The organism is Streptococcus gordonii (genome assembly GCF_001553855.1).
Classification (GTDB): domain Bacteria; phylum Bacillota; class Bacilli; order Lactobacillales; family Streptococcaceae; genus Streptococcus; species Streptococcus gordonii.
Genome location: NZ_LQWV01000012.1, coordinates 514,152 through 571,822, shown reverse-complemented (window position 1 = coordinate 571,822; position 57,671 = coordinate 514,152). Strand labels below are relative to the sequence as shown.

The 57,671-nt window shown below is 40.9% G+C and carries 53 protein-coding genes and 3 pseudogenes; 8 read left to right on the top strand and 48 right to left on the bottom strand.

Annotated elements, in window-relative coordinates; translation table 11 throughout:
* Positions 1-9: 9 nt before the first annotated feature.
* The 17 genes and pseudogenes from AWH02_RS05690 to AWH02_RS05615 all read right to left on the bottom strand — a co-directional run bounded on the left by AWH02_RS05690 (position 10) and on the right by AWH02_RS05615 (position 17,096).
* On the bottom strand, positions 10-2,997 hold the full coding sequence (locus tag AWH02_RS05690) for a type I restriction endonuclease subunit R (RefSeq protein ID WP_060552964.1): 2,988 nt from the start codon (positions 2,995-2,997) through the stop codon (positions 10-12).
* 136 nt (positions 2,998-3,133) lie between these two features.
* Positions 3,134-3,586, bottom strand: a complete 453-nt coding sequence (locus tag AWH02_RS05685) for a GNAT family N-acetyltransferase (RefSeq protein ID WP_060552965.1) — start codon at positions 3,584-3,586, stop codon at positions 3,134-3,136.
* Positions 3,587-4,432, bottom strand: coding sequence for an aldo/keto reductase (locus AWH02_RS05680; protein WP_060552966.1), 846 nt, complete (start codon positions 4,430-4,432; stop codon positions 3,587-3,589). It lies immediately after the preceding gene.
* 79 nt (positions 4,433-4,511) lie between these two features.
* Positions 4,512-4,709, bottom strand: a complete 198-nt coding sequence (locus tag AWH02_RS05675) for a hypothetical protein (RefSeq protein ID WP_008808554.1) — start codon at positions 4,707-4,709, stop codon at positions 4,512-4,514.
* Between the two features lie 149 nt (positions 4,710-4,858).
* Positions 4,859-6,010: an N-acetylglucosamine-6-phosphate deacetylase gene (nagA, locus tag AWH02_RS05670; protein ID WP_045505890.1), complete on the bottom strand. Its 1,152-nt coding sequence runs from the start codon at positions 6,008-6,010 to the stop codon at positions 4,859-4,861.
* A gap of 161 nt (positions 6,011-6,171) precedes the next feature.
* Complete coding sequence (locus tag AWH02_RS05665; protein WP_060552967.1) at positions 6,172-7,803, bottom strand: Na/Pi cotransporter family protein; 1,632 nt, start codon at positions 7,801-7,803, stop codon at positions 6,172-6,174.
* A gap of 144 nt (positions 7,804-7,947) precedes the next feature.
* Entirely contained in the window at positions 7,948-8,295 is a 348-nt protein-coding gene (rbfA, locus tag AWH02_RS05660) for a 30S ribosome-binding factor RbfA (RefSeq protein ID WP_008808551.1), read from the bottom strand.
* A gap of 185 nt (positions 8,296-8,480) precedes the next feature.
* Positions 8,481-10,709 (bottom strand): annotated as a pseudogene (gene infB / locus AWH02_RS05655) (translation initiation factor IF-2); the annotation flags it as partial.
* Positions 10,710-11,212: 503 nt separating this feature from the next.
* Positions 11,213-11,342: pseudogene (locus AWH02_RS11320) on the bottom strand (translation initiation factor IF-2 N-terminal domain-containing protein); the annotation flags it as partial.
* 17 nt (positions 11,343-11,359) lie between these two features.
* Positions 11,360-11,659, bottom strand: coding sequence for a YlxQ-related RNA-binding protein (locus AWH02_RS05650; RefSeq protein WP_060552969.1), 300 nt, complete (start codon positions 11,657-11,659; stop codon positions 11,360-11,362).
* Positions 11,652-11,948 carry an RNase P modulator RnpM gene (gene rnpM / locus AWH02_RS05645; protein WP_008808548.1) on the bottom strand — a complete coding sequence of 99 codons (297 nt, stop codon included), beginning with the start codon at positions 11,946-11,948 and terminating at the stop codon, positions 11,652-11,654. The genes AWH02_RS05650 and rnpM overlap by 8 nt, the downstream gene beginning before the upstream one ends.
* Before the next feature lie 10 nt (positions 11,949-11,958).
* Entirely contained in the window at positions 11,959-13,200 is a 1,242-nt protein-coding gene (gene nusA, locus AWH02_RS05640; RefSeq protein ID WP_060553305.1) for a transcription termination factor NusA, read from the bottom strand.
* A 45-nt stretch (positions 13,201-13,245) separates the two neighbouring features.
* Positions 13,246-13,734 (bottom strand): ribosome maturation factor RimP, encoded by a 489-nt coding sequence (gene rimP / locus AWH02_RS05635; protein ID WP_012000044.1) that lies wholly within the window; start codon positions 13,732-13,734, stop codon positions 13,246-13,248.
* A 111-nt stretch (positions 13,735-13,845) separates the two neighbouring features.
* The gene (gene trmB / locus AWH02_RS05630) at positions 13,846-14,481 is read right to left on the bottom strand and encodes a tRNA (guanosine(46)-N7)-methyltransferase TrmB (RefSeq protein ID WP_045505881.1); all 636 of its coding nucleotides are present in this window, start codon (positions 14,479-14,481) and stop codon (positions 13,846-13,848) included.
* On the bottom strand, positions 14,478-15,272 hold the full coding sequence (gene ccrZ / locus AWH02_RS05625) for a cell cycle regulator CcrZ (RefSeq protein ID WP_008808544.1): 795 nt from the start codon (positions 15,270-15,272) through the stop codon (positions 14,478-14,480). The genes trmB and ccrZ overlap by 4 nt, the downstream gene beginning before the upstream one ends.
* Before the next feature lie 40 nt (positions 15,273-15,312).
* A complete protein-coding gene (locus tag AWH02_RS05620) occupies positions 15,313-16,368 on the bottom strand; it encodes an ABC transporter permease (protein WP_060552970.1) in 1,056 nt (351 codons plus the stop codon).
* The gene (locus tag AWH02_RS05615) at positions 16,365-17,096 is read right to left on the bottom strand and encodes an ABC transporter ATP-binding protein (RefSeq protein WP_060552971.1); all 732 of its coding nucleotides are present in this window, start codon (positions 17,094-17,096) and stop codon (positions 16,365-16,367) included. Before AWH02_RS05615 ends, AWH02_RS05620 begins: the two co-directional genes overlap by 4 nt.
* A 138-nt stretch (positions 17,097-17,234) precedes the next feature.
* Here AWH02_RS05615 and AWH02_RS05610 point away from each other — a divergent pair, with 138 nt between their 5' ends.
* Positions 17,235-17,651 (top strand): HIT family protein, encoded by a 417-nt coding sequence (locus AWH02_RS05610; RefSeq protein ID WP_060552972.1) that lies wholly within the window; start codon positions 17,235-17,237, stop codon positions 17,649-17,651.
* Positions 17,652-17,661: 10 nt separating this feature from the next.
* Positions 17,662-17,964, top strand: coding sequence for a hypothetical protein (locus AWH02_RS05605; RefSeq protein WP_008808540.1), 303 nt, complete (start codon positions 17,662-17,664; stop codon positions 17,962-17,964).
* Positions 17,965-18,011: 47 nt separating this feature from the next.
* Here AWH02_RS05605 and lytR read toward each other — a convergent pair whose 3' ends face one another.
* The 5 genes from lytR to AWH02_RS05580 form a co-directional block, all read right to left on the bottom strand.
* Positions 18,012-19,223 carry a glycopolymer--peptidoglycan transferase LytR gene (gene lytR, locus AWH02_RS05600; RefSeq protein ID WP_060552973.1) on the bottom strand — a complete coding sequence of 404 codons (1,212 nt, stop codon included), beginning with the start codon at positions 19,221-19,223 and terminating at the stop codon, positions 18,012-18,014.
* A 6-nt stretch (positions 19,224-19,229) separates the two neighbouring features.
* The gene (locus AWH02_RS05595) at positions 19,230-19,754 is read right to left on the bottom strand and encodes a GNAT family N-acetyltransferase (RefSeq protein WP_060552974.1); all 525 of its coding nucleotides are present in this window, start codon (positions 19,752-19,754) and stop codon (positions 19,230-19,232) included.
* Positions 19,754-20,200: a tRNA (adenosine(37)-N6)-threonylcarbamoyltransferase complex ATPase subunit type 1 TsaE gene (tsaE, locus tag AWH02_RS05590; protein ID WP_060552975.1), complete on the bottom strand. Its 447-nt coding sequence runs from the start codon at positions 20,198-20,200 to the stop codon at positions 19,754-19,756. The genes AWH02_RS05595 and tsaE overlap by 1 nt, the downstream gene beginning before the upstream one ends.
* Positions 20,201-20,282: 82 nt before the next feature.
* The gene (locus tag AWH02_RS05585; RefSeq protein ID WP_045505861.1) at positions 20,283-21,707 is read right to left on the bottom strand and encodes an NCS2 family permease; all 1,425 of its coding nucleotides are present in this window, start codon (positions 21,705-21,707) and stop codon (positions 20,283-20,285) included.
* 108 nt (positions 21,708-21,815) lie between these two features.
* Entirely contained in the window at positions 21,816-22,415 is a 600-nt protein-coding gene (locus tag AWH02_RS05580; protein ID WP_045505858.1) for a DUF1361 domain-containing protein, read from the bottom strand.
* Between the two features lie 160 nt (positions 22,416-22,575).
* On the opposite strand from AWH02_RS05580, the gene AWH02_RS05575 reads away from it, so the two are divergent.
* Positions 22,576-23,388 carry a Cof-type HAD-IIB family hydrolase gene (locus AWH02_RS05575; protein WP_060552976.1) on the top strand — a complete coding sequence of 271 codons (813 nt, stop codon included), beginning with the start codon at positions 22,576-22,578 and terminating at the stop codon, positions 23,386-23,388.
* 149 nt (positions 23,389-23,537) lie between these two features.
* Here AWH02_RS05575 and ilvA read toward each other — a convergent pair whose 3' ends face one another.
* The 7 genes from ilvA to AWH02_RS05540 all read right to left on the bottom strand — a co-directional run bounded on the left by ilvA (position 23,538) and on the right by AWH02_RS05540 (position 30,698).
* A complete protein-coding gene (gene ilvA / locus AWH02_RS05570; RefSeq protein ID WP_060552977.1) occupies positions 23,538-24,788 on the bottom strand; it encodes a threonine ammonia-lyase IlvA in 1,251 nt (416 codons plus the stop codon).
* Positions 24,789-24,974: 186 nt separating this feature from the next.
* Complete coding sequence (ilvC, locus tag AWH02_RS05565) at positions 24,975-25,997, bottom strand: ketol-acid reductoisomerase (RefSeq protein ID WP_008808531.1); 1,023 nt, start codon at positions 25,995-25,997, stop codon at positions 24,975-24,977.
* Between the two features lie 66 nt (positions 25,998-26,063).
* The gene (gene ilvN, locus AWH02_RS05560) at positions 26,064-26,540 is read right to left on the bottom strand and encodes an acetolactate synthase small subunit (RefSeq protein WP_008808530.1); all 477 of its coding nucleotides are present in this window, start codon (positions 26,538-26,540) and stop codon (positions 26,064-26,066) included.
* On the bottom strand, positions 26,533-28,248 hold the full coding sequence (locus AWH02_RS05555) for an acetolactate synthase large subunit (protein WP_263285425.1): 1,716 nt from the start codon (positions 28,246-28,248) through the stop codon (positions 26,533-26,535). Before AWH02_RS05555 ends, ilvN begins: the two co-directional genes overlap by 8 nt.
* 469 nt (positions 28,249-28,717) lie before the next feature.
* On the bottom strand, positions 28,718-29,404 hold the full coding sequence (locus AWH02_RS05550) for a Bax inhibitor-1/YccA family protein (protein WP_053794098.1): 687 nt from the start codon (positions 29,402-29,404) through the stop codon (positions 28,718-28,720).
* A 17-nt stretch (positions 29,405-29,421) separates the two neighbouring features.
* A complete protein-coding gene (locus AWH02_RS05545; protein ID WP_053794099.1) occupies positions 29,422-29,913 on the bottom strand; it encodes an HD domain-containing protein in 492 nt (163 codons plus the stop codon).
* Positions 29,914-29,957: 44 nt separating this feature from the next.
* Complete coding sequence (locus tag AWH02_RS05540; RefSeq protein ID WP_060552979.1) at positions 29,958-30,698, bottom strand: TrmH family RNA methyltransferase; 741 nt, start codon at positions 30,696-30,698, stop codon at positions 29,958-29,960.
* A 68-nt stretch (positions 30,699-30,766) separates the two neighbouring features.
* Here AWH02_RS05540 and AWH02_RS05535 point away from each other — a divergent pair, with 68 nt between their 5' ends.
* Together AWH02_RS05535 and yidC are read left to right on the top strand one after the other, a co-directional pair.
* On the top strand, positions 30,767-31,045 hold the full coding sequence (locus AWH02_RS05535) for an acylphosphatase (RefSeq protein ID WP_012000027.1): 279 nt from the start codon (positions 30,767-30,769) through the stop codon (positions 31,043-31,045).
* 76 nt (positions 31,046-31,121) lie between these two features.
* Positions 31,122-32,054 carry a membrane protein insertase YidC gene (gene yidC, locus AWH02_RS05530; RefSeq protein ID WP_060552980.1) on the top strand — a complete coding sequence of 311 codons (933 nt, stop codon included), beginning with the start codon at positions 31,122-31,124 and terminating at the stop codon, positions 32,052-32,054.
* 700 nt (positions 32,055-32,754) lie between these two features.
* On the opposite strand, the gene greA is transcribed toward yidC, so the two are convergent.
* The 12 genes from greA to nrdR all read right to left on the bottom strand — a co-directional run bounded on the left by greA (position 32,755) and on the right by nrdR (position 46,267).
* Entirely contained in the window at positions 32,755-33,237 is a 483-nt protein-coding gene (gene greA / locus AWH02_RS05520; protein ID WP_008808523.1) for a transcription elongation factor GreA, read from the bottom strand.
* A 97-nt stretch (positions 33,238-33,334) separates the two neighbouring features.
* Positions 33,335-34,978, bottom strand: coding sequence for an endolytic transglycosylase MltG (mltG, locus tag AWH02_RS05515; RefSeq protein WP_060552981.1), 1,644 nt, complete (start codon positions 34,976-34,978; stop codon positions 33,335-33,337).
* A gap of 63 nt (positions 34,979-35,041) precedes the next feature.
* Positions 35,042-35,542 carry a GNAT family N-acetyltransferase gene (locus tag AWH02_RS05510; protein WP_060552982.1) on the bottom strand — a complete coding sequence of 167 codons (501 nt, stop codon included), beginning with the start codon at positions 35,540-35,542 and terminating at the stop codon, positions 35,042-35,044.
* Between the two features lie 3 nt (positions 35,543-35,545).
* Positions 35,546-36,055, bottom strand: coding sequence for a GNAT family N-acetyltransferase (locus AWH02_RS05505; RefSeq protein WP_060552983.1), 510 nt, complete (start codon positions 36,053-36,055; stop codon positions 35,546-35,548).
* Between the two features lie 12 nt (positions 36,056-36,067).
* Positions 36,068-37,399 (bottom strand): UDP-N-acetylmuramate--L-alanine ligase, encoded by a 1,332-nt coding sequence (gene murC, locus AWH02_RS05500; RefSeq protein ID WP_060552984.1) that lies wholly within the window; start codon positions 37,397-37,399, stop codon positions 36,068-36,070.
* A gap of 156 nt (positions 37,400-37,555) precedes the next feature.
* Positions 37,556-38,206 (bottom strand): hypothetical protein, encoded by a 651-nt coding sequence (locus AWH02_RS05495; protein ID WP_060552985.1) that lies wholly within the window; start codon positions 38,204-38,206, stop codon positions 37,556-37,558.
* Positions 38,207-38,257: 51 nt separating this feature from the next.
* Positions 38,258-41,347, bottom strand: coding sequence for a DEAD/DEAH box helicase (locus tag AWH02_RS05490; RefSeq protein ID WP_060552986.1), 3,090 nt, complete (start codon positions 41,345-41,347; stop codon positions 38,258-38,260).
* Positions 41,348-41,672: 325 nt separating this feature from the next.
* A complete protein-coding gene (gene der / locus AWH02_RS05485; protein ID WP_060552987.1) occupies positions 41,673-42,983 on the bottom strand; it encodes a ribosome biogenesis GTPase Der in 1,311 nt (436 codons plus the stop codon).
* A 42-nt stretch (positions 42,984-43,025) separates the two neighbouring features.
* Positions 43,026-43,742: an NADPH-dependent oxidoreductase gene (locus AWH02_RS05480; protein WP_060552988.1), complete on the bottom strand. Its 717-nt coding sequence runs from the start codon at positions 43,740-43,742 to the stop codon at positions 43,026-43,028.
* Complete coding sequence (gene dnaI, locus AWH02_RS05475; protein ID WP_060552989.1) at positions 43,739-44,638, bottom strand: primosomal protein DnaI; 900 nt, start codon at positions 44,636-44,638, stop codon at positions 43,739-43,741. The genes AWH02_RS05480 and dnaI overlap by 4 nt, the downstream gene beginning before the upstream one ends.
* Positions 44,639-45,793, bottom strand: a complete 1,155-nt coding sequence (locus AWH02_RS05470) for a DnaD domain protein (RefSeq protein ID WP_060552990.1) — start codon at positions 45,791-45,793, stop codon at positions 44,639-44,641.
* Positions 45,794-46,267, bottom strand: coding sequence for a transcriptional regulator NrdR (nrdR, locus tag AWH02_RS05465; protein WP_012000014.1), 474 nt, complete (start codon positions 46,265-46,267; stop codon positions 45,794-45,796).
* 179 nt (positions 46,268-46,446) lie between these two features.
* On the opposite strand from nrdR, the gene AWH02_RS05460 reads away from it, so the two are divergent.
* Positions 46,447-46,863: a hypothetical protein gene (locus AWH02_RS05460; RefSeq protein WP_060552991.1), complete on the top strand. Its 417-nt coding sequence runs from the start codon at positions 46,447-46,449 to the stop codon at positions 46,861-46,863.
* Between the two features lie 142 nt (positions 46,864-47,005).
* Here the strand turns inward: AWH02_RS05460 and AWH02_RS05455 are convergent, their stop codons facing one another.
* The 6 genes from AWH02_RS05455 to AWH02_RS05430 form a co-directional block, all read right to left on the bottom strand.
* Positions 47,006-47,821: an endonuclease/exonuclease/phosphatase family protein gene (locus AWH02_RS05455; protein ID WP_045505802.1), complete on the bottom strand. Its 816-nt coding sequence runs from the start codon at positions 47,819-47,821 to the stop codon at positions 47,006-47,008.
* Between the two features lie 17 nt (positions 47,822-47,838).
* Entirely contained in the window at positions 47,839-50,031 is a 2,193-nt protein-coding gene (locus AWH02_RS05450) for a PTS transporter subunit IIBC (protein WP_060552992.1), read from the bottom strand.
* A 357-nt stretch (positions 50,032-50,388) separates the two neighbouring features.
* Positions 50,389-51,078, bottom strand: coding sequence for a response regulator transcription factor (locus AWH02_RS05445; RefSeq protein WP_045505796.1), 690 nt, complete (start codon positions 51,076-51,078; stop codon positions 50,389-50,391).
* A gap of 12 nt (positions 51,079-51,090) precedes the next feature.
* On the bottom strand, positions 51,091-52,515 hold the full coding sequence (gene gndA, locus AWH02_RS05440; RefSeq protein ID WP_060552993.1) for an NADP-dependent phosphogluconate dehydrogenase: 1,425 nt from the start codon (positions 52,513-52,515) through the stop codon (positions 51,091-51,093).
* A gap of 135 nt (positions 52,516-52,650) precedes the next feature.
* A complete protein-coding gene (locus tag AWH02_RS05435) occupies positions 52,651-54,132 on the bottom strand; it encodes a flotillin family protein (protein WP_060552994.1) in 1,482 nt (493 codons plus the stop codon).
* 102 nt (positions 54,133-54,234) lie between these two features.
* Positions 54,235-54,765, bottom strand: a complete 531-nt coding sequence (locus AWH02_RS05430) for a YceD family protein (protein ID WP_012000007.1) — start codon at positions 54,763-54,765, stop codon at positions 54,235-54,237.
* Positions 54,766-54,863: 98 nt separating this feature from the next.
* Between AWH02_RS05430 and AWH02_RS05425 the strand changes: the two genes are divergently transcribed.
* Together AWH02_RS05425 and AWH02_RS05420 are read left to right on the top strand one after the other, a co-directional pair.
* A complete protein-coding gene (locus AWH02_RS05425; protein ID WP_060552995.1) occupies positions 54,864-55,733 on the top strand; it encodes an Rgg/GadR/MutR family transcriptional regulator in 870 nt (289 codons plus the stop codon).
* A 339-nt stretch (positions 55,734-56,072) separates the two neighbouring features.
* Positions 56,073-57,302 (top strand): MFS transporter, encoded by a 1,230-nt coding sequence (locus AWH02_RS05420; RefSeq protein ID WP_060552996.1) that lies wholly within the window; start codon positions 56,073-56,075, stop codon positions 57,300-57,302.
* A 157-nt stretch (positions 57,303-57,459) separates the two neighbouring features.
* On the opposite strand, the pseudogene AWH02_RS11170 reads toward AWH02_RS05420, so the two are convergent.
* Positions 57,460-57,671 (bottom strand): annotated as a pseudogene (locus tag AWH02_RS11170) (hypothetical protein); the annotation flags it as partial.

Here is a 57,671-nt window from a genome sequence, read left to right as displayed (position 1 = left end):
AAAGTTTTCCTACCTCCCAACCCTCAATGGTTCAATCACCTCTTCGATCAGTTGGGTATAGGCTTCTTTGATTTGTTTTTTGTAGCTGAGTGGGTTGAGGGCGTCTGCTACTTCTACTTTATAGTCTTTATAGCGTTGGCTCTTAGTCAGCTGGCTTTCACCTGTTTGCTTTTTGGCGCCTTTGCGGTAGTGCTGGATATAGTAGCGAAGCTCGTCCTCTCCGACATACCATTTTCTGACAAAGTTAGAGATATGTTTATCAATCACTGTCTCAATCATGTTATCTAAGACACCTGTGATGGATAAACCACGATAGAGTTTTGGATTTGCTTGCACTTCTGTCCAAAGATTTTGGATGATTGTCGCAAGTCCTGGATTGGTCCTATTCAAGCCTTGGATATAACCATCCACGGCAGCAATATCCTTGTCACTAAGAGGCTCTGCTACATTGTCATCCTGCTGGATCATACTCTGGATGAGAGTCAAGATATAGGCATAGTTGATCTCATCGACCTGGACAGACTCAAGCTCATAGTGGATATCCAGCGGATCATCTTGATCATCGTCATCTACACGGCTTTTAAGCTCTGCTAGAATATTTTGATAGAGACCTAGGTAGCTTTCTAGCTTGGCATTCGTCAAGCCAGTCTCTTGGTAAATCTCTTCTTCTTTGTATTCATTATAGACGCGGATAGAGGCCAGATATTTATCAAAGGCTTGGTAAGATTTCGCTATTTTACGTAGCTGAGCCGTGCTAGCTTGCTCGATAGCAATTCCTTCTTCTTCATGATCCGTAATTTGAGCTTGAAATTCTCCGCAAGCTGATAGAAAGTTGCTTTTTTCTTCTTCCCAGCTTGGAGCCAAAACCTCATTTTCTCCTCCATTGGAGTAGAGCTTGAGGGCATTGTCGACAGATTCCTTAAAGGCCTGAGGGCGCTGGAAGGTGATGATATGGCCGAAGTGCTTCTTGTCATCAAAGATCCGATTGGTCCGGCTGAAGGCCTGGATCAAGTCCTGTGGGCGCATGGGCTTGCGATCGATAAAGAGTGTAGAAAGACAAGGAGCATCAAAGCCGGTCAAGAGACGATCAACCACGATGACCAAATCCAACTGCTCGTTGCGGTAGAGATACTTGTCCTGCTTTCTAGCTAGGCGATTGTTGACATCGGTGTTAAAGCCTCGCTGATCCGCTAGGCTAAAATGCGTTCCAAACTCTTGGTTGTAGTCCTCCATGACCTGCTTCATGTGGTCTTGGTAGCCAATGGACTCTTCCTCATTTTCAGACACTGAGTAGGTGATGGTGAATTTTGGAAAATCTGGTAGGTGGCGTTTGACCCGCTCGGAGACTTTGACCCGCTCCTTGCTAGCAAGTATGCTCTTGAGCAGATTATAATAGGCCTGTGCTCGTGGGATGGACTTGACCGTCAAAATAGCTTCATAGGTCTTTCCAACCCCTTTAGGGATATTGAGCTGTTGCTGACTCTTATTGAGGATGGCATCGAGGACCTCTAGCATGTGCTCCTTGTCCTCATAGGCCTGGTCTGGGATCTCTTCTTCTAGCAGATCTGAAATAATGGTATTGCGGTAGTCTACCTTAAAGCCCAAAACCGCTCCATCATGGATGGCTTCCTTGACCGTGTATTCATGTAGGCGATCACCATACTGTTGGTGGGTGGTCTGAGCCAGATCTCCCACTTGCTTGCGTTTGTTTTCCTTAAAGATCGGAGTCCCTGTAAAGCCATACCAGAGAGAGTTCTTGAAGTAGGCCTTGATTTCCTTTTGCGTTTGTGGGGTGACAGCTCGGTGGCACTCATCCACGACAAAGGCCACGCGCAGGTCCTTGATCTTCCCAGCATCCCGCTGGTACTTCCCTTCTTCAAACTTGCGCATCATGGTCGTGATTTTCTGGATGGTTGTGACCACCACGCGCTTGTCATTACCCCCTAGGCGCTTGACCAGCTCATGGGTATTGTCCGTCTCGTCGATGTCGATGACATCATTGGCCGCATAAGAGAGGAAGGACGAGGTCGTCTGCTGGTCCAGGTCTCTGCGGTCAACGACAAAGATGGTCTTTTGGATAGCAGGAATCTGCAAGAGATTGCGAGCCACCTTGTAAGAGGTCAGGGTCTTGCCTGATCCGGTCGTATGCCAGATATATCCTGACTCCTGACGGCGGGAGGCTTCCTGTACAGCTTCGATGGCATGGATCTGGTAGGGACGCAGGAGGATGAGGGCTTTCTTGCTATCGTCGATGACCGAGTACTGCATGACCATTTGGTGGGCCCGAGGGATAGAGAGGACCTCATGAGCAAAGCTGTTGAGATCGATCATGGGTTGGTTGTCCTTGTCCACCCACTTGGTCAAGAATTGCTTGTTTAGCTTACTTTCACGGGCTGCAGCAATGTAGCGTGTGTCGACCTTATTGGTCACGACAAACATCTGTAAGCTCGAGTAAATGCCCCGGAACTTACCTTCACGGTCGTACTTTTTGATCTGGTGAAAGGCATCTAGAAAGGCCACTCGTGGACTCTTGAGTTCGATATGGATGAGAGGCAGGCCATTGATCAGAAGGGTCGTATCGAGCCGTCGATCCTGGTCTAGCGGATAGGCCTTGTCACGTTCGACTTGGTTGACCACTTCGTAGCTCGACTTACCAGCTGCGATATTGTCCCGCCAGATGACCGCTAAGCGGATAGTCCCTAGACTGGCATCCTCACGTTGAACTTCAACCTTGGCGATGCCATTTTCACCAGCAAGCCACTTAGCTGCTTCATAATAGCTGACAAAGTTAAGCTGGTTCTTGATTTGGTGTTTTTCTTGATCAGTCAAGGGATGATCCGCTAACATGGCGACATTATTTTGAGCTAATTTCTCAAAAAAATTCTTCCACAACTGGTCCTCTGTCTTGAGATCTTTCCGATAGGTCCACTGGCTTTCTCCAGATGCCAACTGCTGGATCAACTGTTTTTCAATTTCTAATTCCTGGCTTGTTTTCATTTGATTTCCTTTTGCTTTACATGAGGATTTTCACTTTATTCTTCTATGTTTCATTATAGCATAGAAAGGCTTGATTTTATAGCGTTTCCATGGCCTGGTAAGAAAATCCCCAGCTCTTTTCAAACTGGGGATGATTTTATATTTTTAATTCATAGACTTCCTGCCAGCCTGCTGGTCCTAATATACGCTGGGGCTGTTTGCTAAAGCCGGTCTCTCGATAGAGATAGGAAGCGACTTGATTTCTCTCATTGACGCCTAGGATGATACTTTTATACATAGGTAGATGCTCTCTTATGAAATCAGGCAAGAGCTTCAGCGTCTGACTACCGTAGCCTCGTATCCGAAAGTCTTCATCCGTTGAAAAGCTACGAAGGAGCAGGCTATCTGGCTGACCGCCATAGGTGTACTTCTCTTCTCCAGCATCCAAGAGCAGAAAGGTTACGATTTGATCTTCTACAAGGCCCAAGATGGCATAGCGATTTTCTAAGTCAGTGACAGCCTCCTTAGGATGGCTGGTAAATCTCAAGTCCGTTAATTGGTAAGACTGCAAGGCCTCTCTATCTGAGCTTCGATAAAATCGGATTTTCATTTAAAAATCCATTACATCAGGATTTGGCGCGCCACCGGCCAGGCCACTGATATTTTTGAGGACTTCTAAGTCTGCTGCATCAAGCTCAATGTCAAAGCAATCCAGATTGCTGGCAATCCGGCTCGGAGTGACCGACTTAGGCAGGGGTAGGAAGCCCTCCTGCAAGCTCCACGCTAGAGTGATTTGAGCAATAGTCTTGCCATACTTGTCCGCCACAGCTTGTACGTCAGGATTTTGGAAGAGCTCACCTTGGCCAAATGGTCCCCAAGCTTCCAGTAAAATATTGCGTTCACGGCAGAAGTTCACCGCCTCTGTCTGATAGACACCTGGCGCTAGGCGGATTTGATTGACTGCTGGTCTTATGCGCGCTGTCTCAAGCAGGGCTTCTAAGTGATGAGGCAAGAAATTGCTGACGCCGATCGCACGAATCTTCCCAGCCTCATAGAGATCTTCCATGGCACGCCAGACTTCTTCATTGCGCTTTTTCCAAGCATCCTTTTCTCTCAAAGCTTTAGGATTTGGCCAGTGAATGAGGTAGAGGTCCAGATAGTCCAGTCCCAACCGCTCCATTGATTGGGCAAAGGCCTCCTGAGCCTCCTCATAAGTATGGTTGTCATTCCAAAGCTTGGTCGTGATGAAGAGCTCCTCCCGCAGAATGCCACTGTCATTGATTGCCCGTCCGACACTTTCTTCGTTCTTATAGATAGCTGCCGTATCAATGTGACGATAGCCTGCCTTGAGAGCGGCTAATGTTGCCTGATAGGCTTCTTCACCATCCTTAGCCTTCCATGTACCAAAGCCAAGCACTGGGATTCTCACGCCGTTGTTTAAAAGGTAAGTTTTCATAGGTATCCTCCGTCTATTATTTATGTGAGCCTCAAAGAGCTAAACAGCTCTGTTGAGAAATAGTCGTCTATTATCCAACCTAGTCCTTCTTTTTCTTCTTAGGGACTATAGGCCCTGGTTTGAAGATATTTTTCTTGGTCGGAGCCATGCCCTTGCTGATAAAACTATAGATGATAAAGGCGGCTCCAGCGACAATCATCAAAATACGACTCATCGCTAAGCCAAAAAGAAGAAAGACCACACCCATGAGAGTAAATTTATAATCAATCTTTTTCATGTTTCACTCCTGTTTATTTCGTTGATATCATTATATCATGAATACATCATTTCTTATTGATTCAAATTTATTTTCTTAGTTTTTAAAAGCAGAAAGAACAGGCTCACCTGTTCTTTCTTTAAATATTTAGGAGACTTTTCTTTTGTATATTAGGCTTCAAACCTTTTCTCACCATCCAAGTATGTGGCAATCAAGTCCAAATCATCATTTAAAACGATAAAGTCCGCATCATAACCTTCTTTGATCTGACCGCAAACATCATCAATATGAACAGACTTAGCCGGAATCAGGCTAGCCATCATGACGGCTTGGTGAGGATTGGCAATGCCCCATTTAACAACATTCTTCAAGCCATCTTTTAATTTCAAGATTGAACCAGCTAAGTTGCCTGTTGATTTAAGGCGGGCAGTCCCATCGGCCACAACGACTGGAAATTCACCCAGCATATAATCACCGTCTTCCAGACCGCCTGCTGTCATACAGTCTGTTATCAGAGCGATATTTTCATGGCCTTTTTGCTTGATCAGAATATCGCAAGCCTTAGGATCCACATGGTGGCCATCACAGATTAATTCTGCGTAGGTATGAGGAAGCTCATACATGGCACCAACCATACCTAGCTCCCGGTGTGTCAAGCCACGCATACCGTTATAGGCATGTACCCATACGCTAGCACCAGCTTCCACTGCTGCCTTAGCTTGATCAAAGGTTGCATCTGAGTGGCCAAGTGCTACTGTCACACCTTCGTCAGTAATCGTGCGAACAAATTCTTCGACACCATTCCGTTCAGGCGCAAGGGCAATCTTATTCAGCAAGCCATTTGAGGCCTTTTGCCAAGCACGAAATTCATCCATACGAGGATCTTTCATGTAGGAAGGATTTTGCGCTCCCTTGTATTTCTCTGTGAAATAAGGTCCTTCAAAATATAGACCACGAATCTTGGCACCAGTAGCCTCTTTGTAGCGGGCACCGATATTTTCTGTCACAGCCAGTAAAAGCTCATAAGACGAAGTCAAAGTAGTTGGTAAAAAGCTCGTAACCCCTGTTGTCAAAAGACCATCACTCATGGTATGTAGGGTGCCCTCGATGTTATTGTCCATGACATCCACTCCGCCAAAGCCATGAATGTGGGTATCTACTAGACCAGGTGCAATAGAATAACCAGTGTAATCAATCACTTCAGCATCAGCAGGAACTTCTTTGACCAACTTTCCAAATTTGCCATCTTTGATTTCTAAATAACCACCTTGACGGATCCCTTGAGGATAGAAAAACTGATCAGCTTTAATATATTTAGGCATAATATAACCTCCAGATTTTGTCCAAATAGACTAAATTTCTCCCTATTTGGTACTCATTGATTATGTCATCTATATTATAAACCTTTCCCATTTATTTGTAAATGGTATAGACCTATTTTACAAAAAATTATTATATTAAAAAGACAGGAAGCTTTTCCTGTCTAAATTTGTTCTGCTTGGACCTTTTCAACCAAATTCATAGCATGGTCCGCAACCCTTGTATAGTGAGAAATGATATCAATAAAGTTGACCCCAGCTTGTGGTGTACATTCTCCGCGGTTGAGACGAGAAATGTGGGTCTTCCTAAGCTTACGCTCCAGCTGGTCAATTTTTGTATGCTTCTCTTCTAGACTGTCAGCCAGTTCAATATTATTATCTTCGACCGATTGCAAGGCATCCTTGACAAAATTCAAGGTCATTTGGTAAATCGTTTCTAATTCTTCCAAGGCAGCTTCTGAAAAGATAACCTTTTTCTTGATCAGGTAGTCTGTCAGTTGGAGCAAGGCTTCACCGTGGTCCCCAATTCTCTCCAAATCTCGAGAAGAGTCTAAGATATTGGTTAAGACTTCACTTTCCTTTTGATTCAGCTGTTCTCCAGAAAGATCAATGAGATAACGCGTTAATTCTTCGTCAATAGCATTGATGGCTCCTTCTGTCTTATGACCCTTGTCTGCAGATTTTTCAGTATGGTTGATCAAATAATCATAGGACAGTTCAAAAGATTTAACAGCGTAGCTTCCCAAATGAAGTAATTCTTTCTTCGCATTTCCTAAGGCTAGTGACGGTGCTTGCTTGATCAAGATCTTATCCAGATACAGAGGTTCGTACTTAACAACCTCATCTTCACCAGGGATTAGTTTGGTCACTATATAAGCAAGAAAACCAATCAGTGGGAATTGAAGAATGGTATTGGTAATGTTGAAGGCACCATGAGAGAAAGCAATCGTCATCTCAGGCGATAGATGCAAGGTCGATTGGAACCACTGAACCATATTGGTAAAGGCCCCAAGAAAGAGTAGACAGACCAAGGTCCCAAAAACGTTAAAAAGCACATGAGATGCTGCAACACGTTTGGCAGCAATATTAGCACCCAAGGAAGCAATAATAGCTGTTATGGTCGTCCCGATATTATCCCCAAAAAGCACCGGTAGGGCTCCTTGAAGACTAATCAAATCACTAGCATATAGATTTTGCAAGATACCAATCGTAGCAGATGAAGCCTGAATCAGCAAAGTCAATCCTGTTCCGACAAAGACTCCCAAGACTGGATTTTTGCTGAGCTGAATCATATAATCTTTGAAGACCTGTAAATCCTTAAGAGGTTCCATCGCTCCGCTCATCAGATTCAGTGCAAAGAATATTCCTCCGACCCCGAAGAGGATCCGACCGATATTGTTTATAGCACGGTTTTTAGTAAAGAATATACAAACAGCCCCGACAAAGAGAATTGGAAGGGCATATTCCCCCAGCTTAAAACCAATGATGAAGGAAGTCACTGTTGTTCCGATATTGGCCCCCATGACAATCCCGATGGCCTGGCGCAAGGTCAGAAGCCCCGCACTTACCATACCGACAGTGATAACTGTCACACCTGAGCTGGATTGGATAAGTGCTGTCATCCCAATTCCAACCAGGATACCTAAGATAGGATTGCTGGTATATTTATCGATAAAATAACGCAGGCGATCACCAGCAGCTTGTTGTAGACCATCCCCCATCATCTTGATACTATAAAGAAATAGTCCCAAACCACCTAAAAAGTTAAAAATAATATCTTGCCAATTAATGGACATTCTTTGCCTCCTAAAACCTCTTTCGAAGTATTCCTTTTATATTTTATAGAATAATCGTCAAAGTCACAAGACCTTTTTTAAAAAAAATGAAAAAACTATACTATTTTGTACAAGAAAAAAAGACCACAGAAGGTCTTTTCCCTATTATTTATCCAAATCCCGCAACATTTGGTCAATCTTGTTACCATATTCAATTGACTGATCTTTTACAAAGGTCAAGTCTGGGATTTTATACATTTTTAAATTGTGGCCCAACTCACGTTTGATGGTTCCAGTTGCTTTTTCAAGTCCCAACTGTGCTTTTTGATTATCTGATGCTAGATCACTCATAATAGTATAGTAGACCTTGGCCATTGATAAATCACCCAGCATTTGCACATCAGTGATGGTCACACCTTGGACACGCGGATCGCGGACTTTCTTTTGCAAAATCTCATTGACTTCGCGCTTGATTTCCATTCCAACCCGGTCCACACGGAAATGATTTGCCATTGGATTTCCTTTCTATTTCTTTCTCTGTAAGATAAGCTAGGCTCAGCCTAGCTTATTTTTATTTGGTTATAGAAGCTAACCGTCTCATTTTGAGAAATGACTTGATCTAGGATTTCAGTAGAATCTATCACCCCTATCAACATTGATCTCATGAATACGGACTTAAAAACTTCAGGATTTAGCTTTTATTTTTTAATTTCTTCCATGATGTAGGCTTCAATTGTATCATCTACTTGAATATCATTATAGCCTTCAATCATGAGACCACCTTCACGGCCGTTTGTAACTTCTTTGACATCGTCTTTGAAGTGCTTCAAACTAGCCAGTTGGCCGTCATAGATCACGACGCCGTCACGAATCACACGGACCTTAGAGTCACGGGTAACTTTACCGCTGATAACCATAAATCCACCGATGGTACCAACTTTAGAAACCTTGAAGGTTTCACGGATAAGGGCTTCACCGATAATTTTTTCTTGGTATTCTGGGTCCAGCATTCCCTTCATGGCGTCTTCCACTTCTTCGATAACCTTGTAGATGATGCTGTGGAGACGAATTTCAACGCTGTCAGACTCAGCTTGCTGACGAGCTTGTGGTGTAGGACGGACATTGAAACCGATAATAACGGCATTTGAAGCTTCAGCCAAGGTTACGTCTGATTCATTGATAGCACCAACCGCTGAGTGGACGATAGTTACCTTCACACCCTCTACTTCAATCTTTTGTAGGGAAGCAGCCAAGGCTTCAACAGAACCTTGCACATCGGCTTTGATGATGACATTAACAGACTTCACTTCACCCGCTTTAAGGGTATCAAAGAGATTTTCAAGACTGACACGGTGAGTGGCTTGACGTTGCTTCAGCAAAGCCCGTTTAGCACGTTCTTCACCGGCTGCACGCGCAGCTTTTTCATCTTCATAAACAGCGAAATGATCACCAGCCATTGGTGTTTCGTTCAGACCTGTGATAGAAACTGGTGTAGATGGACCAGCCACTTTGACACGACGACCCAAATCATTGGTCATCGCACGGACACGACCAAAGGTATTACCAACAACGATAGGATCTTGAACATTCAAGGTACCTTGTTGGACAAGCAAGGTCGCAACAGCACCTTTTCCTTTATCCAAACGTGCTTCGATAACGGTACCGATTGCACGGACTGTTGGGTCAGCCTTAAGTTCTTGGATCTCTGCTACAAGTAGGACTGTTTCCAATAATTCATCGATGTTTTGGTTGAACTTAGCTGAGATTTCTACAAACTCAGAGTCTCCTCCCCAAGCTGTTGACATAACACCATGCTCTGCCAATTCACCGATAACACGTTCAGGATTGGCACCAGGCTTATCAATCTTGTTGATAGCAACAATGATTGGAACGTTAGCTGCTTTTGAGTGGTTGATCGCTTCAATAGTCTGAGGCATAACGCCATCGTCAGCTGCAACGACCAGGATAGTGATATCTGTAACAGACGCACCACGAGCCCGCATAGATGTGAAGGCCGCGTGTCCTGGCGTATCTAGGAAGGTAATCTTCTTGCCACCTTCGACGATTTGGTAGGCACCGATATGCTGAGTAATTCCTCCCGCTTCACCTGTCGCAACGCGTGAATTACGAAGGGTATCCAAGAGCGTTGTTTTACCATGGTCAACGTGACCCATGATAGTCACAACTGGTGGACGTTCTTCTAAAGCATCTTCATTGATGTAGCCTTCTTCGACAAAGAAACGTTCAATATCAGCAGTGTCAACTTCGACCTTCTTCTTAGCTTCGATACCATAGTCTACCATAAGGAGTTCAATTGTATCACCGTCAAGAGATTGGTTTTGCGTTGCCATAACGCCCATCATAAAGAGCTTCTTAACGATTTCTGCTGGTTCACGTTTGATCCGTTTTGCAATTTCTGCCACGGTCATGCCATCTGTATATTCAAATTCTGTTGGCAATTCATGGAATTTACGCTCTGTAACAGGTTTTGGAGTCGCATTATTATTCCGATTGTTTTTGCCTTTTTTCGTTTTCTTATTGTTATTCCAATTACTATTCTTTTGATTTCTCACTTGATTTTGACTGCTTCGATTCTTTTGTTGTTTTCTTGGACCATCTTCTTCGTGATCAAAGTTATCACGTTCCTTATCTGGTCGTGCTTGTTTCTTCCGACGCGTATCTACAGCAGGCTCTTGAGTTGTTGGAGCCGGTGTTGCTGGTGCTTGCGCTGTAGGTTTTGGAGATTCTACTTCTACAAATAAATCTTCCAATTTAGCTTGTTCTTTACGCTTATTCTGCTCCCGCAAAGCTTCCTTGTTAGCCTTAGCCTGTTTGAAGCGCTCTTCACTAGAACGAGCATACTCAGCATTTTGCTCAGCTTTCAAGGCTGCTGCCCGCGCTTTAAAGTCAATCTTAGGCCCCTGGTTAAAGGACTGGCGTTGTTGATTGTATTGTGATTGACCTTGATTGCGATGTTGATTGCCTTGCTCTTGACGATTACGGCGATCATTGCGATTTTGACTATTACGGTCATTGCGATCGTTTTGGTTATTTCGGCGATCGTTGCGATCATTGCGGTTTCCTTGCGGTCTTTGTTGACCCTGTTGTTTACGACGCTCTGCCTGCTCTTTCGCCCGTGCCTCTCTTTCCGCTTTAAAGTTACGACTTTGTGGACGTGTAACTTTTGGAGCAGTAGTTCCTTGTGCTTGTTCTTGCTTACTAGCTGGGGCTTTTGCACTAGCTTCTTCCACAGGCTTAGGAGATGATGCTGGGCTAGGTGACGGCTTGTTTGTTGCCTGTTCAGTCTTATCATTTGCAGACTTGGTCGGTGTCGCCTCTGTTTTTATTGGTTCAGTACTTGGTTTTGCTTTAGACTCAGAGGCAGCAACCACTGCTTTTTTTGCAGAAGCAAAACTGGCTACAATCTTATCCGCAGCAGCAGCTTCAACACTTGATGAATGACTTTTAACATCCAAGCCTAGCTCTTTTGCCCGCTGAACAATTTCCTTACTTTCTTTTCCCAGTTCTTTTGCGATTTCGTATAATCTTTTTTTAGACAAATCCTTGTCCTCCTGTTCTATTGCATAATAGACCTCATTTTCTTTGTAAAACCAGCATCTGTGATGGCAAGCACTTTTCTTGCTTTACCAATCGCAGAGCTCAATTCCAGTGTTGAAAACACGGTTGATACATCTACTTGGTAATAGTGGCTTTTATCATTAATTTTTTTACTCAAATTTGGAGCGGCATCATAGGCTAGAAAAACCAGTTTGGCCTTTCCTTCTTGAATGGCCTTAACGACTAATTCTTCACCAGAGATAATGCGACCTGCTCTTTGAGCCAGACCTAGTAGATTTGCGACTTGTTGTTTATTCAAGACCTAACTCTCTTCTTTTCACTTTGTGATCAACATAAGCAATCAATTCATCATAGAAAGCTTCGTCCACTTCCATATTAAAACTGCGATTAAAGACTTGTTTCTTTTTAGCTTGAAGCGCTTCTTCGTTATCCAGTTTGATATAAGCGCCGCGGCCATTTGCCTTACCGGTTGGGTCAATAAATACTTGACCTTCCTTGTTTTTAACAATTCGCAGTAAATCACGTTTGTCAATCACTTGGTTTGAAACAACTGATTTTCTTAAAGGGATTTTTCGTGTTTTTGCCATGCTTGCCCCCTTAGTCTAGCTCTGTAACTTCGCTTTCTTCAAGGTCTGTTGCTAGTGCTGCTGCCGCCATTTCTTCCACTGCCTGGTCCGTATAGGTCAGATTTGCATCATCTTCGTAGACAACTTCCTCTGCCACTTCTCCAAAGCCACCCAATTCATTAGCTGCTTCCATCGCTTCAAACTCACTTGCTGATTTGATATCAATACGATAGCCTGTCAAGTGAGCAGCCAAGCGAACGTTTTGTCCGCGACGGCCGATGGCCAAAGACAACTTATTATCTGGAACGACCACTAAAGCACGTTTATTATCTTCTACGTTAAAGATAACTTGGTCAACTTCAGCTGGTGCAATAGCATTGTAGATGAATTCAGCTGGATCTGCTACCCATTCGATGACATCGATGTTTTCTTCAACAGGAACCATACGGTCGCTCTTAGCATCGTATTTTGCTGGGTGGAACTTGCTAGTGATTTTCTTGATATTAGCTCCGCCACGACCGACGATAGTACCGATAGCATCAACATTTGGATTATGACTGCGGACAGCGACCTTAGTACGGTCACCTGCTTCACGTGCCACACTCATGATTTCTACAGTTCCATCGTAAACTTCTGGGATTTCTTGTTCCATCAGACGTTTAATCATTTCAGGATGGCTACGGCTTACAAAGACATTCACTCCACGAGGGTTGTCTTCAACCTTGTAAACAAATACTTCGATCCGATCATGTGAAGCAAAGACTTCTCCAGGAATTTGATCTTGTTTAGAAAGTTGGGCTTCAATACTACCTAGGTTTACATAGATAAAACGGTTATCAAAGCGTTCTACCGTACCTGACATGATTTCATTTTCATGTTCCTTATAAGTGTTATAAGTGATAGTACGAGTTTGCTTGCGCATTTTTTCCATAATAGTCTGTTTAGCAGACTGAGCGGCAACACGACCAAACTCAACAGGAGCTTCTTCAAATTTAATCTTATCTCCTAGCTCATAAGCAGAACTAATAGCAAGCGCATCTTTCAAACTGATTTCTAAACGACTGTCAAAAACTTCGTCTACAACTTCACGAACTGTATAAACATGGAAGTCACCCTTTTTCTCATCAAAATCAATCAAAGCACTATCAGCTTGACCATAACGGCGACGATAAGCAGAACGAAGAGATTCTTTTACTGCGTCGATAATGTCTTCTTTTTTGATACCTTTGTCTTCTTCTAAGATGCGGAAAGCATCTAGCATTTCTTTACTCATGTTTTCTTCGCTTTTGCTAGGCAAAAGCAATCCTTTCTTTTATTTCTAAAACTTAACAGCGAGTCTTGCCTTGGAAACAAGACTATAGGGAATATCAATTTCTTTCTTACGGGTTTTGTCCATATATTCTAAGGTCAGAACATCCTCTTTAAACTGGAGCAAGGTCCCTTCAAAGACCTTTTGTTTGTCCAAGGATTTATACAAACCAACATGAATATATTGACCAACTGCTGCTTCCACCTGCTCTTTGGTCTTAAGTGGTCGCTCCAAGCCAGGGCTAGTCACTTCAAGGAAGTACTGCTCAGGAAAGGGGTCCGGCTTAATCGTATCCAGCAAGGGACTGATAATATCTGTCAAATCAGCTGTATCATTGACGGTGATTCCTTCTGGCTTGTCCACAAAAACACTTAGGACATAGTCGCTACCTATCTTGCCATACTCTACATCTACCAATTCAAATGGCGCTGTAATAGCTGGCTCAATCACTGCCGTTACTAACTCTACAATTGTTGCGATAAGACTGCACCTCCTCATAGATAAGAGGCGAAGAATGATCTCCGCCTCACTTTCTAATATTCACTAAACTATATTATAGCACTCCTCTCTTTAAAAAGCAAGAGATAGAGGCTTTTTCAGCATTTTTTATTAAAATACTGCTTCTACTCGGTAAATAACCTGTCCTTTGCTAGAAAATTTTTGTTCATACTCTGTCAGAACATTTCCTTCAAAGTCGCTCGCATGTAAGTCAAGCCAGACCCCTTTCAGCTTCATACCATACTGAGAAAAGCTAACCAGGCTGTACTCAAACAAACCACGATTGTCTGTCTTAAAATGGACTTCTCCTTTTTCAGGTAAAATCTGCTTAAAGGTGTCCAGAAAAGACTTATAGGTTAAGCGTCGTTTCTCATGGCGTTTTTTGGGCCAAGGATCAGAAAAATTCAAATAAAGTCGCTCAATTTCCCCGTCAGCAAAATAATTGGTCAAATCAGAACCATCCACCCAGAGCAATTTGATATTAGGAACATCGGTTGCCAAGACCTTGTCAAGAGCATAGCTGAGAACTGATTTTTGAATATCAATTCCGATATAATTGATATTTGGATTGGCCTTGGCCATACCAGTAATAAAGGCCCCTTTACCACTTCCAACTTCAATATGAATCGGGTGATCATTACCAAAAAGCTCCTGCCATTTTCCTTTAGCATCAGCTGGGTTTAAGACGACATATTGGGGATTGGCTTCTAGAAGCTCTGTAGCCCCCTTGCGATTTCTTACTCTCATGATTCCTTTCTGTATTTGGCCCGGAAATTGCGCAAGGCATAAATTTCACGGTTCACATTTTCTAAATCGTTATTCTCATAATACTTTGCGACTTGGCAAAGGTAGCTATACTGGCTGTACCAGTAGAGCTTCTCTAAAACCTTTTCATTGTATTTATAGCCATAATAAATCAGCCATTCTTCCCAACGTGCTTCTGGAATATAGTGACTGAGCAAATGCGCCACGTCGAACATTCTATCTGTTAAGCGGACAGAATCCCAATCAACGAGGTATATCAATCCACTCCTTGTTTCTACCCAGTTACTATGGCGTACATCTCCATGCACAATAGTTGCATAATCTTCTCGGAAGGCAGGCAAGTTTTTACGTAAGTCTGCAATGATGGACTGTAAATACTGGTTGCTCTTCAAGGCCATAGGCACTTTTTCTACCCAGTTATCTAAGAGATCATTAGGATGTTCTAAAGCGTAACCTAGTTTTGTCAACTGAGTCATCAGTGGCCGTGACCGGTGCAGTCGGATTAAAATATCAAAAATTTGCTTTCTTTCCAAACCATCTGGTCCTAAAATTTCACCAGACAGCCATTCTTGTGCAGTCATCACATTGCCATCAGGAAGACGACGGCTCCATAGAAGTTGCGGAGCAATTTGTTCCTTAGCAAGCCCTGCCAAAATTGGAGTCGTATTCATCTTCACAAATACACGCTCTCCATCAGGATAACTGCCCATATAAGCCTTCCCGCTCTTACCATTTATAGGCGTTAGGGTCAGTTCATTATCGTTCAAGTCCATTCTTACCCTCCATCAAAGTTTCCAATCTATTTTACTAGTTTTAAGCCCTTTCGTCAACCAATCCTTTAAGCTTATAAGGCAGATAAACTGCGTAAAGTATCAGGTATACAAGAAGGATAAAAAGGACCATTATTTTTTCTTTAAAAAATAGCAGAGCTGTCAATAATTCTACGATTAATACGACTGCTCCAATGCTAGTGATAACTCGTTTAGCTCCTTTTACCTTTGCACTTTCCTCTAGAGGGAAGAGTTTGATTAAATATTGATAATCATAAGCATCATACAAGGCTAGAAGCTGAAAGAGCAAGAGGTACTGAAAAATACCGACAAACACTGTTGCAATCATGCTTTGAGGCAGAAAAATAATGATCAGCAAAGATAAAATCAACAAACGTAGACTAAGAGCAAAAAAGTCCCCATTTCTCAAATAAGAGCGCAAGAAGAGATTGTCCCAAACTTTCTCTTGATTCTTGGACAGGCGATTGGTCAAGAAATCTAAATAAGCTCGTCTTTTTACGCTACTTGATATTCCCTTAACATTCGTAAAGAGAGCAAAAAATTGCAAAATTCGCTGTTTGCGTCTCTCTTCGTAGGCAATTAGAGACTTCCAATCAAGCCCTTCCTGCAAATAGAATTTCCGACTTTTCCATTGAAATACCAGAGCTTTCAAAGCAAATAGGAATAAACAATATAGAGCAAATCCCCATATAGGCACACCTAAAGCTAGAAAAAGAGGTGCCAAGAGAAGCAAAACCAAGGTTTGCAAAATTCCCCAAAGAATAAAAGAATTTCTCGTTTGTTTTCCGACATAGACACGGACTTCTTCTTCCTTAGCCAAAAGAAAGAGGCTATCTGGCTTTTCAAGATAAGTAGCAATCCTGCCCATAAAAACCAAGCCCAGTGAAAGGAGGACTAAGTCTAGCCAGATAGGCAAATGATTCTTAGGAAAATTTCGAAGCAACTGGCTGTATTGAACCGCTGTAAAACCCAAGAAAACCATTAAAAATAGAACAAAGTGGTCATTCAAAACATAGCGCAGATATTTTACACACTGGTTCCGAAAATCCAGTCTGCGCTTAGCAAATACTTCTCTCATAGGGCAGCCTCTTCTGTCAAAGCTAGGTAGATTTCATTGAGACTTGCTTCTGGCAATGAAAATTCTTCTCTCAACTGTGCTAAATTTCCTTTAGCCCGTACCTGACCCTTGTGCAAGATAACAAAAGAATCACACATTTTCTCTGCCGAATCAAGCACATGAGTACTCATCAGGATAGACTTCCCTTTAGCCTTTTCTTCTGCCAAGAGCTCAATCAAATCGGAGATGGCCAGAGGATCCAATCCTAAAAAGGGTTCATCCACAATAAACAAACTAGGGTCAATCACAAAGGCACAGATGATCATAACCTTCTGCTTCATTCCCTTTGAAAAATTGACCGGAAACCAATCTAACTTGTCTTTAAGACGAAAGACCTGAAGTAATTTATCTACTCGATCTATAGCTGTTTGCGAGTCAATATCATAGGCCATAGCAACCGTCTCAATATGTTCCTTCAAGGTTAATTCTTCATAGAGACTCGGTGTTTCAGGGATAAAACCAATCTTTTTGCGATAGGCTGTCCTGTCTGACTTCAGGCTCAAACCATCTATCAAAATTTCTCCTTGATAAGGCGTCAAGAGACCGATTATTTCATTGATGGTTGTTGACTTTCCAGCCCCGTTTAGACCAATCAGTCCAACAAGCTGACCGTCTCCAACTTCAAAACTGACATCTTTCAAAACAGGAATATTGACATAGCCACCTGTAAGCCCTTTTATTTCTAACATTTTTTCTCCAATTTCTGGTATAATATCTGTATTGTGGGTACTGCTCTTAACTCAGCAAAACGTCTCCTTTTTAAGACGGTGAGCTCTGTATTGCAGTCTCCTCTATTATATCAAAATCTAGCCAAAGAGGTGCATTTTATGACAGATTGTATTTTTTGTAAAATTATTGCAGGAGACATCCCTGCGGCTAAAGTCTATGAAGACGAAGCCGTTCTAGCCTTTCTTGATATTTCACAAGTAACGCCTGGTCACACACTTGTTGTCCCCAAGCAACACTTTCGTAACCTTCTGGACATGGACGGAAACAGTTCTAGTCAACTCTTCGAACGTGTGCCTCAAATCGCCCGTAAAGTTATGAAAGCAACTGGTGCGGCAGGCATGAATATCATTAATAATAACGAAGAAATTGCCGGCCAAACTGTTTTTCATACCCATGTTCATTTAGCGCCACGCTATGATGAAAATGACGATTTAAAACTAACCTTTGTTGCTCATGAACCTGACTTTTCTGAACTAAGTCGCTTGGCAGCAGAAATTTCTCAAGCTATAGATTAGGAGGCTTATAATGAAATTATCTAACCTCTTTCTCTTTACCGGAGCAGCCGTCACTAGTTACTTACTGGTAAAAAATCGCGAAAGCATTACAGACGAAATCAGTGATACTGGTCAATTATTACACAAAGCACAAGACAGCCTATCTGAAATCCAAGCTAACTTAAGTTACCTAAGAGAGCAAAAAAGCACACTGGAAGATATAAGCAAAGACCTCCAATATAAGATCAATGTTTTTAATCAAGAAGCGCAAGCAAGATTTGCTGAAATTCAAGATATTTGGGAATCTTCTCCTATCAAACAAAAAAATAATTAGAATCAAAAAGAGTCAAGTTTTCATACTGAAAGCTTGACTCTTTGTTCTTATTGCGCTTCTGTCCCAGTTGTAGTAGATTGTTCCTGGCCAGTAGGCGTTGCCGTTGCCGTCTGATCCACTGAACTAGGTGATGTAATTGTATTCCCCTGACTGGTACTAGCCGGAGTTGAATAAGAGTAAGTATTATTTGAATAAGTCGTTTCTGTGTCCGTCGCATCCGATAAGGACGAAGAATAGCCAGCAGAAGAACTTGTTGAAGGCCCACCACTTCCATCTATTTCATCATACAAGACTGCATTCGTCTCTAATTTTGACAAAGTACTTAATCCAAGTGACTTACGCAAGATATTTTGCATTTCTAACAAGTGGTCACGTGTCACGATTTGGTAACTTCCACCATCAGCTAGAGTCGCATCTTCGCCTCGTAATTGCTGGCTATCAATTCGTCTGAAAGCATCCTTGTAGCCCAAAAGCTGAGGTATACTTCCAGATGTTAATTCAATATTGGTTTGCATATTTGAACTAACTGCCTTCAAAATGGCCTGGTAGTGACTCACACTATTTAGACTGAGAACCTTCTCAACAACTTTTTTGATCACTTCACGTTGGCGTTTTTGACGACCATAGTCTCCTTCTGGATCTTGATAGCGCATCCGAGCGTATACCAAGGCTTGGTCCCCATTAATCTTTTGAACACCCGGCTCAATCTTAGCTGTGTATTCCGGTTCATTTTCTTCGATGGAGATTGGAAAATCAAAGGTATTATTAACTGTAATGCCCCCGACAGCATCCACCAATTGAACAAGGCCCTTCATATTAATCAAAACATAGCGATCGATATGAATATTCATCATCTCCTGGATAGTGGAAATAGCCAACTTAGCCCCACCTGAAGCATAGGCTGAGTTTAATTTTGCCTCAACTGTTTCACCATCTTTATCCTTAAATTTGGTAAGAATATCTCTTTCCAAACTCATCATAACTGTCTTCTTAGTTGTTGGATTGACAGACATTAGAATCATACTATCACTATTTCCAGCCCATGTATCTTCACGAGAGCCACTACCTGTATCCACTCCCATCAGAAGAATCGTCATAGGTTTCGTAGCAGAGATAACATCTGTTTCTCCTCCCAGACTCTTATAGGTCTTCGAGAGTTCCCCAGTAGATTGATCATAAATAGTCCAGGCATAGGCCCCCACTCCCATGACTGTCACCAGCAATAAACTTAAAAACATTAATAAGGTCTTTTTAAACATATATTTTTAATCTATCAGTTTTCCCATGAGGTAAACATCTAGAAATTTCCCTTCGTCTAGATAGGCTCCACGTTTTTGTAAGCCTTCAATCTCAAAGCCTAAACTTTGATAGAGATGCACTGCTCGTTCATTTCTTACTTGCACACTTAGAGCTAATTTGCGGATCACACCAGACTGGCTAGCCCAATCAATGGCTTCCTCCATGAGAATCCTACCCAAACCTTGGTTCCAGTATGATTTTCTTACAGCAATGAACAGATCGCCAATATGGCAAACACGCGCATGACGATCAGCAGTAATATTGATTAGTCCGGCCAAGTTTTCATCTAGGAAAGCCAGAATTGAAATTCGATTTTCCAAGGAAGCCTGTAAGTCTAAAAATTCAGCCATTTGCTGCACACTCATCATAACTCCCTCCTCATCCAAAGTCGTATAATCAGACTCTTGACCAATCTGGCTGAGAAAGTCAATCAGAAGTTCCGCATCACTAGCTTCAGCTTCCCTCAGTAGCAAATCATATTCTCTTGGCATTAACGGATTTCGCTTTCTATCTTTTGCAAGAGCCCCTTTGAACCTTGTCCAACAGCCTCGAATAAAATCCGCCTTCCGTCTTCTTCTTTGACAAGCTGAATCTTCAGGTAATCTTGTGGCAAACTATCTTCCAAAAGCTCTCCCCACTCGATAACAGTAACCCCATCACCATAGAGGAAGTCATCTAGGTCTATTGAATCCGGATCTTCTCCAATCCGGTAAACATCCAGATGATAGAGTGGCAACCGCCCTTCGTACTCTCGAACAATGGTATAGGTAGGACTCTTGATCATTTGCCTAATATCCAAGCCTTGAGCAATCCCCTTGGTCAGGGTTGTTTTACCAGCCCCCAAATCACCTGACAAAATCAGCACATCACGCGCTCGCAACAATCGCCCTATTTTTTGACCAATAGCAATCAGCTCATTTTCATTATGACTAAACATAAGTCTTATTATACCAGAAAAATTTTTTTCATGCATAAAATCACAACATAAAAAAGAAGCTGGATAAATCCAACTTCTCTGATTATTTTGCTAAAGCCAGACTGACGAAGTTTAAAATGAAGAGAGCATCTAAAATCCAAATCATAGTATGAACTTCTTTGGCCTGTCCCTTTACTGTTTTGACCAGAGCGTACATGATAAAACCAGCTGCGATACCATGAGTAATGCTGTAGCTGAATCCCATGAATATTGAAGTGAAGAAAGCAGGGATTGCTTCAGTCAAATCATCCCATTCGATATTTTTCAAACTTCCCAGCATCATAATCCCAACAACAATCAAGATTGGAGCTGTCGCAACAGTTGGAACGATTGCCAAGAGAGGACTAAAGAAGCTAGATATAGCAAAACAGATTGCCACAACTAGAGCTGTTAGACCTGTCCGTCCACCTGCTCCAATACCCGCAGCTGACTCTACATAAGTAGTAACGTTTGAAGTTCCGGCAATAGCCCCAATAGAAGTCCCAATCAAGTCTGAATACAAAGCCTTATCCAATCTCTCAGATTCATGGTTTTCTCCAGAACTTGCCACAATCCCAACTTTTTCTCCTGTACCGATTAGGGTTCCGATCGTATCAAAAATATCTGTCAATGAGAAGGCCAAAATAGCCATAAAAGTCTGAGGTAAACGAGCCGTATCAGTGAAGAGAGCACCTAAACCTTTTGGACCAATTGCTACACCAAAAATTTCTCCTAACTCTTTAAAGGCAGTACCAAGATTATTTTGACTCAAGTCAATTAAGGATAGGTTTACCAAACCAACAGAAATGGCAACCACAGTTGTAGCAAAGATGGATAGAATAACTCCGCCTTTAATTCCTTTTACCACAAAAAAGACAGTAATTGCTAAACCTACTAAGGCAACTAAAACAGCAGGATCATTAAAAGCAACTAGGCCTGGCGTAGCAGATGAGTTAGCAGTAATAGCCGATTGAGCTTTCTCGACACTTTCGCCAGCAACTGTATAGGTCCCTGGGTCAATAGAAAACTTCAATAAGCCTGCATTTTTAATACCTACATAAGCTAAGAAAACACCAATACCAGATGAAATTGCAGCTCTTAAGGATCCTGGAATAGACTCAATAATGGTCTTCCGAATCTTGGTCAAGGTAATAATCAAAGAAATGATTCCACAGATGAAGACCATTCCCAGAGCTTCCTGCCAAGTATAGCCTAAACTAAAGACAACTGTAAAGGTGAAAAAGGCATTCAGACCCATCCCAGGTGCTTGTGCGTAGGGCAGATTAGCATAAAAGGCCATCATCAAGGTACCCGCCACAGCACCAATAATTGTTGCTAAAAATACTCCTTGTGCTGGCATACCAGTTTGAGATAGCATTGCTGGATTGACAAAGAGAATATAACTCATCGCAAAGAATGTTGTTAAGCCAGCGAGAATTTCTGTACGAACGGTCGTACCATTCTCCTTTAATTTAAAAAGCTTGTCCAATTCATAACTCCCATCTATAGACAAAGATTTTAGTTCGTTTTAAACGAACAACGAATCCATTATAACAAAAAAACATTCATCTTTTCAAGACAAATGTTTATATTTTTATTATTTTTTATCATCTCTTGCCATAAAAACCAAACTCATGAACTGAATAAATGTAAACCCCAGTATAAAAAACAAGCGTTCCCTTTGAAAAGTAGCTAATAACTTCTCAACTACTTGACTGGGATTATTAATTAAATCCCACGTATTTAAGCGGTCATAACGACCGATATAAATTGCTAAACTAGAGATAAAAGAGAGGCCACCTGTTACGAGTAAGTCCAGCCACCAAGTTAATCTCAAACGCTCTCTAATAATGATCCAACTTTCAATTCCACAGTATACACCAAACAAGATGCTTGGAACAAAAGCCATAAACAAATGCAAACTAGTCTTATTCCATAAGGTATCTCCAACCCAATGCATATGAACAATATCAGTTATCATATAAAAAGTATTAGGATAAAAGACCAGCCAAAGGATGAAAAATACGGGAAATAACCAAGCCTGTTTAAAATAACGAGTCAAAATAGCAAAATCATAGGCAATCAAAGCCAGCATCATGTTCCAGACTAAGTCAGGACCTGACTTAGTTATTCCTTCCATGTATACTAACAAGGAAATCAATAGAAAAAATAAATGAATCATGAAAATTTTACGCATACAAGAAAACTCCTTACTTAGAAATAAAAAGTCCAACCAGATTTAATTGTTCATTACAACCATCTGCCTCGACCATTGGAAATTCATTATAACACAAATCACTACCATTAAACTTAAAATCTGCTATAATAGGAACTATCATACATGAAGAGGATTTAACATGGCGCATAAAATTATTGCTGTAGACCTAGATGGCACTTTGCTTAATTCGCAAAGTCAATTGTCAGATTTTACTAAAGAGACCATAAAAAAAGTCGCTCAAAAAGGTCATAAGGTCATCATTACAACTGGTCGCCCCTACCGCATGGCTCACCAGTACTATGAAGAATTGGGGCTGGATACTCCTATGATTAACTTCAATGGCTCTCTAACACATCTACCAGGTAAGAAATGGAAATTTGAACAATCTTTGACAGTGGATAAATCATTTCTAATTGACATGGTTGCTCGAGAAGAAGAAATTGAAGCAGACTTTATTGCCGGTGAGTACCGCAATAAATTTTACATTACCAACACCAACGAAGAAATTGCCAATCCTCAATTATTTGGCGTAAATGCTTTTGTCCCTGAGAATCAGTTTAACCCTCAGCTCGTCACTAAGAATCCTAGTGTCATCCTCTTGCAGACACGAGCAGAAGATAAATATGCCCTAGCCGATCAAATGAGTTCATTTTACCAACATGAGCTGACCATCAATACCTGGGGCGGGCCACTCAACATTCTTGAATGTACTCCCAAAGGAGTTCACAAGGCCTTTGCCTTGAAGTATCTTTTAAATGTCATGAATGTTGACCGTAAAGATTTGATTGCTTTTGGTGATGAACACAATGACACTGAAATGTTAGAGTTCGCTGGTACTGGCTATGCTATGAAAAATGCTAATACTAGTCTCCTGCCTTTTGCTGATCAACAACTGGGGTTAACAAATGATCAGGACGGTGTAGCCCATGAACTGATGAGGTTGTTCCTTTAAGCACCTGACCTATAAATAAAAATCAACACCACAAGACAGAGATTTTGCGGTGTTTTTCAATGTTCAAAAAACTTAGAAGATCAAAAAAGATTTAGCCTTGTATGCAACAAAACCAAATCTTCCTTTCCTAATCGTAATCAAAGACTCAATCAGACCAAGAGATTGTATAGGCTCTCATTACCATGAAGATTAATGTAGCCAGGATCAAACTCTGATAAGCGTGAAAGCAAAGCTTGATAATCATTCTTATCACCTAGGGCAATACCGATTAAAACTGGACCTGTTCCCTTGTTGGCACGTTTGATATATTCAAAACGCGTGATATCATCATTGACACCTAAAATGTTGTTCACAAATTCTCGAAGAGCTCCTGGGCGTTGCGGAAAATTAACCACAAAATAGTGCTTAATTCCATCGTAAATAAGGGCGCGTTCTTCCATTTCTTGCATCCGGTTGATATCATTGTTACCCCCTGAAATAATGCAGACAACGTTTTTGCCTTTGATTTCTTCTTTCATTACTTCTAAAGCTGCAATGGAAGCTGCACCTGCTGGCTCAGCAATGATCCCCTGTTTTGAATACATATCAATCAAAGTCTCTGAAATCAGACCTTCATCCACACCAACCAGTTTATCAACATATTTACGAGCCACTTCATAAGTTGATTGCCCAACCTTTTGGACAGCAATTCCGTCCGCGAATTTGTCAATCTCCTCTAACTTAACTGGCTCTCCGTGATCAAAGGCGGCTTGCATACTCTGAGCACCTGAAGCCTCAACTCCAATCACTTCCATTCCAGGTGCAACATACTTAATATAAGTTGAAACTCCTGAAATCAGACCTCCCCCACCAACTGGAACGAAGATCTGATCAAAATCAACACCTTCTTCTTGGGCTTGTTCATGGATTTCGTAAGCCACCGTTCCTTGACCGGCCTGAACATTTAGATCATCAAAAGGATCAATAAAGGTCAGTTGTTCTGATTTGGTAAATTCTTGCGCGGCCTTAGCAGATGCATCAAACGTATCTCCTACCAACTTAATGGTTACATAATCGCCACCAAAAAATCGCACTTGTCCAATCTTTTGCTGGGGTGTCGTAACAGGCATAAATATAGTCGCTGGGATTTTCATCTCATGGCAAGTAAAAGCTACTCCCTGCGCGTGATTTCCCGCCGAAGCACAGACCACTCCTCTTTTTTTATCCTCTTCAGATAGCTGGTGAATGGCATAATAAGCACCGCGAATCTTAAAGGAGCGTACCTTTTGCATATTTTCGCGCTTCAGATAAACTGTCGCCCCATATTTTTCAGATAAATAACGGTCAAAGTCCAGTGGAGTCCGTTCAACTACATTTTTTAATACTTGATGGGCTTTAAAAATATCTCTAGCTGCAAGCATACAATTCCCTTCTTTATGTATTATCCTTGTAAGCGTGGAAATCAATTAACCACACCAAAGCCAATCCCAGCTGTTACCATTTTTTTAACAAGGAATCTGGCATCATTAAATACAGCAAGTTTTCATTTGATAAGAAATGAGGCAGGAAATTCATTTCTCTGCCCCATCTGTTTCTTTTTTTACCGATTAGTTGTAGATTTTAAATGCGTCGTCGTCATTTTTACCAACAAATGGCATTGCTTTACGCAATTCAGCACCTACTTTTTCGATTTCAAGGTTGGCTGCTTGTTCACGGTAAGCAGTGAGTTTTGGACGGCCAGCCTTGTAGTCATTTACAAAGTCATTTGCAAATTTACCATTTTGAATGTCTGCCAAAACAGCCTTCATGTTTTCTTTGACTTGCTCAGTAATTACACGTGGGCCTGATACGTAATCACCGTATTCCGCAGTATTTGAAATTGATTGACGCATTTTCTTGAATCCACCTTCATAGATCAAGTCAACGATCAATTTCATTTCATGAAGTACTTCAAAGTAAGCCAATTCTGGGGCATAGCCTGCTTCTGTCAAGACTTCAAAGCCTGCTTCGATAAGGGCAGTCAAACCACCACAAAGGACAGCTTGTTCACCAAAGAGATCTTCTTCAGTTTCTTCTTTATAAGTTGTTTCAAGCAAACCAACACGAGCCGCACCAACACCTTTACACCAGTCCATAGCAATATTTTTCGCATTTCCTGTAGCGTCTTGGTAGACTGCGTAAAGTGCTGGAACACCAAATCCTTCTTCAAAAGTACGACGAACCAAGTGGCCAGGACCTTTAGGGGCACACATAAAGACATCTACATCAGCAGGAACTTTGATAAATTCAAAATGGATATTGAAACCATGGGCAAATCCAACTGCATTACCAGCTTCCAAGTTTGGAGCAATTTCTGCTTCATAGAGTTCTTGTTGGATTTCATCAGGCGCCAAAATCATGATTACATCAGCCAATTTAGCTGCTTCTGCTACTGTATAAGTATCAAAGCCATCTTCTTTAGCTTTGTCAAATGACTTACCAGGGCGAACACCGATAATCACATCATGGCCTGTATCACGCAGGTTTTGGGCATGAGCATGACCTTGTGAACCATAGCCGATTACGGCAATTTTCTTACCGTCAAGCGCTGCTACTTTTACATCTTTTTCGTATTCCATTTGAACTGCCATAGTTTTTCTCTCTTTTCTATTTTTTTATTGCCTTAAAGGCTGGTTTAACAAATTTAAGTAGGATTTTTAATCGCGGGTAAATCCAGTTGCACCCGTACGAGCGATATTTTTGATACCATATGGTCGAATCACTCGCAATAAAGCTTCACTCTTTTCAGCATTTCCAGTCATCTGAATGGTAATTGAGTTTGGAGCCACATCCACTACCGTTGCGCGGAAAGGCTGGATAATGGCCAGGATCTCTGCACGCTTCTCAGCTGGAGCTGAAACCTTAACCAGAATCACTTCACGCTCTAAGTGAGGACGGTCTGTGATATCTCGAACTCGAATCACATCAATTTGACGATTAAGCTGCTTGATAATCTGCTCGACTTCTGCCAATGAAGTCACATCAATGATGATGGTGATACGTGATACTTCAGGATTCTCCGTCGTTCCGACTGATATACTCTCAATATTAACCTGACGTCTGGAAAGAACACCAGTGAAGCGATTTAGAACACCCGAACGGTTTTGGAGTTTAGCGGTCAACATTCTACGCATGGAACTTCACCCCCAACATCTCATGATTGCTCTTACCAGCTGGTACCATTGGCAAAACGTGCTCCTTACGAGAAATGTCCACCTCGATAAACATTGGTATATCTTCCTTCAGCACTTCCAAATCCTGAGCAATAGTCTCTGGATTGTCAAATTTATAAGATTTAACACCATAGGCCTGAGCCATCAGCTGAAAATCTGGCAAAGTATCAAAGACCGACTCAGAGGTACGACCATCATAGAAAGCTTCCTGCCACTGGCGCACCATTCCTAGTGAATGATTGTTTAGCATGATGACTTTAATCGGAATCTTATAGATATTGAGAATAGCCATCTCTTGGTTTGTCATCTGATAGCCACCATCACCAACAAAAAGGATAACCTCCTTTTCTGGGTTAGCAATCTTAGCTCCAATAGCAGCAGGGACTCCGAATCCCATGGTGCCCAAGCCACCAGATGTAACTAATTGACGCTCATTCTGATAAGGATAATATTGAGCTGCCCACATTTGGTGTTGCCCTACATCTGTGACAACAATGGCATCCCCATTTGTCAACTCACCGATGCGTTCAATTACCGCCTGAGGCTGAACTACGCGCTCCTTCTTATCATAAGACCGAACACGATTCTTATCCTTCGTAACTTTTTCAATCCACTTTTCAGTATTGTTATGAACTGTTGGCTCTGCTAGAAGCATTTGTAAGGCTTTCTTAGCATCGCCTACTACAGGAATATCTGCACTAATAATCTTACCAATTTCTGCTGGATCAATATCAATGTGCGCAACCTTTGCATTCTTAGCAAAAGTTTTAGGATTTCCTGTCAAACGGTCATCAAAACGACAACCGATGCTAATCATAAAGTCCGCTTCAGTCATGGCAATGTTAGCCGCAAAGGAACCATGCATACCTCCCATTCCAAGAAAAAGTGGGTGGCTAGTTGCAATAGTACCTTGACCCAAAAGACTGGTCACCACAGGGATTTGATAGCGCTCTGCAAATTCATTTAATTCTTTAGAAGCTTCCGCATAGCTGATACCACCACCTGCTAATAAAACTGGTTTCTTGGCTTTAGATAGTTGTTTCAAGATTTTCTTGATCTGCATATCGTTGGGCACAAGCGTTGGTTGGTAACTTGGTAAATTCACTTCTGGAGAATAGATGAAGTCTGTTTCCAAGGCAGATACATCCTTAGGCAAGTCAATGACGACTGGACCAGGACGACCAGTTGTTGCAATATGAACAGCTTCAGTGATAATTCGTGGAATATCAGCCGTCTCACGTACCTGGTAATTGTACTTGGTAATTGGCATCGTAATACCAACAATATCCGCCTCCTGAAAGGCATCCTTCCCAATTCCTGCCCGAGCAACTTGTCCTGTAAAGACTAAAAGAGGAACGCTATCGCTCATAGCATCAGCAATCCCTGTAATAGCATTTGTTGCTCCAGGTCCACTAGTGACAATGGCGACACCCAACTTCCCAGTTGATTTGGCATAACCTTCAGCTTCATGCAAGCAACCTTGCTCATGGCGACCTAGAATATGGCGAATACCTTTAAAATTATAAATCGCATCATACAAAGGCAAGACTGCACCACCAGGATAACCAAAAACTGTATCTATACCAAGTTCTAACAAGGTTTCTAAAACCAGTTCAGAACCATTTTTTGGTTCTTTTAATTTGATTTGCTTCACATGTTCCTCCCTCATAGATAAATTCCGAATTGTCAAAAAATTCTAACTTCTGCTACCAATAATAACATTTTTTCCCAATAAATCAAGAAAAAAACTAGCGATTTTTATTATTTTTTAATAAAGCGCAGAAGCATATCTCACATCCTAAAAGGCTTCGTAGATATATCCCAAAAGCTCTTAGTCCTATCTTGACATCACTTTTTTCAAAAACGTATACTCTATGTTACCATTTTTCACCATAATGTCAAGGAATTTTCAGAAAATTTAGTATTTTGGGACAGATTATTTTTTCACAAACTTTAATTAACCCCTAGCTAAAAAAATCTAAAACTTCTAGACTCCTTCCCATACATACAAAAAAGAGTCAGGACTAAAAGCTAGTCCTAACTCCGTTATTCATATAGCAATGAGAAAGATCTCTTCTCATACAGTATGGAATTCTCTACTGGCAATATCAAGCAAGGAGAAATCCATTGTTCATTAATTAGTCGTTTCGACCAAATAAACGAAGAAGGCTGAGGAAGAGGTTGATAAAATCAAGATAAAGACTCAAAGCAAGGGATACTGCCCAGCCATTTTCAACTTGACCATTTGACCGTTCATACACGTAACGAATTTTTTGATTATCCCATGCAATCAAACCAGAGAAGATAATGACACCTGCAATACTAATCAAGAAGTCAAAACTTCCATTTCTTAAGAAGATATTCACTACACTAGCAATAATCAAACCAAACAAGGCAGCTCTCAATGCTCGGCCCATTCCAGAAAGATCTTTCTTAGTCACCTTTCCGATAAAGGCCATCGCAAAGAACATAGCTGACGCCGTTACAAATGCAGATAAGACAGATGATTGAGTATAAAGAGCAAGAACAATACTCAAGGTAAAGCCATTTAATGCAGAATAAACCAGAAAGAGAGGTAAGGCAGCAGGGCTATTTTTAACAGCCATACCAGAAGCAGCAAAGACTAAAATAAGTTCAGCAGCAATAGCCACATAGAATATCCAAGTAGAGCCCATCAATACAGAAACAATAACTGACTGAAACATACTCAACATCAGTGCCGACACTAGCGCTGAAATTCCAAGTCCGACTCCAACAAGAGAATAAATTTTTGCATAAAAAGTATTGATGCCACTTGCATCTTGAATGATTGTACGATTGTTCATAACATCTCGTCTCCTTTTTAATTCTTTAACATCTTACGATGAAATAACTTTCGATTGCGAAGCTTTTGTCTCCATGGAGAGGTTGCTTCTTTGATTGCCCAGTATTTATCAACAAGAGTTACAATATAAGCTTCCTTATAACGTGGTGGCGCAATTGTTAAGCCCCACATATGCTTAATGATAATATCCTCTTCGACTTTATTCAATTTGGTTAGCTTCCGAGCATTTCGAACCGCCAAACGGGGATGAACCCAAGCATGGCTTTTCTTAAATTTAGTCACCCGCCAATCATAATAGAACAAATCATGAAGAAGAGCACCTCTAGCTGTACTGCGCTTATTCCAGCCCAATTTTTTCGCAATCTTATAACTAGTATAACTTACATTGATAGAATGTTCAAGCCGATTGGAATGCAAATGATGTGGAATACCCTTCAAGCGCTGGACGCTGGGCTTCTCAATCAAATGTCCCACGTAGGCCATAAACTCATCATCATTTTGATAAGGCATAGAATCACCTCCATTTGCCTTTATTATAACCTAATTCCTAAATTTTAGCTTAAATAAAAGATTAAAATTCCAGCTGCTACCGCCACATTTAAACTTTCAGCCTTCCCCTTCATAGGGATATGGACCAACTGATCGGCTGCAGCTTCTATCATAGAACTAATCCCCTGTCCTTCATTGCCCATCACTAAGATAAAGTTTTGGCTCCCTTTTAATTTTTGGTAATCGATTGAATCATTAGAAAGGGTCGAAGCAAAAATAGGAAGATCTGATTTTTTTGCCAAGTCAATCAAGTCAGCTGTTGCTAGACGATAGATTGGAAGATGAAAATGACTCCCCTGCATGGACCGTAAGGTCTTCAGATTATACAAATCAGCCGAATGTTCAGAGATAAAAATCCCAGCAAAACCTGCCGCATCCGCTGTCCGAATAATCGTCCCTAGATTCCCCGGATCCTGAACATCTTCTAGAAAAAGATATTTCCCTGACAGTTTCTCTGGCAAGACTTCTTGTTGGAGCCTAACCTCGGCAACAATTCCTTGAGGAGTCTTGCTATCAGCCAAATCCCTCAGCAAGTCAGGGCTCAACCAATATACTTGTTTACACCCAGACAGGCGATCCGCATATTCTGGCAAAGCAAAAATAGAGATAATTTCAGCCCCACTTGAAAGAGCCTCTTCAAACAAATGCCAGCCTTCTATTAGGTAGGAATCTGTTCTGTATTTCTTTTGATGGAGTTTTTTAGCTTTTTTTACCACATTATTAGCTTTAGAGGTTATAATATTCATAAGAATAGTATAGCATAAATTTTAAGAATAAAACTCATGCTTAAGTCGGATATAAAAAGGAGGCTGTCATGCAAAAAGTTAAAATGATTGCTCAGGGACGGGTCCAAGGAGTTGGTTTTCGCTGGGGCGTCTATTCTCTTGCTTTAGAAATTGGTGGTATTACAGGCCGTGTATGGAATAATGAGGATGGAACGGTCAGTATTCTTGCCCAAGCAGACAGCTCTGCTTCTATGGCTAAGTTTATTCAAGAAATCCGAAAAGGTCCTACACCATTTGCTAAGGTAAGCTATCTGGATGTAACAATGGCCAATTTTGATTCTTTCTCAGATTTCAAAATTTCAAATTAGGTCTAGGGAACTATTGTATATTTAAGAAAAAAACAGTAGAATAGAAAGGTATCATTTAAAAAAGGAATATAGAATCGTGAAAACATTTAAACGTTTATTATTTTCAGGAATGGGCTTAACCCTTCTTCTGATTCTCTCTGGCTGTGTCCAGACCAATAAACAAGGTCAACCAACAGGTCAAGGCTTTGTTTATCAATTCTTGGTTGCTCCTATGAGTCAAGTCATCAAATACTTTGCAAGTGATTTAGGACTGGGCTTTGGTCTTGCTATCATTTTGGTGACAGTTATCGTTCGCTTGATCATTCTACCACTTGGGCTTTATCAATCTTGGAATGCAACCTATCAGTCCGAAAAGAGAAATTATTTAAGTCCAATTTTCACTCCTATCAATGAGCGCATGAAAAATGCGGAAACTCAGGAAGAGAAATTAGCAGCCCAACAAGCTTTAATGGCCGCTCAAAAAGAAAATGGCATCAGCATGTTGGGTGGTGTTGGATGTTTACCTCTCTTAATCCAAATGCCTTTCTTCTCAGCCCTCTTTTATGCAGCTCGCTACACTAAAGGAATTGCCGAAAGTTCATTCTTGGGAATCAATCTTGGTCAACAAAGTATGATTCTTATAGTTGTCGTCGGAGTTCTTTACTATGTTCAATCACTTCTATCACTCGTTGGACTAGATGAAGAACAAAAAGAACAAATGAAGAAAATGATCTATATGAGCCCGCTCATGATTGTCATCTTCTCCCTCACTGCGCCAGCTGGAGTTACTCTTTACTGGGTAGTCGGTGGTTTTGTTCAAATCTTGCAACAGTTTATCATCAACTTCTTTATCCGCCCTTACATGAAGAAACGAGTGGCAGAGGAGTACGAAAAGAACCCACCCAAAACCATGTCAGCTAATGCTTATTTGAAAGACGTTACACCAAAAGCAAGCCAGGCTATTGATAACCGTCCTAACAATAACAAAAAGAAAAAGAATCGTAACGCTGGCAAACAACGTTCAAGATAAAAAAACCTTTCCGTTAGTAACGGAAAGGTTTTTTTTTACACAAGTCCCTGACTTGATTGCTTTGTCAATAGGCACCAGAATAGCGAGTAATTTCACCCAAAAATTGTATAGCAAAACAATTTTTTCGAAATATAAATTTCCTTTTTCAAGCGAGAGAACTCTTAAGAAAATTGTTGGTTCTACTAGCGACCACCAGTAATTGGCCAGCTCCTAAAAAGAAGTGGGGTTAGCGTCTTTTTTCCCCCAATAGTTGAAAATATGATACCTAGATTTCTTCCAATAGCATAAAGCCCCTTTACAACAAGCTCCTTCTCTTTATTGATTGTATTTGATTAAGACAAGCACACCGGAAGCAAGTACCGTTAATAGACTAAAGGCATTTAACTTTAAGGGATTGATCTTATAAAAGCAGGATAACAGCAAAAGAACTCCATTACTGAGGATTAGTAAACGATAAAATTTTTCCTGTATTTGTTGCCACTTTTTTAGCGAAGAAAAAGCCGTAGGAAAACGCAGGCCTATCGCTGCATTTCGACTCGGAAAATATCTATTGAGGATCCATAAAATCAGTGAGAACAAGAAGACAAGCTTGACTAGCATCAGCATCCCTTTCGTTTAATCTTTTTTCACGAACATTATACTCTTTTTGAGTGGAAAGTTCAAGACGAAAAAAAACGAGCAGAAGCTCATTTTTTTAGAGTTATTTAGTTTTTTCAACCTTAAGGATTTTAACATCGTAGCTTCCAACCGGTGTTTCAACAGTTGCGATGTCCCCTTTTTTCTTACCAATCAAAGCTTGGCCAATAGGACTTTCATTTGAAACCTTACCGGCAAAGGCATCTGCACCAGCTGAACCTACAATGATATAAACCTCTTTTTCAGTTTCACCGACTTCTTGAATCGTTACAGTCTTACCGATTCCTACTTCATCTTTAGCAACTGCATCGCTATCTACAATTTCTGCATAGCGAATCTTAGTTTCTAAACTTGAAATTTGACCTTCTACAAAGGCTTGTTCATCTTTAGCTGCTTCGTACTCACTGTTTTCAGACAAGTCACCGTATGAGCGAGCAATTTTTATTCTCTCTACTACCTCAGGTCGACGGACCAATTTCAATTCTTCTAGTTCTTTTTCTAGTTTTTCCTTTTCCGCAAGGGTCATTGGATATGTTTTTTCTGCCATTTTTATTTTTATCTCGTTTCTATAAAATCTTTAAAATAAAATTGAGGGTGGACACAACAAACTAATAAGCCTTAGAGTTCTGTCCCACTCCCAATTTTTAATTTGAACTGCTTGATTGTGTTAATTTGCTATTGACATGCTCTTCAACATTTTTTGCATGCTCCTCATAGGTTGTTGCGAAGTAGACTGTTCCAGTCTCAGTATTGGCAACAAAGTAAAGGTAATCTGTCTTGTTTGGATTAACAGTTGCTTCAATCGCTGAAAGGCTTGGACTATCTACAGGTCCTGGCATCAAACCTGGATTTTTATAAACATTAAATGCTGAATCAATATTAGTATCGATCGCCGCATCTTCTGCTAAGGTTGTTTTTTTGCCAAGTTTACCTTCCGCATAAAGAATCGCAATATTACTTTGAAGTGGCATACCTTGGTTCAAACGGTTATAGAAGACACTCGCAATATTCTTGCGGTCTTCATCCGTTGAGCCTTCTTTTTCAACCAAGGAAGCCAAAGTTAGAACATCATTCACTGTTAGATTTTTACTTTCTAACACTTCGTAATAGGTGCTCAACTTGCTATCCATAGTTGCCAGCATTTGATCAATCAGAGTTTCTGCTGTTGTGTCACTCGTGTAATTATAGGTTGCTGGGAAGAGATAGCCTTCCAAACGGTATTTGACCCCACTATCCTTGGTCGGAAGTCCGCTCAATAATTTAGGATATTTGGCCACCATTTTGCTAATAAAGCTTTCATCCTGCACTTTGGATAGAAAATCCTTCGCACTAATGGATACCTTTTTATTACCACTTTTCTCAACCGCTTTAGCTATTTGATCCAAAGTATATCCTTCTGGGACAACTACCTTGCCAAGAGTTGGTGGCTGAGGAGTATCAGTCCCACCTTTTTGCAAAGCTTTCGCAATGGTGTCTAGGTCCATACTCTTTTGAAGATTATAGTAGCCAGATTGGAAGTTAGCATAGCTCTTAAACTTACTGTAGTAATTGAAGACTTGACCGCTCTTAATCAGTCCTTTCTTCTCCAAAATCGAACCAATTTCCTTAGCACTTGATCCGGCAGGAATCTCAAGAGTTACATATTCGGTATCATTAGCATTGACTGGTTTTAGGGCAGAATCAATATAGCTGTACACAAAGGCACCTGTCACTGCCAAAGTAACTAACAAGAGAGCAATAATCGTCCATACAATTTTTTTCGCTACATTGTTTTGACGTTTTTTCTTATTAGCTTGTCTTTCTTTTGCAGAACGAGACAAGGTTTCCTTAGATGTCAGATCATCTCTTCTATATGTTGCAGTCTTTGCCAAAGGCTCTTCTTTTGACACATTTGGCTCTTTAGATTGGTTTTTATAGGAAACCTTTACTGGAACTTTAACGGATTCAGGCTCATCCAAAAAACTATCTGATTTTTGCGAAGCCGTTGTCTCAGCTTGACTTTCATTTGCTGAATCAGCTGATAGAGAATCTTTTCCTAGAACCTCAGCTAGGGAAGAATCACCCTGTTGCAGTAGTTCAGATAGGGAAGGATCCTCTTTGGTTTTTTCTTCCGCCAATGCTTTATCTACTTGTTCAGATAGAGAAGGACCTTCTTCATTGGAAGATGCTTCATTTTTTTGAGAGTTAGCAAACTCTTTTAAAATCTGCTCTTTAAAGCTCAACTTTTTTTCGTTATCTTGTGAATTTTCAGTCAAAAATTTGACCTCCTTCTTCATAATCCTTAACATTATATCTTAAAACTTTGATAAATGCAATAAGATTAGGCTTTCTTTCATAATATATTAAATTAATTAGTCCTTAGAAGGAACTTCCCAGACCATATCATACCAAACTTCATCCGCATAAGTTGACTTAGACAGCCCATGATTCCTAAAGCCATGCCTTTCATAATAGGCCGTTAAATAATCATGACAGGTCAGATTGATGCCATCACGTCCATTTGAAATGGCGATTTCTTTCATTGCTTCCAGAAGCCTACGACCAACCCCCATGCTCTGAGCTTCTTTGGAAACCGAAAGACTGGTTATTGAAATATAACCCCCTGCTTGATGGCTGAAATCTTCAATCTCCTTTGTAAAGGAGATATCCAAGAGGTAGCGTTCCGGTCTCACTGGACCTTCAAGAAAGCCTAAAATTTGACCATCTTTCTCAGCAACAAGGAAAGTTTCAGGTAAGAGTTCGATGTGCCTAGCCAACAATTCCTGACTCATAGCCTCTTCAGGACTAAAATTTTCACATTCAATCTTGTAAATGTCAGGTAAATCGGTTAAATCGGCAAGTCTTATCTTCATGATTTACTCCTTAAAATAGGGATTCTCCCAAATCATCTCAATGTGTGGTTCATCTCCATAAGTAGTCTCAAAAATTCCTGAGTCAGAAAAACCATTCATGACAAAATAGGAAAGCAAATGATCCTTACAAGCTAGATAGATTCCTTGGTTTTGAAGATCAACTACTACTTCCTTCATAGCCGCAAGCAAGAGAGTACCAACTCCCTGACCCTTAAAATCTGGATTAATCGAAAGTCTCAGAAGAAATATGAAGTTAGATTTGTCTAAATTTCTCATTCCCTTTACTAGGCAATCTGCTGACTGGTGATGTGAAGAAACCGCTGACCCAATGATGTAGCCAGCGATTTCTCCATTCAAATCAGCGATTAAAAAAGTATTTGGAATCTTTTCAATTTGTTCTTTTAGTTTCTCAGGGCTAGTAGCTTCTTCTCCCAAGAAATTGGCTTGCTCAATCCGAACTATTTCCTCCAAATCAAGCAACATGACCTGTCGAATTCGCATTGGTGATTCCATAACGACTCCTTCTTATTGAACATTGCTAGTCAAATTAGACAAGAGACGTTCAAATGAATATTCATAGGTCTGGATATCTCCAGCTCCCATAAAGACATAGACAGCATTGTCATGGTCTAAAAGTGGAGATACATTATCTACACTTACAACTTGAACACGTTTAACAATTTTTTCAGCTAGGTCTTCGACTTTAACATCTCCATGATCCACCTCACGAGCTGAGCCGTAGATTTGAGCTAAATAAACGGCATCCGCCTGATTCAAGGCATCAGCAAATTCATCCAAAAGGGCAATAGTGCGAGTGAAGGTGTGCGGTTGGAAGATTGCCACGATTTCCTTGCTTGGATATTTCTGACGAGCTGCATCTAAAGTCGCAATAATTTCAGTTGGGTGATGAGCAAAATCATCAATAATGACAGTACCGTTAACAACCTTTTCAGTGAAGCGACGTTTTACACCAGCAAATGTTTTCAGGTGTTCTCTGACCAAGTTCAAGTCAAAACCTGATACATACAAGAGTCCAATAACAGCTGTCGCATTCATAATATTATGACGTCCGAAAGTCGGGATGTGGAATTCACCTAACTCTTGACCACGGTATGAAACTTTAAAAGTAGAACCTGTTGTTGAACGTAACAAATCATGGGCAACAAAATCGTTTTCCTTTTCAAAGCCATAATAATAGATCGGTGCTTCTGACGTGATACGACGTAATTGCTCGTCCTCTCCATAAATGAAAAGCCCTTTGGTAATTTGCTTGGCGTAATCATTAAAAGCGTTAAAGACATCTTCTAGACTAGTAAAGTAGTCAGGATGGTCAAAGTCAATATTCGTAATAATAGAGTATTCTGGATGATAAGGCATGAAGTGGCGCTCGTACTCATCAGACTCAAAAACAAAGTACTTAGCACCTGCTGAACCGCGACCTGTTCCATCTCCGATCAAATAACTCGTGTCGGTAATGTTGGATAAGACATGAGAGAGAATTCCTGTTGTAGAAGTCTTTCCATGGGCTCCGGCCACTCCAAAACTGACAAAATCACGCATAAAGCCACCCAAAAATTCGTGGTAACGTTTATAGCTAATTCCGTGTTCATTTGCATAGGCAATCTCTACATTATTATCTGGACGAAAGGCATTGCCAGCAATGATTTCATAATCAGCCTGAATGTTCTTTGCATCAAAAGGCAGAATTTTTATCCCTGCCTGCTCAAGTCCTCTTTGAGTGAAATAGTATTTGTCCACATCACTCCCCTGAACCTTGTGGCCCATTTGGTGCAACATCAAAGCCAAGGCACTCATACCTGAGCCCTTAATTCCGATAAAATGATAGATTTTTGTCATGAGTATGATTCTTTCCTTTCCTGTTGAGGGAGTCCTCCCCCAAACTCCAAATAATTCGAATGCCTCTTAAAAGCAAAACGAAGAAACTAGAAAGCAGATGCTCTAGTTAAAAATTTAGCTAACAATCTTCTAGATAGATATTAAGGTCTATTGCTACTAAGCTTGATCAAAGCGTGTCAAATTCAATTCAGCCGCAACTTTATTTTCTTTTTTATCGCGCAACTCTTTTTTATTGTAGACTTGGCTAGTCTTCAAAAAATCATAGTTGTTTTTCTTTTCAGTCTTTGGCGCTTCGACTTGGACAACTGGCTCTGCAGATAAATCAGCTACAATATAGTCTTCTTGCTTCAAGTGCTGACCATATTTTGCAAATTCACCTGGGTTTTCTTTTTGGAAAAAGGCAGTTGGCTGAGTTTTTGTCGCCGTAGACTTCCGCGCAGAAAAGCCAATTTTGCTACGGTGTTTTTTTGAAACGGCATCACTGGTCAAGTAGGAAGCAGAGCGTTTCTTTTTCAAATCAGCTCTAGCCTCTTCTCTTGCCATCTCGGCATAACTTTTTTCTTGAACTTTAGGCGAGATGGATTGATTCACCTTGTCGGCAATTACTTGTTTTCGTGTTTCTGACTGTGAAGATGGAATAGGCTGAGCTACCGTTTTACTCGACGAAGAAGAATCAGCAAAAGTCTTCTCCTGATAGTCACCTTTGATATTACTAATAAAGTCAAATTCATCATAGAGATCCATTTGAGGAACTTCTGAAAAAATTGCTTCGTTGTCAGAGATTAGAGGAAACTTGGTATTTGTCATGCTTTTTTCCTTTCAACACTTCATTATAAACTATTCTGATCAATTTGAAAACTATTCTATTGAAATTCCTAGGATTTCTCGGATATCTGCTAGCGTCAGACTTGAACGTGATTCCGTTCCATCCAAAATAGTAGAAATTAAATTTTTCTTACTTTCCTGCAACTCTTGAATTTTTTCTTCAATAGTTCCACGAGTAATCAGGCGATAAACTTCCACATTTCTCTCCTGCCCCATTCGATGTGCTCGCCCAATCGCTTGGGCTTCAACAGCTGGATTCCACCAAAGGTCAACCAGAATAACGGTATCAGCACCTGTCAGATTGAGACCTACACCACCAGCTTTCAAGGAAATTAGAAATGCATCCTTTTGACCATCATTAAAAGCGGTTGTCATTTCTTGACGATCCTTAGCCGGAGTAGAACCGGTTATTTTAAATGATTCCATTTCAAGACTTTGTAGTTCCTGCTCAATCAGATCTAACATACCTCTAAATTGAGAAAAAATCAATACCCGATGATTGCTGGAGTGAATTTGTTCTAAAAGCTCTCTCAAACTATCCAGTTTTCCGCTATCACCCTGATAATCCTCTAAAAAGAGAGCTGGGGTGTCGCAGATTTGACGCAGGCGCATGAGACCAGATAGAATCTCTATCTTATCTCGGTTCAGTTCTTCGTCCGTTGCATAACGCACGCGTTCCTGCATTTGCTGCAGTTGGGCCAGGTAAATCGCCTTTTGGCTATCCTGTAAGTCATTTCGATAAATTACTTCTGTCAGATCAGGCAACTCTTGAAGAACATCTTCTTTCTTCCGACGCATGATAAAAGGTTGAACATAACGCGCTACCAGTTCTGCTGGCATTTTTAAAAATTCCTTTTTAGCAGGTAATAAACCAGGGAGGACAATTTGAAAAATAGACCACAATTCACCCATATGGTTCTCAATTGGCGTCCCAGATAAGGCGAAAGTATTTTTTACCTCAAAGTTTCGTAAGTGCTGAGCAATCTTTGTTCGATCGTTCTTCATGACCTGTGCTTCGTCTAAAATCAGATAATCAAAACTCAGACGACCATATTCTTCTACGTCCTGACGAAAAGAGGCATAACTGGTAATCATCACCTGATGTTCTTCAGCTATTAGATTATCCCGAAGAGGCTTGGGCCCATAGACAACTGCTATATCCAAATGTGGAGCAAACTTGCCAAATTCATCCTGCCAGTTGTAAACCAGGCTTGACGGTGCTAAAATCAAAGCATTTTGAGAATCTTTTAACACTGCCGTCAAAAAAGCAATAGTTTGCAAGGTTTTCCCAAGCCCCATGTCATCAGCTAGTATCCCTCCAAAGCCATAATGATTAAGCATGCTGAGCCATTTTACTCCCAGCTCTTGATAATCTCTCAATTCGGCTTCAACCTGTAAGGATGGTAGTTGAAATTCTTCTGGGTGCCTCAGATCATAAGCTAACTGTCGAAATCCTTCTGAGAAAGAAACATTTTCTTGATCTTCTAGGATATCTGTTAGCTGAAGGGCAGCCAAACGGTTAGTCCTTATCTGACCACCCTTTAACTTTTTGGCCCTTAATTTTTGCAAGGTTTGACTAACTTTTTTAGTCTCTTCATCAAAAACCAATACCTTGCCCGATTGACTGACAAAATAATCACGAGATTCAAATAGGGCAGATAAGGCATCATCCACTTCCGCTGGGTCAATATTGGTAAAATCAAAACCAATTTCTAACAGGCTTCCTTTGGTTTCGATAGCAATCTTAGGTTTTTCTACTTGATAAAGAGCTAATAAACTAGGGCTGATCTCTACTCTTCCTAAGGAGCGGAACTTTTCCATGGTATGAGTAAAGAAAGTGTAGACATCCTGAGGCAATAAAGCAGGTCTACGACTTTCAAAAGCTGCTTCAAATCCTGCTTGTAGTAAAGTTTGAAACACCTTTTGTTCTAGTCTGAAGTCACTGGCAAAAGGAAGACTATCTAGTTCTTCTTGACTAGCTACAGTCAGAGATTCGTAGACAAAGACAAGCTTAGCTTCAATTTCACCTGAAGTCAGGAGATCAAAAGAAAAACGAGGCTGAAACTCATGCATCATAAGTTCTTTAGGTGCTGATAAACTACCCATTTTCTTGAATTCTAACAGACTAGTAGCCAGCTTGCCTTGATCAGAACTATCAAATTGCAGACGTTTTCTCCTATCTGAATCTATAGGCAAATCTCTCAGGGCAGCCAGTATACGTTGCTGCTGATAGCTGAGTTGAAAGAAAGTATCTCCGTAAAATAAGAATTCACCATTGTATAAAAGTTTATAGTACTGTTCAGAGATCACAAGTTCTAAGTAATCAGCAGACTCCTCTAGTTCAAAAGAGAAAATGCCTGCGTCTTCATGTAGATCTTGGAAAAAGACCTGCTGGAAATCAAAGACACTATACGCCAAATGGAAACTGTTTAACTCCATCAAGCGTGTCACTCCTTCTTCGAGCAAAGAAGCAGGAAAGGCTATATGTCGACCAGCATTTTGAAAAATCAAAGAATCATCCTTAGTCGCCAAGAATCCCCGCAAGAACATTAATAGGTCTTGACTAGGTCTGTCAAATTCCTCAAAGCGGAGGGGTTCAAAATAGCTTTTACCAATCTGGTAAGGAGCTTCTTTTTGAATAGTCTGTAAAAAAGCGCGAATATCCCTTACCACATAAGATTTCTCATCCGGTAATCGACTGAGACGCAAAGTCCACAAAAATTCTCCTGTATATGCATCTTCTTGGCCAACTGCTGATAATTGGTACTTAGGATTTTCTTGATCCAGCGGTAAAATCTTATCTAAAAAGAGACTCCCAAATGAAACCTTTCCTTGTGTCTCTTGCTGACTCGTTTCCTCCAACTCCAACTTAGCCAATACTTCCTTGCCTTCTGCATCATTTTTTAGGAAATACTCTAGTCCAGCTAAATGGGCGCAATATTGTTTTTTCTGGAAAAATTCACAGGAACAGAATACAGCATCATCAGCCAAACTGTATCTCAAATTATAGTCTGAAACTCGACTATAGATAATCCGATTTTTGACTTCACTAATGCTGATTTGACCTTTTTCATAAAAGCCTATTCCCTCAGTTCGAATTTTTCCTGGAATTAATTTCGCCATACTTACCACCTTATACTTATCTCTCCATTATAACATAGATTGCAGACAAAGAAAAAAGTAAGCCTTTTTGCTTACTTCTTTTGTTTGAGATAAGTAATAGCCAAACCGGATTCTTGATTCTCATTTTTGCTTATTTGGTAGTCTAAACCTTGATAAATAACGGCAAGATCCAATGACTCTATTCAAAATATTATTTCTCGAAAGCCTTCATAGCTTGGTCAGTAAAATAATTTCTTTGAAACTCAGACACCCAAAAAAATGTAAGGGTCGAAATTAATGTTCTACCAAAAAAGCCATGAACCATTAAACTAGAGGAAATCTGTCTCTACTTCCGCTTCCTTGCAATTAAGTGAATCGGGGTTCCTTCAAAGACAAAGGCCTTGCGGATTTGATTTTCCAGGAAACGCAGGTAAGAGAAGTGCATGAGCTCTTCTTCGTTGACAAAGATGACAAAGGTTGGCGGTTTAGTAGCTACTTGAGTCGCATAGAAAATCTTGAGACGTTTGCCCTTGTCAGTTGGCGTCGGATTAATCGCAATGGCATCCATGATGACATCATTGAGCACCGCTGACGGAATACGGGTATTCTGACTCTGACTGATTTGCTTAATCATATCCGGCAGCTTATGGAGACGCTGCTTGGTCAAGGCAGAGACAAAGATAATCGGGGCATAAGACAAGTACTGGAACTGCTCACGAATATCCTCTTCCCAGTTTTTCATAGTATGGTTGTCTTTTTCTAGCGTATCCCACTTATTGACAACGATGATCATTCCTTTACCTGCTTCATGGGCAAAGCCAGCGATTCGCTTGTCGTACTCACGAATTCCTTCTTCGGCATTCAGCACCATCAGAACGACATCTGAACGATCAATGGCCCGCATAGCCCGCATGACAGAGTATTTCTCCGTATTTTCATAGACCTTGCCTGACTTGCGCATACCAGCCGTGTCGATCATGGTAAATTCCTGACCTTCACTGTCCGTAAAGACCGTATCAATGGCGTCACGCGTAGTACCGGCAACAGGACTGGCAATAACCCTATCCTCACCCAGGATGGCATTGATCAAGCTAGACTTGCCAACATTGGGACGGCCAATCAAGCTAAACTTAATCATATCAGGATTTTCAGCCACTTCTTCATTTGGCAGGTTTTCAACAATAGCGTCAAGAACATCCCCTGTACCAATCCCGTGGACTGAGGAAACTGGGAATGGATCACCCAAGCCCAGCGCATAGAAATCAAAAATCTCATTGCGCATTTCGGGATTATCCACCTTATTGACTGCTAGGATAATCGGCTTATGGGTCTTGTAGAGCATGCGAGCCACATACTCATCCGCATCCGTGATACCTTCCTTGCCAGATACGACAAAAACGATGACATCTGCTTCGTCCATGGCGATCTCAGCCTGGTGTTTGATTTGCTCCATAAACGGCGCGTCAACATCGTCGATTCCGCCCGTGTCAATAATACTAAACTTGCGGTTAAGCCAGTCTGCTGTCGCATAGATTCGGTCGCGGGTCACTCCTTCGACATCCTCCACAATGGAAATTCGCTCACCGGCAATCCGATTGAAGAGCGTTGACTTGCCGACATTGGGACGGCCGACAATGGCAATAGTTGGTAAGGCCATGTTTTTCCTCTTTCATTCTTTAGGACAGAGCCAAACTCCGTCCTATTTTTTTAATTTCTTTTCTTTGAATAGTTGATCGATAGCTTGATTAGGCTCCTGACCAAATTGAGCAGCTAGACGCTGACTCCAAGTTTCCTTAGCTCGCTCACCTGCATATTCAGTCTGCACGCGGTCATAGGCTTGGATAGTTGAACGATCCTGTTCACGATATTCTTCCTCAAAGACCACTGCTTCATAAGGCAGACGTGGCTTGACTGCATGGTTCTGGTTGGGAGTTCCCAGAGCTATCCCAAAGACTGGATAAGTGTAGTCTGGTAACTTAAAAAGCTCCGCTATTTGACTGGAAGCATAACGAACCAGCCCAATGATTACTCCGCCATAACCCAAACTTTCAGCTGCTAAGAGAGTATTTTGCCCTGCCAAAGCAGCATCTACTGAGCTAATCAGGAGATTCTCTGTCCCCTCAGGGTAAAATTTCTCCGTATGCAAGCAAACACCCTTTTGAGCTCGATTGAGGTCGCCAACAAAAAGCAGGAAAGCCGAAGACTGCCGAATGGCTTCTTGGGGCACCAAGTCAAAGAGGGCTTCTTTTTTTTCTTTGCTTCGCACCACAATGATAGAATAAGACTGGAAATTCTTCCAACTGGAAGCAGCCCGCCCCGCATCAATGATGGCACGTAATTCCTGATCCGAAATCTGCTCCTCCGTAAAGCGGCGAACAGACGTGTGAGCCTTCATCAAGTTAATTGTTTCATTCATCGGCGGTTCTCTCCTTCTAGGCGTACCTCCTGAGCCAGAAACTTAATCCGCTCCATAACCCGCTTGGCCTGCCAAGTCTCATCGCCATTCTTAGAGCTGGCAAAGTGACGCTCCAAATCCGCAAAACTAAAGTTAGAAGTAAAGAAAGTTGGCAGATTTTCCTGCATGCGGTGCTGTAGAATGACCTGCAAGATCTCATCACGCATCCAGGGGCTAGACTGTTCTGCACCGATATCGTCCAAAATCAGCACTTGAGCTGTCTTGACCTGGTCAATCTTCTCCTTGACCAAGCCGGAACTGATCGCATTCTTAACATCCAAAACAAAGCTTGGGTAATGGAGCAAAGTCGTTGAAACACTGCGCTTTTCTGACAAATCATGCGCCAGAGCAGCCATCATGTAGCTCTTGCCGACCCCAAAATCTCCGTAAAGATAAACAGCCTTCTGATAATGAGGAAACTCAGCAACAAAGTTGGTCAACAGTTCAAAAGCTTTATAGCGACCAACATCATCGAGATCTACCTGTGCCAGACTAGCTTCCTTGAGGCTACTTGGCAGATTGATCAGGTTTAGTCTACTCTTAATCGCTTCATTCTTTTGCTGCTCGACTAGCTCAGCTGTCTCCTCATAGGAAACATCCGCATAGCCTGCATTTTTTATCAAAATTGGCTTATAGCCTTTGGCAATATAGGCTTCATCTCCCAGCAAAAATCGATTCCGCTCACTGATGTACTGATTAAACTTCGAGATGCTACGGGAAATTTCAGATTGACTGAGTTTTTCTTGCTTAATAAATGCTGCCACATCAGGATCTTCTACGATTTGACGGACTAACTCCTCATAGTTGAATTGACGAGCAGGATTTTTATGCGAAAGGGTCTCTCCAATCTTTTCCATCTAGTCACCTCCTTGTTCTATCTTAGCAAGCAAGCGGCGTTTTTGCTCTTCAAGCTCAGCTTGCTTCTCTGCACTTGTTTCATTTTTATAATCTGGCTGGCTCCATTCAGGAACATTGCTTTTAGCAACTTTCTGGCTAGATTTAACTGGTCTACTCTGACTTTGCTGGTTGCGCTCGCGGATTTTCAGAACAGCTTCCTCAGCACTAGTCACCTTTTGATAGGCAAAATCATTGGCGACTTTTAGAGCGTACTTCTCATTCAGATTGGCTGAATCAACCTTATTTAAAGTCAGAAGTAAAACTATATTGATGACCTCATCTAAAAGACCTAACTTAGCTAAGTCCAATAAAAGCTGTCTTTCTGATTGGGTAATTGTTGCCTGACGCTTTTTTTTAAGCTCTGCTAAGAAAAGCATCGGCACCTTACTCTTAGCGGCGTGGATTATGATTTGTTCATCCTGGGTGAATTTCTCATTGACACGTTTTTGAGCCAATTTTTGCTTCATACGCTCGACAGAAATAACATGTGAAATCGCGGTTTCTCTAGCCAAGACATAGGTTTCATACCAGGTCCAATTTTGTTGCTCAGCAATGGCAAACAAATCTAGTAAATCTTCTTTTTCATCAGCAAAACGTAAATTTTCCTGAGCCATTCTTCGCTTAAAGTTAGTCAGATCAAAGTCTGCTTGCTTCTTCTTAATCACTCCGACTTCATCTTCCACATCAAAGACTGTCGATAATTTTTTGGCCAAAGGCTGACCCTGAGGCTGACTTCCCATTAAGGCTTCAACAGCCGTTTCACCAATTTTCTTTTCTAAAAGTCGTTTGTAAACGTGATGCTGGAAAAATTCATCCGCCGAAAGCAAACTGAAAAGTTTAATCTGATAAGTCGACTCTGCTTGGTAGAGTTCTAGCAAGTTCATAGCACTTAAGCGTTCAAAGCTCGCCTTTAAGACCTCCATTCCCATATTCAGATGATTCAGAATATGGCCAAAAGTATAGGCCTGATGACCGTCATCCCAAAAAGCCAGACAGTACAGATAGAGACTGACTGCTTCTCGACCAATAATCGGCAGATAAAGACGGATCAGATTGTTTGTATCTTGACTAACCAGATTGTTTTTCATATAAGAAAACTGATCGTTTGGCCTCATCTATTCTTCTCTCTTCTTTTTTACACCCTTAGTAATTTGCTGGAGCAGACTTTCTAATTCACCAACATCTTTAAAACTACGATAAACACTGGCAAAGCGAACATAGGTAATCTCATCCAATTCAGCTAGTTCATCCATAACAAGATTCCCGATAAAGTCACTGCTAATTTCATTATCACTGCTACTTCGTACTTTCTGCTCAATGCGATTGACCAAAGCTTCAATCTCATCACTTGAAACCGGACGCTTCTGAGCTGAGCGAATAATACCATTAAAAATCTTGTCTCTTGAAAATTGCTCCCTAGTCCCATCTTTTTTGACAACGACTAGGGTTCTTTCTTCTACCCGTTCATAAGTTGTAAATCGATGCTGGCAATCTTCGCATTCACGACGGCGACGAATAGTATTTCCATCCTCAGCTTGACGGCTATCTATAACACTGGATTTGCTCCCGCCACATTTTGGACAACGCATACGATTTCCTCCTCAAATCTTAATACTCTATTTTACCATAATTTTGCCCATAACAAAAGCAAGGCAAATCTAAATCAGTACACAGAACTATTAAAAGTATTTCTCCTACATTTCATACTAAAAAAAGAATCCTCTTGTGTTATAATGCTAGAAAACTCTCTTAGTGTAGGTAAACAACAATGAAAAAAAGAAAAATGCTCGTCCTTGCAATCGCATCAACTCTTATCATAGGAGGAACAATTGTGGTAGTTCAAAATAAAGACTTATTTGGTGGAATCCCTCAACAGAAATATCAAAACACCAAAGAAAAACAGTTGGCTTATTTGAAGAAGCATAAAAAGGATATTGAGGATTATATTAAATCTTTGAATCCAAAGATAGAAACTGTTCAAATTGATTGGGATCAAACACAATGGGATCAGATAGGGAATGGAACACCTCAAGGTGGAGGCGATATTGTTCAGGTTTATGGAGGCTTTAATAATATAGAAAAATCAAGCTGGAGTGTTATTATTAGAATTGAAGATGGAAAAATTCTAATTAATTCTATTGGAATTGGTAGTCCTTTACGTATTGGGGGTGAACTTTTTGAGTAATAGTAATTTAAAAAAATTTGATAATTTCTCCCAAGAAGATATTCTCTTATACAAAAAAGTTCCAAGTTGAACTGAGGCTCGAAAGTTAGGTTTTTAAACTAACCTCGCTAGTACAGTTCATTTAACTTGGAACTATTTTTTTCTAAAATTTTGCTTCTACTTCTAAACCGAAATGATCACTGACAACAGGGGTTTCCTTTCCGTCAAAGACCACAGCAGAGCTTTCAATTTGGATACCTTGGCTGGTAAAGATATAATCAATCTTCAGAGCGTCTTGGTTGCCATCCCAGCCAGCAATTTCGCCTTCAACTGTTGCCCTACCACTAATCTTTTGAGCAACCTTATGACTATCCTGCAATTTGAGTGGGCTCTTTAAAATATGCTGATATCCTTCGTAATCGACAGGATTATTAAAGTCACCCATGAGGACCAGAGGAGTTTTGACCTTGAGAAGCTCTTCTTCAAGCTTTGACCACTCCCCTTGGAAGCCCTTGTCCCACCAAGATAGATGGCAAGAGGCGATGGTCATCAATTGACCCTCTACCTCAGTCTCCACTAACAAGACCTTGCGAGTGTGGTAATCCCTAGGATCATTCTCTTCTGAGACCAAAATTTCTTTAGGAGCTATCGGTTTTCTGGACAAGATTGCCACACCTTCATTGTAAATGTCAAAACCGATATGATTATAAGCCCAAGACCAATGATAGTCCAGTCCTGCTTTTGCCAATTTTTTTACTAGACAAAGGGCAAAGTGATCCTGATGAATCGAAATCGCTCCTTCAACAGCCTGATAGAAAGGAGCCTGAACAACCTGTTCAGACTCCATTAATTGATTGACTTCCTGCAGGCAAATGACATCATATTTTTCTTGAAGAATGCGTTCTACAAGCTGATTTAGCTTGGTTTCTTGCTCTTCTTCCATCCAACTATGAGTATTTAATGTCAGGAATTTCGCCATGATTTCTCTTTTCTATTTTACAATTCAACCTTAGCAACAACTGTCTTAGCAGATGCTTGACCAAGTTTTTCTACAGTCACAGACTTGATAGCTGCCGCGTTTGTGAAGACAACAACAGTTGAAGTTTCACGACCAGCCGCCTTGATAGCTTCCAAATCAGCAGTCACAAGTAGATCACCTGCAGCAACCTTTTGACCTTCTGAAACATGAACTTCAAATGGTTGACCTTCTAAGCTGACAGTGTCTAAGCCGATGTGAACCAACACTTCTAAACCATTATCTGTCAAAAGACCTAAAGCATGTTTCGTAGGGAATACGCTTGTTACAGTACCTGAAACAGGTGAGTAAATCTTACCATTTTCTGGCTCAACAGCAAATCCATCTCCCATCATCTTTTGTGAGAATACTGGATCTTTAACATCATCAATTGCGATGACTTGACCATCTGCAACAGTTTCTACTTCTTCTGTCACACCTTTGTAGGCAACTTCAGTAGCTGCTGATTCTGCTTTTTGGCTAGGAAGAGTTTCAGGAATCACTTCACCAGAATCCAGCAAGTCTTGGATATCAGATTTAAGAACGTCAGCTTTTGGTCCATAGATAGCCTGAACACCTTGACCTTTCATAACCAAGCCCATAGCGCCTTCAGCTTTCCATTGCTCTTCAGTTCCAACTTTTTCAGCATCCTTGACAGTCACACGAAGACGAGTCATACATGCATCTACGTCAACGATATTAGCACGACCACCCAGCAGATTGATAACATTGACTGCTTGAGATGCTGCTGCAACCTTGCCACTGCCAGCTTCTGCTGAAGATGCTTCATCTGATCCATCTGCAGTTTCATAGTTACCATTACGTCCTGGAGTAGCGTAGTTGAATTTCTTAATCATGAAGTTTGCGATGAAGTACATGATAACTCCAAAGAGGATTGTTACCCAAATAAAGTTAATGATATCCATTCCCAAACCAGCATTGATTGCCAATGGTGTACGAGTTAAGAATTCGATAGAACCGAATGAGTGTACACGAAGGTTAACGATGTCTGCCATTGCAAAAGCAGCACCTTGAACAAGTGAGTAGATCAAGTAAAGCGGAGTCGCAACAAACATGAACATGTACTCGATTGGCTCAGTAACCCCTGTCAAGAAGGTTGCCAATGCAGTCGCAATCATCATACCTTTATATTTGTGCTTCTTGTCAGCATCTACATTGCGGTAGATAGCTGCAGCTACCCCAATCAAAATACCAAATGAACCAATCATTTGTCCAACTTTAAAGCGGGCTGGATGGTATGCTTCAAGCAATTGATTGTAGCTTGCCATATTTGAACCTTTAAGGTTAACAAGGTCAGTTACCCAAGCAAGCCAAAGTGGGTCTTGTCCGAATACTTGTGTACCTTTTGCTGCACCAGTTAACACTTCATATGTTCCACCAAGAGCAGTATAGTTCATTGGGATTGTCAACATATGGTGCAATCCAAATGGAAGCAAGAGACGTTCCAAAGTACCATACAAGAACGGTGCAAAAATCGGCGCAGTATCTTGAGAATTAGCAATCCAAATACCAAAGTTATTGATTCCAGTTTGAATAACTGGCCATACAAATGAAAGTGCAATCGCAACAATCGCAGAACGCAAAATTACAACAAATGGAACAAAGCGTTTCCCGTTAAAGAATGAAAGTGCGTCTGGCAATTTACGGAAGTTATAGTATTTGTTGTAAGCAGTTGCTCCAACAAAACCAGCAATAATTCCGACAAATACACCCATGTTTAGGGCAGGCGATTCTAGAACGCTGATAAAGTAATCAGAAACCTTAATTGTTCCACCTAAAAGAGTGTGAACAGTTGCATCTGGATTTTTTAACATATCACTAGAAACACCAAACATCACACCAGTGATACGGTTGATCAGGATAAAAGATAGACCTGCTGCAAAGGCACCGCCAGCACGTTCTTTAGCCCAGCTTCCCCCAATTGCAAGAGCAAAGAGTACGTGGAGGTTCCCAATAACACCCCAACCAATTTGCTCTAAAACGCCACCTGTCGTTACCAACACACCAAAATTAGGATTAATCATTGGAAGCGACTTACCAATACTAATCATTAGACCAGCTGCGGGCATAACCGCAACGACCACCATTAAAGCTTTACCGAATTTCTGCCAAAATTCAAAGCTAAAAATGTTCTTGAATGAATTTTTCATCATCCAGACCTCCTTCTTTTTTACAAACTTTTATATGAAATCGTTTGCATTGCACACTACTATTTTATCACTTTTTTTAATTTTGTAAAGGGTTTTCATAAAAAAATTTTAATTTTTATTATTTCCTCTTTTATTATCACTTTTTCTACCTTAATTTTCACTTACTCGAAAAAGAGTTAATTTATCAGGCTGTATAAGGCCTAGAGTCAACATAATAATATAGATTTTATCTTCTTTTTTGTCTTTCAACAAGTAAACACCATCTATAGATTTTGAGCAAACGATTGCGTGAATTGAGCTAATTTTGACTAAAAATCATATAAAAAACTCCAATTCTCAAAGAATTAGAGTTTTTATAGATTAACCCTGCATGGAATAACCAATTCCACGAACGGTTTTAATATAACTTTCTTGACCTGGAAGATCGATTTTACTGCGGAGATAGCGAATATATACATCCACTATATTCGTTTCAGATGCACTTTCATATTTCCACACTCGGTCTAACAGTTGCTCACGACTCATCACCTTATTACTGCTCATTAGAGTCACTAGTAAATCGTACTCTCGTCTCGTCAAAGCAATAATTTCATCCCCTCGATAAACCGTATGATTTTTCAAATCAACCCGCAGATTTCGATAAGCAGTAGGGACTTTTAACTGGCTACATCTCTGATCGATAAAATCCCGCCCACGAAAAATAGCGGATATCTTATCAACCAAATCACTGATAATAAAGGGTTTTACCATATAAGAAACTGCAAACTGCTGAATCTCTTCAGCCGAATCCGCAATTTCCTCTCGACTCACCATTACAATGATAACTGCAGCAGGTTTTAATAAACTCAATTGTTGAGCAAAGGCAAAGGCTGTTCCATCAGCAAACTGATTATTTAGTAAAAGTAAATCATAATCGTTTTCCTTTGCTAGAGCTAGTCCCTCTTGGCCTGTTTCCGCTAGGTCTACTTGATAACTTTCCTTTTGTAATTCCAGCATGATAAATCGTGCTAGATTCTTTTCATTTTCAACTAATAAAATCCGCTTCGCCATTGACCTATCGTCCTATTTTTCGTCGTACCAAGAATAGTGGAAAGTACCTTCTTTGTCTTTACGCTGATATGTGTGTGCTCCAAAGTAGTCACGTTGTGCTTGGATCAAGTTAGCAGGTAGATCTGCTGAACGATAGCTATCAAAGTAAGTAATGGCTGCTGAGAAAGTTGGTACTGGTACACCAGCTTGAACAGCAAGAGCTACGATATCACGCACAGATTGTTGATATTTAGCAGTTACATCAAGGAAGTATTCATCCAAAAGCAAGTTAGCTAAGTCAGCATCACGGTTGTAAGCATCTGTAATCTTTTGCAAGAAACGTGAACGGATGATACAGCCATCGCGCCAGATAGAAGCGATATCCGCAAACGGTAGGTTCCAATTGTTTTCACGAGAAGCCACACGCAATTGCGCAAAACCTTGTGCATAAGAAATGATTTTTGAGAAGTATAGAGCTTGACGGATCTTTTCGATCAACTCAGCCTTATCTCCTTCAAATTTGAATGTAGCTGGTTTTGGAAGTACTTTGCTGGCGTGTACACGTTCTTCTTTGTAAGCTGAAATATAGCGGGCAAACACAGACTCCGTAATGAGTGACAATGGCACGCCTAAGTCAAGTGCTGATTGGCTAGTCCATTTACCAGTTCCCTTGTTACCTGCAGCATCAAGGATATAGTCTACGATTGGCCCCTCTTGGCCTTCATCGTCTTTACGGCTCAAGATATCAGCAGTGATTTCGATCAAGTAGCTATCAAGCTCGCCCTTGTTCCACTCAGTAAAGATTTCAGCCATGTCTTCTGCAGAAAGGCCAAGCAAGTGTTGCATGAGGTCGTAACTTTCTGCGATCAATTGCATATCACCATACTCGATACCGTTGTGGACCATTTTCACATAGTGACCCGCTCCATCAGGACCGATGTAAGTCACACATGGTTTACCATCTTCTGGTGCTTTAGCAGAGATTTCTTCGAGAACATCTGCTACCAATTCATAAGCTTCTTTTTGTCCACCAGGCATGATAGAAGGGCCTTCGAGGGCACCTTTTTCACCACCAGAGACACCTGTACCGATAAAGTTGATGCCTGAGTTTGCTAACTCTTCGTTACGACGGATAGTATCTTTATAGAAAGTGTTTCCTCCGTCAATCAAGATATCACCTTTATCCAAGTGAGGAAGAAGTGCTTGGATAGTCGCATCTGTACCAGGTCCAGCTTGAACCATGAGCATGATACGGCGAGGTTTTTCGATTGAGTTTACAAAGCTTTCAACGTCATAGCTTGGCACAAAGTTCTTTTCTGGATGGCAAGCAATTACATCTTCTGTTTTATTTGCTGAACGATTGTAGATGGCTACTGTATAGCCACGAGATTCAATATTGAGAGCAAGGTTACGACCCATAACGGCCATACCAACAACACCAAAATTTGCTTTAGTCATTTTTTTCTCCTATAGTTAGTTTGTTTTATTTTATCATGTTTAAGCTATAAAATAAAGAATTTATCTTGAAATGTTCGAAGAAGAAAATCTCTTGGGGAAAAATAGGATGAAGGCGAGCCTCATCCTAATCATTTTTTATTTCTTGTCATCAGTCGTAATTTCTTTAGCTTCAATCACTGGCTGTTCATCTTGTTTAAGCTTGTTGACAGTCATATTAACACCAAGAGCTCCTGCTAAGAGTTGACGGATGTCGAAGCCTGCACCTTGCGACACTTGGTCAATACTCTGCATGATATCACCAACCATCTTAGAAGCATTGCCTTCACCATACATGGTGATTTTGTCCACTTTAGTAAGCGGCTCTGCTACAGCACGGGCAATTTCTGGCAGTTTGTCTACAATCATCTCAGTAATGGCAGCTTCCTGCATCTTCTTCATGGCTTCTGCTTTTTTATCCAAACCTTGAGCCTCTGCTTCCAGCTTAAGACGAATAGCCTCCGCTTCAGCACGTCCCTTGGCTTCAATGGCTTCAGCTTCTTGCAATTGTGCAAATTTTTCAGCCTCGGCTTGAGCCTTGCGAGCTTCTGCTTCTTTTTGAGTTTCAAAAAGTTCTGCTTCAGCTTGACGTTGACGCTCAATCAATTGCGCTTCTGCTGCTTGTTGACGAGAGTATTTTTCTGCCTCAGCCTGTTTGCGGATGTTAGCATCCAGTTCTTGCTCGCGGACCTTAACTTCACGTTCCTTGACTTCAGCTTCCTTCTCTTGCTTCATGATATTAGCTTCAGCAGCCACACGTTCTTGCTCACGACGCTGAATCTCTGCCTCAATCCCTTTGGCTGCATCAGCCTTAGCTTGAGCAATATCCGCTTCCTGCTTGAGGGCTGCTTGCTTCAATTTCAACTCATTTTGCTTTTGAGCAATTTCCAAGTCAGCCGCTACCCGCTTGTCGTTAGCCAATTTGTCTTGCTCAGCTTCTACTTCCTTGCGCTCACGTTCCGCTTTGGCCTTTGCAATTAAGGCATCTTTTTTGATGGTTTCGACATTTTCAATACCGAGGTTATCAATCACGCCACCCTCGTCAGAGAAAGACTGAACGGTAAAGGCAATGACTTCCAAGCCCATTTTTGCCAAATCAGGAGCTACGTTGTCCTGCACTTTTGAGGCAAATTCCTGGCGGTCATTGACCATCTTACGTAATTCCATCTGACCAATTACTTCCCGAAGATTTCCTTCCAAGACATCTTGAACAGAGTTAGAAATATCAGTTGTATTCCAATTAAGGAAGTTTTCTGCCGCACGGGCAATCATTTCGTCAGTCGTTCCGATTTTCAGCTTCACAGCTGCATCAGCTCGCACATTAATGAAGTCTAGAGTTGGCACCGCCTCAGATGTACGAACATCTGTTGAGAATTGCTCAATATCCAGATAAGAGCGCTGTTCAACAAAAGGAATCATAAACCCAGCTTTACCTCGCAAATGGCGTTGTTTGCGAAGCCCTGTGATGACGACTACTTCATTTGGTCGAGCATTGACATATCCCTTAGCCAAAAGAACAAGTACAATAACCAAAACAATTGCACCTAGGATTAGCCAAGTTGGAAAGAAAAATGTATCCATAATAACTCCTTTTTCGACAAGAAAACTTGTCCAATTTATTTTATTATCTTAGTATACCAAATTATCTTTTATTTCCAATTTTTTTCTAGAAAATTTTATCCCTCATTCATCAAAAAGACCTTGCAAGCCTGCAAATGGACTATTCTCTTCTTTTTTTTCTGCTTGGTACTTCTGATAATCATCCTCTGTCATAACCTGCCAATCTCTTCCTGTTGGCAAGTCTGAGCCAGCTTCTTCAGCAGCTGTCAAAACTTTTAGGGGAATATTCAAAAGGATATTGTCCGCTACACTTTCTGCAACATTTATCTCACCATTTTCAATGGGAAGCACCAGATCCTGATCAATCATTTCCTGAGAAGCGACTTGTCCATCTTCCATGAAAATTTCATTAACCAGATAAGACTCTTTCCTCTCTACGGGTTCCATACTGCGACTAGAAGCCAATGTAATGGTATAAGAAAGTTCATAATCTAAGAAATAGAGTCCATCCTCATACTGGGCTCTACCACTAGCAACAATATCCTGAACGTCTAAAATCTCAGCATTGCGTTCTTTTAATTCTTCAGCCAAGTCTAGCTTCTTTTCAAAAGCCAAACCATCTGGATTTTTGCGAATTTCTTGTATATTTAACATAAGTTCCTCTTTGTTTTTTTCTTTTATTATATCATGTTTAAGCGCTCCGCTGTTGTTGAAAATTATTTTGTTATAATAAATTGTAAGGAGGGAAGACAATGACACCACTAGGACAAGTTTTTAGGTTTTTTCGAGAGGCAAGGCACATCTCTTTATCTGAAGCCACTGGCGGAGAATTCTCAAAGTCCATGCTTTCACGCTTTGAAAATGGGCAGAGCGAGCTATCAGCTCAGAAACTTTTCAGTGCCCTCAGCGCCATTCACACAGAAACAGAAGAATTTACAGTTGCAGCTGGCATCCAGGATCATCATTCTCACAAGGAACTCCTAAGTCACATTCAAGATCTACTCCAAGCTAATCAGCATGACTTATTAGAAGAACTCTATCTAGAGAAGAAAAAAATTAGTCAAAATTCTAAAGAGGCAAATGATTGGGTTGAGCGCCTGATTGTAAAGGCCTACCTCTGTGCCCTCAAGGAATCTGAAAAAGCTAGTCCAGACGAGCTAGATTTCCTCCATGATTATCTCTTTTCAGTTGATATTTGGGGTCGCTATGAACTGAAGCTTTTTTCTATCTGCACTCCGGTTTTATCTCTAGACTTGTTTTCCCAATACACCAAAGAAATCCTCTCAAGAAATGATTTTACAGCCTTATTTGCCAACAATCGCAACACCTTGCATACCACTTTTTTAAATGGCTATCTTCTAGCCATCAGTCAGGAAAATATCACCCATGCAGACTTTTTTCAACAAGTAATCGAGCGACACTTTTATGAAGAAAATGAGACTTACTTTCGAATTGTCTATCTCTTTGCTCAGGGAGAGTTAGCTTGTTTGAAAGGACAAAAGAAAGAAGGATTCGCTCAAATGAAGCAAGCAGTCGATATTTTCCAAATCTTAAACTGCCAGCATAGCGCCGACTACTACCAAGAAGCTCTTGAAGCTGCTTTTCAAAAATATAGTAAATAAAACGAACCTCCACTTTTAAACTCGACGATTTTGAGTTGAAAAGTGGAGATTTTTTGATACTAGACGATCCCTAGCTTACTAATTTCAATAACTTCCATCAAATCCGTTGAATATATGCAACATTTTTTGCTTCTTAAATCTTTTATTTTATACTAAAACTAGAAAGAGCACTCGCAAGTCACTTTTAGAACCTGACCACTTACCTAGGAGACTTGACCACTTGCGGAAAAGCTATTGAAACCAAGACTTTTCCTGCTATAATCAAAACTATCAAGGCCTTGTAGTTATTGACTATTTTTGAAAAATCTTTCAAGCTATTCATTACCAAAGGAGATTTTTATGAAACTTGCCTTACGGAATAAATTATTTGCTTTTATTAGCCTCTCCCGAATCTTCAACACCCTGGGAGCTTCTATTTTCAATATTGTTTTTGTTGTATTTGCCTCCAGCATGCCTAGCCCCAAGTTTGCTATTGCTGTTGCTAATTTTATTGTCCTGGTTCCGACCTTCTTTACTATTTTCGTCGGCATCAAAGCAGATAAGACCATCCATAAAGCTCGCTGGCTGATTCATTTTGGTTATGTACAAGCCCTGCTATTTGTTCTTGTCGCCTTTATGACTCGCTCTAGCTCATATCTAGCCTTTTCAGTGGTCTGCTTCATGAATATTCTTTCTGATATTATCAGCGACTATCGAAGTGGTCTGCAAATGCCAATTTTGAAAAAGAACATTCCCGAGCAAGATCTAATGGAGGCCTTCTCCTTTACCCAGCTTATCAGTTTTCTTTGTAGTCTAGCTGGTCAGGCTTTAGGAGTTTGGCTCTTAGCGATCAGCCAGCAAAACTTTTTCCTAGTAGCTTTAGTCAATTCTTTAACCTTCCTACTCTCCTCTACTACCCTCTATCTAGTCCGACGTCGATTGACCCATGATCCGGTAACCATTTCTGAGAATAAACCTCCTCTCAAGGAAGAACTGAAAAAAATGTATACATCTTCTAAACTCATCTTTGAGCAGGAGGGCTCTAACAACTTTCTCAAGTTGCTGGCTCAAATCTTGGTCATTAACGCTATGGCAGGTTCTCTTATAGCACTTTATAATCTCTATTTGCTAGACAACCCCATCTTTCATCTATCTTTTAGCCAGTCGCTCTTGATTCTTCAGACGACGCTTGTCCTAGCTATGATCATTGCTAGTTTGACTCCCAACGATTACTTCAGCCGTCTATCACTAAATCAGCTCATCATATGGGCCGCTGTTATGATGATTCTGCTTGCTATCAGCAACTTCTTACATCTGCCCGTTTTCGTCGGTATTATTTTTGGATTTTTTCTTGCTTATGCTTCCGGCAAGATCAATCCCAAAATCAACACCCTCTTGCTAAGTAAGCTACCTTCCGATGTTCTCGCTCAGACGTCCAGCTTTCTAAGTTTGCTCTTTTCCTTCTCCGTTCCTCTGGGAACTATGATTTTCTCCAGTCTAGCTCTTTGGAATATGAATGCTAGCTGGCTAATCTTCAGCTTTATCGGCGTAATCGCTCTGCTCTTATCTATTGAAAAAAGAAAGAGATAAAATAAATCCGATGAATGCAATTCTATTGACTTTGAGTTAAAAGCAGTCTTATTTTAGACAGTAAAAAACGACAACTTCCAAATAAGGAGTTATCGTTTTTTTTTGAGTATCGGAAAGCTAAAAGCTCAAGTTACATTTAGCTTATACTCTTTCATGATTAGTTTCTACCAAAGCGTCTGCCTCTACCATTTCGGTCAAAGTACATCCAGGTTCCGTCTTCTAGACGAATCCATTTGTTGCGAACCATATCACCTGACTTCGGATCGAAGTATCGTTCAGCACCATCAACATAGACAACTTGGCCCTTGACCTGCTTACCATCTTGACCGAAGTAAAGAACTTGATTGTTGATTGTCTTAAGACCTGTTA

Bases quoted from the DNA above. Each gene is read 5' to 3' on its own strand.
- AWH02_RS05490 (WP_060552986.1), bottom strand. From the start codon at position 41,347: ATGGCGAAATTAATTCCAGGAAAAATTCGAACTGAGGGAATAGGCTTT.
- AWH02_RS05430 (WP_012000007.1), bottom strand. From the start codon at position 54,765: ATGTTAAATATACAAGAAATTCGCAAAAATCCAGATGGTTTGGCTTTT.
- der (WP_060552987.1), bottom strand. From the start codon at position 42,983: ATGGCCTTACCAACTATTGCCATTGTCGGCCGTCCCAATGTCGGCAAG.
- tsaE (WP_060552975.1), bottom strand. From the start codon at position 20,200: ATGTTTAGTCATAATGAAAATGAGCTGATTGCTATTGGTCAAAAAATA.
- gndA (WP_060552993.1), bottom strand. From the start codon at position 52,515: ATGACTAAAGCAAATTTTGGTGTTGTTGGTATGGCCGTTATGGGTCGT.
- AWH02_RS05620 (WP_060552970.1), bottom strand. From the start codon at position 16,368: ATGAGAGAAGTATTTGCTAAGCGCAGACTGGATTTTCGGAACCAGTGT.
- rimP (WP_012000044.1), bottom strand. From the start codon at position 13,734: ATGAGGAGGTGCAGTCTTATCGCAACAATTGTAGAGTTAGTAACGGCA.
- AWH02_RS05575 (WP_060552976.1), top strand. From the start codon at position 22,576: ATGGCGCATAAAATTATTGCTGTAGACCTAGATGGCACTTTGCTTAAT.
- AWH02_RS05615 (WP_060552971.1), bottom strand. From the start codon at position 17,096: ATGTTAGAAATAAAAGGGCTTACAGGTGGCTATGTCAATATTCCTGTT.
- ccrZ (WP_008808544.1), bottom strand. From the start codon at position 15,272: ATGGACTTGAACGATAATGAACTGACCCTAACGCCTATAAATGGTAAG.
- murC (WP_060552984.1), bottom strand. From the start codon at position 37,399: ATGACAAAAATCTATCATTTTATCGGAATTAAGGGCTCAGGTATGAGT.
- AWH02_RS05425 (WP_060552995.1), top strand. From the start codon at position 54,864: ATGACACCACTAGGACAAGTTTTTAGGTTTTTTCGAGAGGCAAGGCAC.
- AWH02_RS05460 (WP_060552991.1), top strand. From the start codon at position 46,447: ATGAAAAAAAGAAAAATGCTCGTCCTTGCAATCGCATCAACTCTTATC.
- rbfA (WP_008808551.1), bottom strand. From the start codon at position 8,295: ATGGCAAATCATTTCCGTGTGGACCGGGTTGGAATGGAAATCAAGCGC.
- AWH02_RS05420 (WP_060552996.1), top strand. From the start codon at position 56,073: ATGAAACTTGCCTTACGGAATAAATTATTTGCTTTTATTAGCCTCTCC.
- nagA (WP_045505890.1), bottom strand. From the start codon at position 6,010: ATGCCTAAATATATTAAAGCTGATCAGTTTTTCTATCCTCAAGGGATC.
- AWH02_RS05605 (WP_008808540.1), top strand. From the start codon at position 17,662: ATGAAATTATCTAACCTCTTTCTCTTTACCGGAGCAGCCGTCACTAGT.
- nusA (WP_060553305.1), bottom strand. From the start codon at position 13,200: ATGAGTAAAGAAATGCTAGATGCTTTCCGCATCTTAGAAGAAGACAAA.
- rnpM (WP_008808548.1), bottom strand. From the start codon at position 11,948: ATGGCAAAAACACGAAAAATCCCTTTAAGAAAATCAGTTGTTTCAAAC.
- trmB (WP_045505881.1), bottom strand. From the start codon at position 14,481: ATGAGAGTAAGAAATCGCAAGGGGGCTACAGAGCTTCTAGAAGCCAAT.
- AWH02_RS05510 (WP_060552982.1), bottom strand. From the start codon at position 35,542: ATGAAGATAAGACTTGCCGATTTAACCGATTTACCTGACATTTACAAG.
- greA (WP_008808523.1), bottom strand. From the start codon at position 33,237: ATGGCAGAAAAAACATATCCAATGACCCTTGCGGAAAAGGAAAAACTA.
- AWH02_RS05495 (WP_060552985.1), bottom strand. From the start codon at position 38,206: ATGACAAATACCAAGTTTCCTCTAATCTCTGACAACGAAGCAATTTTT.
- AWH02_RS05505 (WP_060552983.1), bottom strand. From the start codon at position 36,055: ATGGAATCACCAATGCGAATTCGACAGGTCATGTTGCTTGATTTGGAG.
- AWH02_RS05680 (WP_060552966.1), bottom strand. From the start codon at position 4,432: ATGAAAACTTACCTTTTAAACAACGGCGTGAGAATCCCAGTGCTTGGC.
- AWH02_RS05690 (WP_060552964.1), bottom strand. From the start codon at position 2,997: ATGAAAACAAGCCAGGAATTAGAAATTGAAAAACAGTTGATCCAGCAG.
- ilvN (WP_008808530.1), bottom strand. From the start codon at position 26,540: ATGCGTAGAATGTTGACCGCTAAACTCCAAAACCGTTCGGGTGTTCTA.
- AWH02_RS05545 (WP_053794099.1), bottom strand. From the start codon at position 29,913: ATGCCTTATCAAAATGATGATGAGTTTATGGCCTACGTGGGACATTTG.
- AWH02_RS05675 (WP_008808554.1), bottom strand. From the start codon at position 4,709: ATGAAAAAGATTGATTATAAATTTACTCTCATGGGTGTGGTCTTTCTT.
- AWH02_RS05480 (WP_060552988.1), bottom strand. From the start codon at position 43,742: ATGAATGAAACAATTAACTTGATGAAGGCTCACACGTCTGTTCGCCGC.
- AWH02_RS05610 (WP_060552972.1), top strand. From the start codon at position 17,235: ATGACAGATTGTATTTTTTGTAAAATTATTGCAGGAGACATCCCTGCG.
- AWH02_RS05580 (WP_045505858.1), bottom strand. From the start codon at position 22,415: ATGCGTAAAATTTTCATGATTCATTTATTTTTTCTATTGATTTCCTTG.
- AWH02_RS05535 (WP_012000027.1), top strand. From the start codon at position 30,767: ATGCAAAAAGTTAAAATGATTGCTCAGGGACGGGTCCAAGGAGTTGGT.
- AWH02_RS05435 (WP_060552994.1), bottom strand. From the start codon at position 54,132: ATGGATACATTTTTCTTTCCAACTTGGCTAATCCTAGGTGCAATTGTT.
- ilvC (WP_008808531.1), bottom strand. From the start codon at position 25,997: ATGGCAGTTCAAATGGAATACGAAAAAGATGTAAAAGTAGCAGCGCTT.
- mltG (WP_060552981.1), bottom strand. From the start codon at position 34,978: ATGTTAAGGATTATGAAGAAGGAGGTCAAATTTTTGACTGAAAATTCA.
- AWH02_RS05595 (WP_060552974.1), bottom strand. From the start codon at position 19,754: ATGCCAAGAGAATATGATTTGCTACTGAGGGAAGCTGAAGCTAGTGAT.
- AWH02_RS05665 (WP_060552967.1), bottom strand. From the start codon at position 7,803: ATGTCCATTAATTGGCAAGATATTATTTTTAACTTTTTAGGTGGTTTG.
- ilvA (WP_060552977.1), bottom strand. From the start codon at position 24,788: ATGCTTGCAGCTAGAGATATTTTTAAAGCCCATCAAGTATTAAAAAAT.
- AWH02_RS05450 (WP_060552992.1), bottom strand. From the start codon at position 50,031: ATGATGAAAAATTCATTCAAGAACATTTTTAGCTTTGAATTTTGGCAG.
- AWH02_RS05470 (WP_060552990.1), bottom strand. From the start codon at position 45,793: ATGAGGCCAAACGATCAGTTTTCTTATATGAAAAACAATCTGGTTAGT.
- AWH02_RS05555 (WP_263285425.1), bottom strand. From the start codon at position 28,248: ATGAGGGAGGAACATGTGAAGCAAATCAAATTAAAAGAACCAAAAAAT.
- AWH02_RS05540 (WP_060552979.1), bottom strand. From the start codon at position 30,698: ATGAATATTATAACCTCTAAAGCTAATAATGTGGTAAAAAAAGCTAAA.
- AWH02_RS05445 (WP_045505796.1), bottom strand. From the start codon at position 51,078: ATGGCGAAGCGGATTTTATTAGTTGAAAATGAAAAGAATCTAGCACGA.
- AWH02_RS05685 (WP_060552965.1), bottom strand. From the start codon at position 3,586: ATGAAAATCCGATTTTATCGAAGCTCAGATAGAGAGGCCTTGCAGTCT.
- lytR (WP_060552973.1), bottom strand. From the start codon at position 19,223: ATGTTTAAAAAGACCTTATTAATGTTTTTAAGTTTATTGCTGGTGACA.
- nrdR (WP_012000014.1), bottom strand. From the start codon at position 46,267: ATGCGTTGTCCAAAATGTGGCGGGAGCAAATCCAGTGTTATAGATAGC.
- AWH02_RS05550 (WP_053794098.1), bottom strand. From the start codon at position 29,404: ATGAACAATCGTACAATCATTCAAGATGCAAGTGGCATCAATACTTTT.
- dnaI (WP_060552989.1), bottom strand. From the start codon at position 44,638: ATGGAAAAGATTGGAGAGACCCTTTCGCATAAAAATCCTGCTCGTCAA.
- AWH02_RS05455 (WP_045505802.1), bottom strand. From the start codon at position 47,821: ATGGCGAAATTCCTGACATTAAATACTCATAGTTGGATGGAAGAAGAG.